This window comes from Acinetobacter silvestris (assembly GCF_002135235.1).
GTDB lineage: Bacteria > Pseudomonadota > Gammaproteobacteria > Pseudomonadales > Moraxellaceae > Acinetobacter > Acinetobacter silvestris.
Window position 1 is genome coordinate 1 of the sequence record NZ_NEGB01000010.1, and the last position, 57,671, is coordinate 57,671.

Annotated in this window: 55 protein-coding genes and 4 tRNA genes (1 of these 59 running past the window's edge); 33 read left to right on the plus strand and 26 right to left on the minus strand. The window is 38.6% G+C overall.

From position 1 onward, the window contains the following. Window positions 1-219: 219 nt before the first annotated feature. Genes yfiR through yfiB form a run of 3 tightly spaced genes read left to right on the plus strand, consistent with a single transcriptional unit; the run spans window position 220 to window position 2,443 of the window. Window positions 220-723: a regulatory sequestration protein YfiR gene (gene yfiR, locus B9T28_RS13485; RefSeq protein ID WP_086204505.1), complete on the plus strand. Its 504-nt coding sequence runs from the start codon at window positions 220-222 to the stop codon at window positions 721-723. A 3-nt stretch (window positions 724-726) separates the two neighbouring features. Beyond that, window positions 727-1,944 (plus strand): diguanylate cyclase DgcN/YfiN, encoded by a 1,218-nt coding sequence (gene dgcN / locus B9T28_RS13490; protein ID WP_086204506.1) that lies wholly within the window; start codon window positions 727-729, stop codon window positions 1,942-1,944. 19 nt (window positions 1,945-1,963) lie between these two features. Then, window positions 1,964-2,443, plus strand: coding sequence for an outer membrane lipoprotein YfiB (gene yfiB, locus B9T28_RS13495; RefSeq protein WP_086204563.1), 480 nt, complete (start codon window positions 1,964-1,966; stop codon window positions 2,441-2,443). 135 nt (window positions 2,444-2,578) lie between these two features. Here yfiB and B9T28_RS13500 read toward each other — a convergent pair. The 8 genes from B9T28_RS13500 to secA form a co-directional block, all read right to left on the minus strand. After that, window positions 2,579-2,655, minus strand: a tRNA-Pro gene (locus B9T28_RS13500). A gap of 14 nt (window positions 2,656-2,669) precedes the next feature. Beyond that, window positions 2,670-2,745, minus strand: a tRNA-His gene (locus B9T28_RS13505). 38 nt (window positions 2,746-2,783) lie between these two features. After that, window positions 2,784-2,860: transfer RNA gene (locus B9T28_RS13510), tRNA-Arg, on the minus strand. Window positions 2,861-2,903: 43 nt separating this feature from the next. Further along, window positions 2,904-2,980 (minus strand) — tRNA-Pro (locus tag B9T28_RS13515). A gap of 152 nt (window positions 2,981-3,132) precedes the next feature. Further along, on the minus strand, window positions 3,133-4,200 hold the full coding sequence (nadA, locus tag B9T28_RS13520; RefSeq protein WP_086204507.1) for a quinolinate synthase NadA: 1,068 nt from the start codon (window positions 4,198-4,200) through the stop codon (window positions 3,133-3,135). Between the two features lie 129 nt (window positions 4,201-4,329). Then, entirely contained in the window at window positions 4,330-5,550 is a 1,221-nt protein-coding gene (gene argJ, locus B9T28_RS13525; protein ID WP_086204508.1) for a bifunctional glutamate N-acetyltransferase/amino-acid acetyltransferase ArgJ, read from the minus strand. Between the two features lie 159 nt (window positions 5,551-5,709). After that, entirely contained in the window at window positions 5,710-6,069 is a 360-nt protein-coding gene (locus B9T28_RS13530; RefSeq protein ID WP_086204509.1) for a hypothetical protein, read from the minus strand. Window positions 6,070-6,216: 147 nt separating this feature from the next. Then, a complete protein-coding gene (gene secA, locus B9T28_RS13535) occupies window positions 6,217-8,937 on the minus strand; it encodes a preprotein translocase subunit SecA (protein WP_086204510.1) in 2,721 nt (906 codons plus the stop codon). Window positions 8,938-9,283: 346 nt separating this feature from the next. On the opposite strand from secA, the gene B9T28_RS13540 reads away from it, so the two are divergent. The 3 genes from B9T28_RS13540 (at window position 9,284) to B9T28_RS13550 (ending at window position 11,507) form a co-directional block, all read left to right on the plus strand. After that, a complete protein-coding gene (locus tag B9T28_RS13540) occupies window positions 9,284-9,925 on the plus strand; it encodes a peroxiredoxin (protein ID WP_086204511.1) in 642 nt (213 codons plus the stop codon). Window positions 9,926-10,092: 167 nt separating this feature from the next. Continuing rightward, entirely contained in the window at window positions 10,093-10,905 is an 813-nt protein-coding gene (locus tag B9T28_RS13545) for an MBL fold metallo-hydrolase (protein WP_086204512.1), read from the plus strand. Further along, the gene (locus B9T28_RS13550; RefSeq protein WP_086204513.1) at window positions 10,902-11,507 is read left to right on the plus strand and encodes a dual specificity protein phosphatase family protein; all 606 of its coding nucleotides are present in this window, start codon (window positions 10,902-10,904) and stop codon (window positions 11,505-11,507) included. The genes B9T28_RS13545 and B9T28_RS13550 overlap by 4 nt, the downstream gene beginning before the upstream one ends. Here the strand turns inward: B9T28_RS13550 and B9T28_RS13555 are convergent. The 4 genes from B9T28_RS13555 to trpA are packed head-to-tail and all read right to left on the minus strand — an operon-like array spanning window position 11,504 to window position 15,526. Further along, window positions 11,504-12,556 (minus strand): SPOR domain-containing protein, encoded by a 1,053-nt coding sequence (locus B9T28_RS13555; RefSeq protein ID WP_086204514.1) that lies wholly within the window; start codon window positions 12,554-12,556, stop codon window positions 11,504-11,506. The genes B9T28_RS13550 and B9T28_RS13555 overlap by 4 nt on opposite strands. Further along, window positions 12,547-13,833: a bifunctional tetrahydrofolate synthase/dihydrofolate synthase gene (gene folC, locus B9T28_RS13560; protein ID WP_086204515.1), complete on the minus strand. Its 1,287-nt coding sequence runs from the start codon at window positions 13,831-13,833 to the stop codon at window positions 12,547-12,549. The genes B9T28_RS13555 and folC overlap by 10 nt, the downstream gene beginning before the upstream one ends. Next, window positions 13,830-14,726: an acetyl-CoA carboxylase, carboxyltransferase subunit beta gene (gene accD, locus B9T28_RS13565; RefSeq protein WP_086204516.1), complete on the minus strand. Its 897-nt coding sequence runs from the start codon at window positions 14,724-14,726 to the stop codon at window positions 13,830-13,832. The genes folC and accD overlap by 4 nt, the downstream gene beginning before the upstream one ends. Further along, window positions 14,723-15,526, minus strand: coding sequence for a tryptophan synthase subunit alpha (trpA, locus tag B9T28_RS13570; protein ID WP_086204517.1), 804 nt, complete (start codon window positions 15,524-15,526; stop codon window positions 14,723-14,725). The genes accD and trpA overlap by 4 nt, the downstream gene beginning before the upstream one ends. Window positions 15,527-15,888: 362 nt before the next feature. On the opposite strand from trpA, the gene B9T28_RS13575 reads away from it, so the two are divergent. Next, the gene (locus tag B9T28_RS13575) at window positions 15,889-17,223 is read left to right on the plus strand and encodes a Na+/H+ antiporter NhaC family protein (RefSeq protein WP_086204518.1); all 1,335 of its coding nucleotides are present in this window, start codon (window positions 15,889-15,891) and stop codon (window positions 17,221-17,223) included. Between the two features lie 72 nt (window positions 17,224-17,295). On the opposite strand, the gene B9T28_RS13580 is transcribed toward B9T28_RS13575, so the two are convergent. Then, window positions 17,296-18,324, minus strand: coding sequence for an AraC family transcriptional regulator (locus B9T28_RS13580; RefSeq protein WP_086204519.1), 1,029 nt, complete (start codon window positions 18,322-18,324; stop codon window positions 17,296-17,298). A gap of 142 nt (window positions 18,325-18,466) precedes the next feature. Between B9T28_RS13580 and B9T28_RS13585 the strand changes: the two genes are divergently transcribed. The 3 genes from B9T28_RS13585 (at window position 18,467) to B9T28_RS13595 (ending at window position 21,429) form a co-directional block, all read left to right on the plus strand. Further along, window positions 18,467-19,342 (plus strand): metal-dependent hydrolase, encoded by an 876-nt coding sequence (locus tag B9T28_RS13585; RefSeq protein WP_086204520.1) that lies wholly within the window; start codon window positions 18,467-18,469, stop codon window positions 19,340-19,342. A gap of 163 nt (window positions 19,343-19,505) precedes the next feature. After that, window positions 19,506-20,381, plus strand: a complete 876-nt coding sequence (locus B9T28_RS13590) for a metal-dependent hydrolase (protein WP_086204564.1) — start codon at window positions 19,506-19,508, stop codon at window positions 20,379-20,381. A 172-nt stretch (window positions 20,382-20,553) separates the two neighbouring features. After that, window positions 20,554-21,429 carry a metal-dependent hydrolase gene (locus tag B9T28_RS13595; RefSeq protein ID WP_086204521.1) on the plus strand — a complete coding sequence of 292 codons (876 nt, stop codon included), beginning with the start codon at window positions 20,554-20,556 and terminating at the stop codon, window positions 21,427-21,429. Window positions 21,430-21,452: 23 nt separating this feature from the next. Here the strand turns inward: B9T28_RS13595 and B9T28_RS13600 are convergent, their stop codons facing one another. From B9T28_RS13600 to B9T28_RS13615, 4 genes are all read right to left on the minus strand, one after another. Then, window positions 21,453-22,448, minus strand: a complete 996-nt coding sequence (locus B9T28_RS13600) for a DUF2804 domain-containing protein (RefSeq protein WP_086204522.1) — start codon at window positions 22,446-22,448, stop codon at window positions 21,453-21,455. Window positions 22,449-22,746: 298 nt separating this feature from the next. Then, complete coding sequence (locus B9T28_RS13605) at window positions 22,747-25,146, minus strand: glucose/quinate/shikimate family membrane-bound PQQ-dependent dehydrogenase (protein ID WP_086204523.1); 2,400 nt, start codon at window positions 25,144-25,146, stop codon at window positions 22,747-22,749. Between the two features lie 168 nt (window positions 25,147-25,314). Next, entirely contained in the window at window positions 25,315-26,580 is a 1,266-nt protein-coding gene (locus tag B9T28_RS13610; protein ID WP_086204524.1) for a carbohydrate porin, read from the minus strand. A 128-nt stretch (window positions 26,581-26,708) separates the two neighbouring features. Then, entirely contained in the window at window positions 26,709-27,827 is a 1,119-nt protein-coding gene (locus B9T28_RS13615) for a CaiB/BaiF CoA transferase family protein (protein WP_086204565.1), read from the minus strand. A 210-nt stretch (window positions 27,828-28,037) separates the two neighbouring features. On the opposite strand from B9T28_RS13615, the gene B9T28_RS13620 reads away from it, so the two are divergent. The 5 genes from B9T28_RS13620 (at window position 28,038) to B9T28_RS13640 (ending at window position 33,985) form a co-directional block, all read left to right on the plus strand. Then, entirely contained in the window at window positions 28,038-29,048 is a 1,011-nt protein-coding gene (locus tag B9T28_RS13620; RefSeq protein ID WP_086204525.1) for an AraC family transcriptional regulator, read from the plus strand. A gap of 256 nt (window positions 29,049-29,304) precedes the next feature. Beyond that, window positions 29,305-30,510 (plus strand): acetyl-CoA C-acetyltransferase, encoded by a 1,206-nt coding sequence (locus B9T28_RS13625; RefSeq protein ID WP_086204526.1) that lies wholly within the window; start codon window positions 29,305-29,307, stop codon window positions 30,508-30,510. Window positions 30,511-30,521: 11 nt separating this feature from the next. After that, window positions 30,522-32,657, plus strand: a complete 2,136-nt coding sequence (locus tag B9T28_RS13630; RefSeq protein ID WP_086204527.1) for a 3-hydroxyacyl-CoA dehydrogenase NAD-binding domain-containing protein — start codon at window positions 30,522-30,524, stop codon at window positions 32,655-32,657. A gap of 194 nt (window positions 32,658-32,851) precedes the next feature. Then, a complete protein-coding gene (locus B9T28_RS13635) occupies window positions 32,852-33,106 on the plus strand; it encodes a hypothetical protein (RefSeq protein WP_086204528.1) in 255 nt (84 codons plus the stop codon). Between the two features lie 18 nt (window positions 33,107-33,124). Continuing rightward, on the plus strand, window positions 33,125-33,985 hold the full coding sequence (locus B9T28_RS13640) for a patatin-like phospholipase family protein (protein ID WP_086204529.1): 861 nt from the start codon (window positions 33,125-33,127) through the stop codon (window positions 33,983-33,985). Window positions 33,986-34,164: 179 nt separating this feature from the next. Here B9T28_RS13640 and B9T28_RS13645 read toward each other — a convergent pair whose 3' ends face one another. Then, window positions 34,165-34,590 carry a GNAT family N-acetyltransferase gene (locus tag B9T28_RS13645; RefSeq protein ID WP_086204530.1) on the minus strand — a complete coding sequence of 142 codons (426 nt, stop codon included), beginning with the start codon at window positions 34,588-34,590 and terminating at the stop codon, window positions 34,165-34,167. Between the two features lie 54 nt (window positions 34,591-34,644). Beyond that, window positions 34,645-35,868 carry a class I SAM-dependent methyltransferase gene (locus B9T28_RS13650; RefSeq protein ID WP_086204531.1) on the minus strand — a complete coding sequence of 408 codons (1,224 nt, stop codon included), beginning with the start codon at window positions 35,866-35,868 and terminating at the stop codon, window positions 34,645-34,647. A gap of 99 nt (window positions 35,869-35,967) precedes the next feature. Between B9T28_RS13650 and trhA the strand changes: the two genes are divergently transcribed. Both trhA and B9T28_RS13660 read left to right on the plus strand, forming a co-directional pair. Further along, window positions 35,968-36,612, plus strand: coding sequence for a PAQR family membrane homeostasis protein TrhA (gene trhA / locus B9T28_RS13655; RefSeq protein ID WP_086204532.1), 645 nt, complete (start codon window positions 35,968-35,970; stop codon window positions 36,610-36,612). A gap of 140 nt (window positions 36,613-36,752) precedes the next feature. Next, window positions 36,753-38,063 (plus strand): MFS transporter, encoded by a 1,311-nt coding sequence (locus tag B9T28_RS13660; protein WP_434057140.1) that lies wholly within the window; start codon window positions 36,753-36,755, stop codon window positions 38,061-38,063. 78 nt (window positions 38,064-38,141) lie between these two features. On the opposite strand, the gene B9T28_RS13665 is transcribed toward B9T28_RS13660, so the two are convergent. After that, entirely contained in the window at window positions 38,142-38,477 is a 336-nt protein-coding gene (locus tag B9T28_RS13665; RefSeq protein WP_086204534.1) for a hypothetical protein, read from the minus strand. A 250-nt stretch (window positions 38,478-38,727) separates the two neighbouring features. Further along, a complete protein-coding gene (locus tag B9T28_RS13670) occupies window positions 38,728-39,738 on the minus strand; it encodes a metallophosphoesterase (protein WP_086204535.1) in 1,011 nt (336 codons plus the stop codon). 96 nt (window positions 39,739-39,834) lie between these two features. Here B9T28_RS13670 and B9T28_RS13675 point away from each other — a divergent pair, with 96 nt between their 5' ends. Next, the gene (locus tag B9T28_RS13675; protein ID WP_086204536.1) at window positions 39,835-41,463 is read left to right on the plus strand and encodes a phospholipase D family protein; all 1,629 of its coding nucleotides are present in this window, start codon (window positions 39,835-39,837) and stop codon (window positions 41,461-41,463) included. Window positions 41,464-41,524: 61 nt separating this feature from the next. Here the strand turns inward: B9T28_RS13675 and B9T28_RS13680 are convergent, their stop codons facing one another. Then, the gene (locus B9T28_RS13680) at window positions 41,525-42,343 is read right to left on the minus strand and encodes a lysophospholipid acyltransferase family protein (RefSeq protein ID WP_086204537.1); all 819 of its coding nucleotides are present in this window, start codon (window positions 42,341-42,343) and stop codon (window positions 41,525-41,527) included. Between the two features lie 391 nt (window positions 42,344-42,734). On the opposite strand from B9T28_RS13680, the gene hflX reads away from it, so the two are divergent. The 6 genes from hflX (at window position 42,735) to B9T28_RS13710 (ending at window position 47,270) form a co-directional block, all read left to right on the plus strand. Further along, window positions 42,735-44,075 (plus strand): ribosome rescue GTPase HflX, encoded by a 1,341-nt coding sequence (hflX, locus tag B9T28_RS13685; protein ID WP_086204538.1) that lies wholly within the window; start codon window positions 42,735-42,737, stop codon window positions 44,073-44,075. A gap of 37 nt (window positions 44,076-44,112) precedes the next feature. Then, window positions 44,113-44,484: a hypothetical protein gene (locus tag B9T28_RS13690; protein WP_086204539.1), complete on the plus strand. Its 372-nt coding sequence runs from the start codon at window positions 44,113-44,115 to the stop codon at window positions 44,482-44,484. Window positions 44,485-44,493: 9 nt separating this feature from the next. Then, window positions 44,494-45,162, plus strand: coding sequence for an LrgB family protein (locus B9T28_RS13695; RefSeq protein WP_086204540.1), 669 nt, complete (start codon window positions 44,494-44,496; stop codon window positions 45,160-45,162). A 97-nt stretch (window positions 45,163-45,259) separates the two neighbouring features. Continuing rightward, entirely contained in the window at window positions 45,260-45,703 is a 444-nt protein-coding gene (locus tag B9T28_RS13700; protein WP_086204541.1) for a DUF2147 domain-containing protein, read from the plus strand. 339 nt (window positions 45,704-46,042) lie between these two features. After that, window positions 46,043-46,492: a DUF2147 domain-containing protein gene (locus B9T28_RS13705; RefSeq protein ID WP_086204566.1), complete on the plus strand. Its 450-nt coding sequence runs from the start codon at window positions 46,043-46,045 to the stop codon at window positions 46,490-46,492. 349 nt (window positions 46,493-46,841) lie between these two features. Then, window positions 46,842-47,270 carry a DUF2147 domain-containing protein gene (locus tag B9T28_RS13710; RefSeq protein ID WP_252053659.1) on the plus strand — a complete coding sequence of 143 codons (429 nt, stop codon included), beginning with the start codon at window positions 46,842-46,844 and terminating at the stop codon, window positions 47,268-47,270. Window positions 47,271-47,372: 102 nt separating this feature from the next. On the opposite strand, the gene B9T28_RS13715 is transcribed toward B9T28_RS13710, so the two are convergent. Genes B9T28_RS13715 through pdxA form a run of 3 tightly spaced genes read right to left on the minus strand, consistent with a single transcriptional unit; the run spans window position 47,373 to window position 50,022 of the window. After that, on the minus strand, window positions 47,373-48,221 hold the full coding sequence (locus B9T28_RS13715; RefSeq protein ID WP_086204543.1) for a symmetrical bis(5'-nucleosyl)-tetraphosphatase: 849 nt from the start codon (window positions 48,219-48,221) through the stop codon (window positions 47,373-47,375). After that, window positions 48,222-49,034 (minus strand): 16S rRNA (adenine(1518)-N(6)/adenine(1519)-N(6))-dimethyltransferase RsmA, encoded by an 813-nt coding sequence (gene rsmA, locus B9T28_RS13720; protein WP_086204544.1) that lies wholly within the window; start codon window positions 49,032-49,034, stop codon window positions 48,222-48,224. 19 nt (window positions 49,035-49,053) lie between these two features. After that, entirely contained in the window at window positions 49,054-50,022 is a 969-nt protein-coding gene (pdxA, locus tag B9T28_RS13725; protein WP_086204545.1) for a 4-hydroxythreonine-4-phosphate dehydrogenase PdxA, read from the minus strand. Window positions 50,023-50,598: 576 nt separating this feature from the next. Between pdxA and rplM the strand changes: the two genes are divergently transcribed. From rplM to B9T28_RS13770, 9 genes are all read left to right on the plus strand, one after another. Next, window positions 50,599-51,027 (plus strand): 50S ribosomal protein L13, encoded by a 429-nt coding sequence (gene rplM, locus B9T28_RS13730; protein WP_053579670.1) that lies wholly within the window; start codon window positions 50,599-50,601, stop codon window positions 51,025-51,027. A gap of 13 nt (window positions 51,028-51,040) precedes the next feature. Beyond that, window positions 51,041-51,427, plus strand: a complete 387-nt coding sequence (gene rpsI / locus B9T28_RS13735) for a 30S ribosomal protein S9 (RefSeq protein ID WP_086204546.1) — start codon at window positions 51,041-51,043, stop codon at window positions 51,425-51,427. Window positions 51,428-51,660: 233 nt separating this feature from the next. Continuing rightward, window positions 51,661-52,314, plus strand: a complete 654-nt coding sequence (locus B9T28_RS13740; protein ID WP_086204547.1) for a glutathione S-transferase N-terminal domain-containing protein — start codon at window positions 51,661-51,663, stop codon at window positions 52,312-52,314. A 26-nt stretch (window positions 52,315-52,340) separates the two neighbouring features. Next, window positions 52,341-52,775, plus strand: coding sequence for a ClpXP protease specificity-enhancing factor (locus tag B9T28_RS13745; protein WP_086204548.1), 435 nt, complete (start codon window positions 52,341-52,343; stop codon window positions 52,773-52,775). 16 nt (window positions 52,776-52,791) lie between these two features. Then, window positions 52,792-53,454 (plus strand): hypothetical protein, encoded by a 663-nt coding sequence (locus B9T28_RS13750; protein ID WP_086204549.1) that lies wholly within the window; start codon window positions 52,792-52,794, stop codon window positions 53,452-53,454. Window positions 53,455-53,796: 342 nt separating this feature from the next. Next, entirely contained in the window at window positions 53,797-54,156 is a 360-nt protein-coding gene (locus B9T28_RS13755; RefSeq protein ID WP_086204550.1) for a hypothetical protein, read from the plus strand. Window positions 54,157-54,218: 62 nt separating this feature from the next. Next, complete coding sequence (locus B9T28_RS13760; RefSeq protein ID WP_086204551.1) at window positions 54,219-55,166, plus strand: hypothetical protein; 948 nt, start codon at window positions 54,219-54,221, stop codon at window positions 55,164-55,166. Window positions 55,167-55,178: 12 nt separating this feature from the next. Then, window positions 55,179-55,712, plus strand: coding sequence for a GTP-binding protein (locus B9T28_RS13765; RefSeq protein WP_086204552.1), 534 nt, complete (start codon window positions 55,179-55,181; stop codon window positions 55,710-55,712). A gap of 9 nt (window positions 55,713-55,721) precedes the next feature. Then, complete coding sequence (locus tag B9T28_RS13770) at window positions 55,722-56,135, plus strand: roadblock/LC7 domain-containing protein (RefSeq protein WP_086204553.1); 414 nt, start codon at window positions 55,722-55,724, stop codon at window positions 56,133-56,135. A gap of 70 nt (window positions 56,136-56,205) precedes the next feature. On the opposite strand, the gene B9T28_RS13775 is transcribed toward B9T28_RS13770, so the two are convergent. Further along, window positions 56,206-57,671 carry the 3' portion of an acetyl/propionyl/methylcrotonyl-CoA carboxylase subunit alpha gene (locus tag B9T28_RS13775; protein ID WP_086204554.1) on the minus strand. 475 nt of this gene lie beyond the right edge of the window, so the window shows 1,466 of its 1,941 coding nt (coding positions 476-1,941); its start codon lies off the right edge, out of view; its stop codon occupies window positions 56,206-56,208.

Consider the following 57,671-nt stretch of genomic DNA (forward strand, 5'->3'; position numbering starts at 1 on the left):
ATTTATCAGAGGTTTTGTTTAACATCACCGCCGATGGATGTGCATTCTACAGTATTTCAGAACCAACACAACCCCCTTTCTTAATTAATTTATTCAGGTGGGTGTTTATTAATCAAAATAACGTAAAAACTATTACATTTATCTAAAATTTAACCTATTTATCTTTATCTTTATTCTTTAAAATGGTTTTATTCTTTTTTAAACACAATAAATATTGAAATGGCATATTTAATAAATAGAAAGTTTTTCTGTTTAGGGGTCTTACTTTGTATAAGTAATCTATCTCTTGCCAATTCTTCACACAATTTTTACAGCATTACCCTTTCAATTTTAAGTTATGCGAAGTTTTCCAACCCCAACATTTCTTTCTGTGTCGTCAACAATTTAAGTATCGCCAATCAGTTTAGTTTTTTCGCACAACAAAACAACCACAAGCTAACTATTCATGCAATTAGTGCAGATGAATTACGATCTACATATTGTGACGCTATCTTTTTTAGCAACACCTCTCCCAACACTCAGCAACAGTTGTTAAATAAATCTTTAAATCAATCGATATTGTCATTCAGCACCAATAATAATGAATGTGAAATCGGAAGTTCTTTTTGTTTATTTACCTCCAAAAATGGCAACCCCCTTTTTAAAGTCAACTTAGACAGTCTAGCCCACTCTAAAATTCATGTTGATCCTCGTGTTTTACTTTTAGCGAAAAACTCGGAGTAATACATGATTAGTACTCTCTATAAGTCAACCTCACTGCAAGCCCTCTTTCGCAAGTCTCAATTTACGATTTTTGCCATTACATTTTTAATCTGTACTTTTACTTTTGCAACCATTTCTGTATTTACAGTAGAGTCTTATGCAAAACAAAATTTACTTTTAATAAGTCGAACTATATCTGAGCGAATCCAGCCCGCTCTTGTGTTTAAAGATCAAATTGCGATATCTCAAATTATTAATGAATATACCCATCAGCATTCAATTCGACTGATTAAAGTGTATGATGATCAAGGCAAACAAATTACCGAAAGTATTAAAAACATTGAGCAATACTCAACTTTACAGAATATCTTTGACCATATTTTCTTACAACAAGCAATCAAGCTTCCCGTTCAACATAATGGACGTGTTGTTGGTGAGGTTGTGTTATATGGTAGCTCCAATGAAATTATGATGTTTATCATCAAAATTTTTGCTGGACTAATTGTCGGAATGCTATTTATGATTTTGGCACTTTGGTGGTCTGTTAATTCAACTTATCGCCACATCATGCAATCTATTTCACCCATCATTCAGATTGCACAATTGCTCAGCAGCCAAAAAGCCTACAATTTACGCTTTCCAAACAATGACATTAAAGAGTTTAACCACCTCAATACCGTATTTAATCAGTTACTCGATGAAATCCAGTCTTGGCATATTCACCTACAGAATGAAAACAACCAACTTTCTTATCAAGTTCAACACGATCATTTAACTGGTCTAGCTAATCGTAATTATTTTTATCAAAAAATATGTCATCTATTTGAAGACCCAAAGCAACGAAATCAATCAGCCTTACTCTTTATAGATAACAATAATTTTAAAGCCATCAATGATCAATATGGTCATCTCGTTGGGGATGAGGTTTTAAAAGAAATGGCTGATCGTCTCAAAAACAATATTCGCCAAGAAGATTTTGTGGCCCGCTTAGGCGGTGATGAATTTGCCATTATTCTTAATTCAGTCGCCAAAATTGAACATGTCATTATCACTGCTGAAAAGCTACTTCAATGTTGCGAAACACCATTAATCTATAAAGACCAAAAAATTCATTTCAGTTTTAGCTTGGGCATTGCGCTGTCTTCAAAAGCATCCAATCCCGAAGATTTTATTTCTCAAGCCGACCAAGCCATGTATAAAGCCAAATCATTAAAACACCATTGGTTTATATTTCACTCTTAACCCTTAGGAATTTATTATGATTTTGAGTAAAAGCCTCAAAATATCCATTCTTGCAATTTTTTGTTTTGCATTATCAGGATGCTTAAGTTTTGGCTCTTTAAGCCATAAACAAGTTCGTATCTTGAAAAAGGAAGGTTTCGTACTCACAGATGAAGGCTGGAGCCTAGGATTACCCGAACGATTACTTTTTGCTTTTAATGCAACTGAAATTAAGCCATTACATGAATCTGAGCTTATCCGACTCGCAGAACAACTCAAAAAATATAATTTAAATAAAGTTAAAATTGTAGGCCATACCGATAATGTCGGCAATCCAGAATATAATTTAAAACTTTCAGAACAACGCGCACAAACAGTTGCGACAATATTCTTAAAGCATGACTTTGCCCCTCAAAATGTATTTGCTTTTGGAAAAGGCTCAACTCAACCTGTTGAAATAAATGACAGTGAAGAACATCGTGCTGCAAATAGACGCGTTACCGTTATTATCATTCCCTAATTTTTATGATTATTTATAAATAAAAAAGATCTCTTAAGAGATCTTTTTTATTGGCGCTGTATTTTATAGTCAAATTTCAGACATAAAAAAACCGCATCTAAGCGGATTATTTATATTTAAGTTATAAACTTAAATTGGTCGGAGCAGTAGGATTCGAACCTACGACCCCCTGGTCCCAAACCAGGTGCGCTACCAAACTGCGCCATGCTCCGATAATATGTGAAATTGGGGTGGATGAAGGGGCTCGAACCCTCGACAACCGGAATCACAATCCGGGGCTCTACCAACTGAGCTACAACCACCATCACATCTTTGGCTCTAAATATCAAGCTACCATAAGTGGTGCGCCTGACAGGATTCGAACCTGTGACCATCCGCTTAGAAGGCGGATGCTCTATCCAACTGAGCTACAGGCGCATAACCGACGATACCAAATATCACGATCCTCGCCTTGAAGAATTGGTCGGAGCAGTAGGATTCGAACCTACGACCCCCTGGTCCCAAACCAGGTGCGCTACCAAACTGCGCCATGCTCCGATTCATCTCAGCTTCTCGTATCACACATCGTGTGGTACGGTGTGCATTCTAGGCGTGACGCCCGAAGACGTCAACACCTATCTTAAAAAAAAACTAAAAAAACTCACCAACCGTATATTTATCAAGCATATCAGATATTTTTTATACAATTTTTAACGTTTTAAGCTCGCACTAAAGTTCAACATACGATCCAATGGTAATTTAGCTCGTGCAGCAAGTACCGGATCAACAAATATTTCCTGATCCGATTTTTGTAAAACCTCTAAAATACCATCCAATTCATTCATTGCCATCCATGGACAATGTGCACATGAACGACAAGTTGCCCCCTCACCCGCAGTTGGCGCTTCAATTAACGTCTTATGTGGTACAGCCTGTTGCATTTTGTAGAAGATGCCACGATCTGTCGCCACAATCAGCGTGTCATGCGGTAAAGTTTGTGCGGCTTTGATTAATTGCGAGGTACTTCCTACCGCATCCGCAACATCAATCACAGCTTCAGGTGATTCAGGATGTACCAATACTGCTGCGTTTGGATAAAGTGCTTTCATATTGGTAATGCCACGCGCACGAAATTCTTCATGCACAATACAGGCACCATCCCACAATAACATTTCAGCACCTGTTTTCTTTTGAATATAGCGACCTAAATGCTGATCGGGCGCCCAAATAATTTTTTCACCTAAACTATCCAAATGCTCGATAATTTCGACTGCACAACTAGATGTCACTACCCAATCAGCACGTGCTTTGACTGCTGCTGAAGTATTGGCATAGACCACTACAGTATGGTCAGGATGTGCATCACAGAATGCAGTGAATTCATCTACAGGACAACCTAAATCTAAAGAACAAGTGGCTTCTAATGTAGGCATCAAGATCTTTTTTTCAGGAGAAAGTATTTTTGACGTTTCTCCCATAAATTTCACCCCAGCAACAACCAGTGTCGATGCTGCATGATCACGGCCAAAACGAGCCATTTCTAAAGAATCAGAGACACAACCACCTGTTGCTTCTGCAAGTTCTTGCACATCAGGATCACAATAATAATGTGCAACAAGCACAGCATTACGTTGCTCTAATTCTGCCTTGATTTGAGCAAATTTCTGTTTTTTAGCTTCAGGACTCAAACTCGTATCCTTAGGTTCGCCTAAACGATCTAAATGTGCTGTGACAATCGATTTTGCTTCATTGGCAATTAAATTGGTCGCATCATTCATAAAAAGCTCTTCTCTATCCATATCGCTTGCTATCTAGCTCGCTTGTGTACATTGTGAAGCTATTTTAGCATTCACCACTAAATTTCCATGACAAAAAAGCCTCTCAACGGAGGCTATTTTGAAACTCAATTATGATCGGTAATCTGCATTGATCTTGACATAATCATATGACAGATCACAGGTATAGACCGTATCTTTAGCCTGTCCGCGACCTAAATCGACACGAATGGTCATTTCAGCCTGAGACATAACGCGAGCGCCCGCTTCTTCCGTATAATCTGCGGCAGCTCCACCATCTTTACAGATTTGTACATCATCCAACCAAACCTGAATTTTTTCAACGTCTAAATTTTTAACTCCGGCATAACCAATCGCAGCGAGGATACGTCCCCAATTTGGATCAGATGCGAAAATAGCCGTTTTGACTAAAGGTGAGTGAGCAATACTATAAGCAATATCACAGCATTCCTGCGTATCATTTCCGCCTTCAACTGTAACCGTAATAAATTTAGTTGCACCCTCACCATCACGTACAATCAGTTGAGCAAGTCGCATCATCACACGCGTTAAAACCTCTAAGACCACAGCATAACCTGCATCTTCAGTCGATGTAATTTCAGCACCACCGGCTAAACCCGTAGCTGCAAAAATGCAAGAATCATTGGTCGATGTATCGCCATCAATCGTAATCCGGTTAAAAGATTGTTCCACTGTCGTTTTTAATAATTGTTGTACCACAGCTCGACTCAATGGTGCATCCGTAGCTACAAAGCTCAGCATCGTTGCCATATTGGGGCGAATCATGCCCGCACCTTTAGAAATACCCGTTAAACTATAAGTAATACCGTCTAATTCGAACTGTTCTGAAGCACCTTTGGGTGTGGTGTCTGTAGTCATAATACCTGTTGCAGCATCGATCCAGGCACTATCTTGCAAGCTATCTAAAGCCGGTTGTAATCCAGAGAGTAAGCGCTGCATAGGCAATTGCTCGCCAATCACCCCTGTTGAAAAAGGTAAAATTTCAAAGGCTTCAACTTGCGCAAGTTCAGCCATTTTTAAACAGGTTTGTTGAGCATTTTCCATACCTAACTTGCCTGTGCCTGCATTTGCATTCCCAGTATTAATCACCAAGTAGCGTGGATTACCTATCTCAAGATGCTTTTTCGAGACATGTACTGGTGCAGCACAGAATGCATTTTGAGTAAATACACCTGCAACATTGGTACCTTCGGAAAACTCAAAAACGACTAAATCACGTCGATTCGGATAACGTACATACGCCTCTGCTGAGCCAATTTTTACACCTTGCACCACATGCATATGTGGCATAGTCACGTCACCAACAGCCATTTTTAAGTATCCAGAATGATTAAAAATAAAAACACAGCTTATTAGAAATACTCATAAAAATCGAGTGCAATAAAAGACTCCTCTATTTTTATTATTTTTAAATAAAAAAAACCAGTTATCTGCATAACTGGTTTAGCACACATGAATTAGAGTGTTGTATTAAGGTGCCACTGCCGCAGTTGTATTTTCTAACAGCGCCAATTTAACTTTTTCTTGACTCGCTGCAGACAATGCCGGATTTACAGCAATAACACGATTTACTGTAGACGGTGTTACAGCAGCAATCGCTGTTGTTTTTAGAATAATCGGACGACCGCCAGTATTACCTAAAGTATAACGAATTCCGGTACGTGGACTAATCACGGTAGTTGAATCATTTTTAACTTCAGCTTGTGCCGTGGTAACACCTGCTGCAGCCTGAACATTTGCAACGGTTGTTGCTTGAGGAGCCGTATCTGCAAATGCCAATACTGGTAAAGTTACCGTTGCCATAAATAAAGCTTTTAATAATTTTTTCATTGTCTTTCCAAAGAACAGGACGCTTGTGCAAGTAAATACCATTTACCGACCATTTCTGCAATGCCTATTGCTCGCTTGGTACGCCTCATTAAATATTTTTTACAAAAAAAAGCAGAACTCACGTTCTGCCCTTTAAATCAGTAAATTTTAAATCTTACCGTGACATTGCTTATATTTTAAACCCGAGCCACATGGACAAGCTGCATTTCGACTTTCAGGCGGAGAAAATACTGTTTTTGAGAGATCTGGTTCAGCTTGGAGCTGATTTGGCATGACAACACCAGTCAAACCATCCACTTCATCATGTGCAAAAGACAAGTGCATCGCTTCAGCCTGTGCCTGCTGTTGTGCTTCCATTGCTGCTAATTCTTCAGCAGTTGGTACATGCACTCGAGAAAGATCTGTCACGACATCTGACTTAATCACACCCAACATACTCACAAACAAATTGAATGCTTCTTTCTTATATTCTTGCTCAGGATTTTTCTGTGCATAACCACGTAAATGAATCCCTTGGCGCAAATAATCCATAGCAGCCAAATGGTCTTTCCAATGACGATCCAACGCACCTAACATGAAGTGACGTTCTAAAGTCGCAGCAGACTCAGGTCCCATTTGCTCACGGCGACTACGGTAACGTGTAATGATTTCATCGCTAATACGCTCAACCAAGGCTTCTTCATCTAAACGACGATCTTCTTCCAACCACTGAGCAACCGGAAGATCGACTCCTAAATCAACACGTAATGCATTTTCTAGACCTTCAATATCCCATTGATCATGAATCGATTCAGGTGGAATATAGTTTTCGATTAAGCCTTTCATCACTTCGCGATGCATCTCTTCAATATAATCTTGAAGTGAGCTTTCTTCTAAAACTTCATCACGTTGTGAATAGATAATCTTACGCTGTTCATTATTGACATCATCGTATTTCAAAAGATTTTTACGAATATCAAAGTTGCGTGCTTCAACTTTACGTTGTGCATTTTCGATAGAACGTGACACCATTTTATGTTCAATAGCTTCATCTTCTTGTAAACCCATGGCACGCATCATTGCCACCACACGATCACCTGCGAAAATACGCATTAAATCATCTTCAAGTGACAAGAAGAAACGCGATACACCTGGATCACCTTGACGACCAGAACGACCACGTAACTGGTTATCAATACGACGTGATTCATGACGTTCAGAACCAATGATATGTAAACCACCAGAACTAAGTACCATTTCATTCTGTTTTTCCCATTCTGCTTTTAAACGTGCTTCGTCTTCAGCAGTATGGTTTTCAATTTTTGCAAGTTTTGCTTTCCAGTTACCACCGAGCAAAATATCAGTACCACGACCGGCCATATTGGTCGCAATGGTGACTGCATTTGGCGAACCCGCTTGCGCAATAATATCCGCTTCACGCTCATGCTGTTTTGCATTTAGAACTTCATGGGTAATACCCGCTTCACGAAGTTTATCCGACAAAATTTCACTGGCTTCAATGGTCGCTGTACCAATAAGAATTGGTGCAACACCGACTTCATGAATTTTTTGAATTTCTTGAATAATGGCATTGTATTTACCATTACGATTTAAATAAATTAAATCATTTTGGTCATTACGAATCATTGGACGATGTGTCGGAATCAATACGACATCCAAGCCATAAATTTCTTTCATTTCCGCAGCTTCAGTATCCGCTGTACCAGTCATACCTGACAGCTTTTTATACAAGCGGAAATAGTTCTGGAAAGTGGTAGTTGCAAGCGTTTGGTTCTCAGGTTGAATTTCTAAACCTTCTTTTGCTTCAACTGCTTGATGTAAACCTTCAGACCAACGACGACCTGGCATCGTACGACCTGTATTTTCATCAACAATAATGACTTCACCCTCATGGATGATGTACTGAACATTACGTTGATACAAATAATGAGCACGAATTGCTGCTGTTACATGATGAACCAAATTTAAGTTTGCCGCTGAATAAAGACTTTCGCCCTCAGCCAACAAACCCATTTGAATTAGTTCATTTTCTACAGTTTCAAAACCAACTTCAGTCATTTCAACAGAACGTTGTTTTTCATCAATCCAAAAGTGTCCACCATCGGCAACTTTTTCTTCTTTCTGTGCACGAAGTTTAGGTGGAATACTGTTAATAGCTGTATATAACTGTGATGAATCTTCGCTTTGGCCTGAAATAATCAACGGCGTACGTGCCTCATCAATCAAGATCGAATCGACCTCATCAATAATGGCATAACTTAAACCACGTTGCTTTTTCTCTGCCATAGAGAAAACCATGTTGTCACGCAAATAATCAAAACCAAATTCATTATTGGTTCCGTAAGTAATATCTGAACGATAAGCTTCGGCTTTCTCGTGCGGTGATTGCATTGAATAAATCACGCCAACGCTCAAGCCTAAAAACTCATACAGTGGACGGTTCAATTCAGCATCACGTTGTGCCAAATAATCGTTCACGGTAATTACGTGTACGCCTTGTTCACTGATCGCATTGAGATAGACGGCCAAAGTACCCATCAGGGTTTTACCTTCACCCGTACGCATTTCAGCAATTTTACCTTCGTGTAAGGTAATACCACCAATCAACTGGACGTCATAATGACGCATTCCCATAATACGCGCACCCGCTTCACGGCATACCGCAAATGCTTCAGGCATCAATTGATCAAGACTTTCGCCTTTTTTATATCGTTGTTTGAATTCTTCGGTCTTCGCAGATAATTCTGCATCGCTTAAGGCAGATATCGTCGGCTCGAGCGCATTGATCTTCTCGACAATTTTACGCATTCGCTTAAGTTCGCGATCGTTTTTAGTACCGAAGATTCCTCCGATCAGGCTTGCCAACATATAAACTCTCTAAATCTTACTTATCAAAATAAATTTTTTCTCAGACGTTATTATGGTGCTAGAAATTTGAAGTACAAGGGTTTTGCACAAAACCAAGTAAAAAATTCTGACTGTAGTATCTAGCACTTAGAGTCTAAGGCGCATTAATGTAGCAAATTTGATCTATCTATACATAGAAGATTTATCAGATTGCTAAAAATATTTTCAATATCGTATTTTTCTTATATCCAAATTTTGTATAAATAAATAGAAAAATACTATTTTTAACTCTAAAGAAAATCAGTGATAGTCATTCCAATAGGTTAAATACTAAAAATTGAACACAAAAACTTTAAGGGCTGCAATCATGACACTACGTTTAGGCGACACTGCACCAAATTTCGATCAAGAATCCAGTATTGGGCCGATTAATTTTTATGACTTCCTCGATGACAGTTGGGGTATTTTATTTTCTCATCCAGCGGACTATACCCCAGTATGCACCACTGAATTGGGCTATACCGCCAAGCTCAGCGATGAATTTAAACAACGCGGCGTGAAAGTCATTGCACTGTCGGTAGATGATGTGAAGTCACATTTAGGCTGGATTAATGATATTAATGAAACCCAAGCAACTCAAGTGGATTTTCCCATTCTTGCAGATCAAGATCGTAAAGTTTCAACGCTATATGATTTCATTCACCCCAACGCCAGTGCAACGGCGACAGTACGCTCTTTGGTGATTATTGATCCAGACAAAAAAATACGCCTCATCATTACTTATCCAGCTTCGACCGGACGTAATTTTAATGAAATTTTACGTGTAGTTGATTCCCTGCAACTCACGGATCAATATAAAGTTGCAACCCCTGCTAACTGGCAGCAAGGTCAAGATGTGATTATTGTGCCCTCTATTCAAGATGTGACTGAATTAGAAGAACGTTTCCCTAAAGGCTATACCGTGATCAAGCCTTATTTACGCTTAACACCGCAACCAAATCATCATTAAAATAAAGTCACTCACATTATAAAGTCAGAACTATTTTCCATAACGCCCCATCTTCGGATGGGCTTTTTATTTTAGCCACTTACATAAATTGTAAAAACAGGATTGGTCTTTCACTCAATCTAGGTTATAAATCCAACGATTACTTTTAAACTTAAAATAAACACAACATGATCTATAAAGTTCATCATTTGCACTGTGGCACCATGTGTCCAATCTGTGCGCCACTGTTTGGGCAAAAAGGTTTGAAAGCAGAAATTGTCTGCCATTGCCTACTCATTGAAACAGACCAAGGCTTAGTATTGGTCGATACTGGCTTAGGCATTCAAGATTATCTACATACCAAACAGCGCTTAGGTGCAATAGTTGCAAAAATTGGTGCAATCATTCCTGATCTGAATTTGACCGCTATCAGGCAAATTCAACAACTGGGTTTTAAGTCATCCGATGTCAAACATATTTTAGTCAGCCATCTAGATTTTGATCATGCCGGTGGAATTTCAGACTTCCCCAATGCAACGATTCATATTTTATCAACTGAATTTAATGCGGCTCGATCATTATCGTTTCAGAATAAACTGCGTTATCGTACCCAACAATTTAAAGATCATCGTTACTGGAATTTTATTGAACCTCAACAAGGTGAAACTTGGTTTAACTTTTCAAAAGTACAAGCCTTTAAATTATTTAATGATGAAATTCTCATGATTCCACTACTTGGACATACCGCAGGACATTGTGGAATAGCGATTAAACAACAGAATAATTGGATGCTGTTCTGTGGAGATGCCTATTATTCCCACCTTGAACTAGATCCAAAACATAAGTTACCGAGTTTAGAAATCACAGAGCGTCTTTTCGCCTTTGATAACCTACAACGTATTCAGACATTGCATCACATTCAACAGCTTGCTCAAACCGAGCCTCAAATTGACATCATCTGTGCACATGACCCTATTGAATTAAAACGATATCAATCATGAAAAAGAACCAATTTGCGATAATCCTTATCATAAGTAGTACGCTCCTGACTGGATGCATGACTACACCAGCGATTTCACCTGAAAATCGTCCACACAACTGGGGACATTTAATTGATCAAAAAAATAATTTTTATAAAATTAGTGAGAACGTTTTCCGTAGTGAACAACCTGATGCAGAGATGATTGCTGAACTGCAACAACAAAATATTAATATTGTGATTAATTTACGCAATCATAATCAAGATAAAAAGGTATTTCTCAATTACCCCATTCAACTTGTCCATATTCCAATCAACACATGGGCAATCAATCGACAAGATCTGCTTAAAGTCATGCAAACGATTCAATCAGCCCAAAAAAAGCAACAGAAAGTATTAATTCACTGTTACCACGGCTCAGATCGAACCGGTGCCAGTATTGCTATGTATCGAATTATTTTTGAAAACTGGACCACAGCTGATGCGTTAAATGAAATGAAACATGGCGGTTACGGCTTTCATCCTATTTGGGGCAATATTGAAAATTTATTTAGCCCTGAAAATATAAGATGGATTCGTGAGCAACTCACGAATCCATCTTATAAATCAGGTTTGAATGATTAACGCTGATCTAAAGGTACCCAATCCATCACCCAAGCAGACTTTAGCCCAAGGCTAACATCTGAGGTGATTTTTTTACGGGCAACATCTGCACTATCACGGTCTTTTGATGGACCAACCATAATACGAATCCCTTTAGATGTTTGGCTTCTTGTTACTTTGTAGCCTTTGGCACGTAATTTTGACGCCAGCGCATCAGCATTTGCTTCATTAGCAGCCAAAGCAACCTGAACCATCCATTGCTTATCACCATTTTCCAGTAATGTACGCGCTTTTTCAGCTTCAGCCTTTTTCTTCGCATCTTCTTGAGCTTTATGCTTTTTGTCCTCAGCCGCTTTTTTATCTAACTCCGCCTTTTTCTTTTCTACTTCAACCTGAACTTCAGCCTTCCTCTTTGCTTCTTCTTGAGCTTGCAGTCTTTTCTCTTGCTCTGCTTTTTTCTCGACTTCAGCCTCTTTACGCTTCTGTTCGGCTATTTTTTTTTCAGCATCAAGCTTTTGCTTCTGCTCAACTAACTTTTTTTCAGCTTCGGCCTTTTGCTTTTGCTGAACTTGTTGTTGCTCAAGCTTTTTCTGCTCTGTCTGTTGCTGCTCAACCTTCTTCTGATCTGCCGCGTTTAGTTTTGCTTTGGTTTTTTCATCTTGCACTAACTCAGGTGGTATATCCGACCCTTCTTGGGCCGTAGCACCTCGCCGTGCATTCATTGCTGCATATTCTTCAGCTGCTTTACGTGCAGCATCGGCTTCAGCTTGTTGTTGCATACGTAAAAAGTCAGCTGCTTTAGCTTCTTGCTCAGCAACTGCTTTTTCACGAGAACGCTTTTGTTCTTCGAGTAATCTTTTTTCAGTTGCAACATCGACTGTTAACGGCTGCAATTGAATTGCCTCACCCGCTGCCATCTGATTTCGTTGCTGTACCTGTTCAACAGGTGCTATCTGACTTTGCTTTTGATGTATTTCTTCTTTGCCCTTTAGAAGCAATGCTGCCAATAAAACACCACCCCCTAATAAAACAACTCCACCCATCCAACGTTGTTTGTTATTCATTGACATTCTTCTAAATACTCCCAGACCGCTTCTAAGGTATGAAACGAACCACACACCAAAATCAGCTGATTATTTTTTGTTTCTTGCAATGCTGATTGGAATGCAACCTGTACATTTTGAAATTGTTGAACTGATTGACCTTGTAATGCCACGTGTAATTGTTGCATTGGCGCTGCCCGTGGCACAGTTAATGGTGCAATTTTCCACAGAGTGACCGTATTTTTCAACAACTTAACGACTGTATTTATGTCTTTATCCACTAACATCGAAAATACTGCAACCACTTCCGTGTACTGTTTATTGTATTCTAAGAATTTTCGCAATTGCTTTAACAAAAAATCAACACCATGTGGATTATGTCCGGCATCAAAAATCACGGTTTGATTGGCAATGTGTCGAATTTCAAAACGCCCTGCTAATGTTGCAGATTGAATACCTTCAGCAATAGCCTCTTGAGAAACTGTTAAACCACTGACCAAAATAGCCGCAACCGCAGTCGAAATATTTTCTATCGCTAAAGTGCCTAACGGTAATTTCAAGGTAGTACCTGAAGTCGCAAAATTCCACGTCAGCCCATCTTGGGCATATTCATAAAAATAGTCACGATTGGCTATATATAACTGGGCATTAAATTGTTCAGCTTTGACTTGAATCGCTTGTGGTAAATCTTGTATACCCGCAAAAACAACAGGAATATCTGGACGAATGATTCCAGCTTTCTCAAAGGCAATTTTTTCAATACTATCGCCTAACCAATCAGTATGATCCAGTCCAATATTGGTGATCACCGCAACATCGGGATTAACCACATTGACCACATCTAGACGACCACCTAAGCCAACCTCAAGCACCCAAACATCACATTGTTGTTGTTTGAAGATGACCAAAGCTGCAAGTGTTGTAGCTTCAAAAAATGAAAGGGATAAGTCACAGGCACGGCGCGCTTGGTCAACTTGAACAAAAGCATCTACCAAACTTTGATCATCAACTTCTATGCCTGAAAGTTTGACCCGTTCATTGAATTTATAAATATGTGGAGATTGATATAAACCCACTTTATAACCTTGTGCATTTAAAATCGCAGCAAGTGTGGTTGTGGTTGAACCTTTACCATTGGTTCCTGCAACCGTTAGAACTTTGGCATTGGGTTGTGTGACACCTAATTTTTCAGCCACAGGAATAACTCGTTCTAAACCAAGATCAATCCCTGTAACGTGAACATGGCTCCAATAATTGAGCCATGTTTGTAAATCATCAGTGTCTAGTGGTGCAGTGTGGTTCAAGGCAAATTCATCAACTTAGCTACAATGCGATATACAGTATCACGTAATGCATGACGATGGACAATTTGGTCGATTACACCATGATCAAGCAAATACTCAGCACGTTGGAACGGTTCTTCCAGTTTTTCACGCACAGTTTGCTCAATGACACGTTTACCTGCAAATCCAATCATCGCTTTAGGCTCTGCAATATGAACATCACCTAACATTGCCAATGATGCAGTCACACCACCATAAACGGGATGAGTGAGAACCACAATATAAGGCAGATGAGCATCTTTCATTCTTTGAATTACAGCAGATGTACGTGCCATTTGCATTAAAGACAACATGCCTTCTTGCATACGTGCACCACCTGAAGCAGCAAAACAAATCAATGGTTGCTTGGTTGCAATGGCTTTTTCAGCGGCTTGTACAAAACGATCACCGACTACCGTGCCCATCGATCCGCCCATGAAATCAAATTCAAAGGCACAAGCGACTAAAGGAATGCCTTTGAGTACCCCTTGCATCACTACAAGCGCTTCAGTCTCACCCGTTTTTTCCTGCGCTTCTTTCATACGCTCAGGATATGGTCGACTGTCCACAAAATGCAGTGGATCTTTAGCCACAAATTCTTGACCGAGCTCATGTTGCACTTGATCTAAAAACCAATTCAAACGATCACGGGCTTTCATACGCAAATGTTCATCACATTGTGGACAGACATAAGCATTGAAAGACATTGCGGTACGAGTCACTAAAGCATGACATTCAGGGCACTCAATCGTTGGCTCAGTAAATGTTGCCTTAAGTGTTTGTTGTTGATCTGGCATATGAATGCCTGGAATCGAACGATCCGTCCACGGTGTGATAGGACTCAGAACTTTCCCTGATTTCACTTCTTGATTCATACTAACTCATCGAGCGCTGCTCGAAGCTCCTTGACTTTATTCACCGCAGATTCCACGGCCTGTTCTGGTGCTAAGTTTGCAAATGGTTTAACAAACGCACTTCCGACAATGACTGCATCGGCAACACGACCAACTGCTTTCGCAGAAGCTGCATCACTAATCCCAAAACCGACACCCACAGGAATATCAGTATACGATTTGATTTTTTCAATACGTGCTGCGACTTCATCAGTATCTAAAGTTGCAGCTCCCGTTACACCCTTAAGCGACACGTAATAAATAAAGCCACTGGCTTGCTTCACAACGTGCTGAATACGTTCATCGGTTGATGTCGGCGCAAGCAAAAAGATTTGATCCATATCATATTTTTTTAATACAACATCTAAATCCTTCGCTTCTTCTGGCGGTAAATCCACGAGAAGTAAACCATCGACACCACATTCATTGGCAAGCGATACAAACTTTTCATAACCAATTACTTCAACAGGGTTTAAATAGCCCATTAAAACAACGGGTGTCGTTGTATCTTTTTGACGAAATTCCTTAACCATATTCAACGCATCAAGCGTATTGGTTCCTGCAGCTAAAGCACGTTCTGCAGCAAGTGCAATTACTGGACCATCAGCCATTGGGTCAGAAAATGGCAATCCAAGTTCTAGTACATCTACACCGGCCTCAACCATTTGATGTAACAAAGGTACAGTGACCTGTGGTTGAGGATCACCCGCCATAACATAAGAAACCAAAGCCTTACGCTGTTGAGATTTAAGCTGTGCAAAACGAGTGGCTAAACGTGACATAGGGCTGTACATTCCTTGGATTGTTTAAACTTGAGGAGTTGGTTCTGTATAAATACAAGTCATGCATTGTAACGCTATTTTTTACCCATTGAATAGATATCTCAGTCGTACAATGTGATCTCATATTGATACACAATTGATAAAACAACCCAATGCCTATATTTAGCTATATTTTATTTTTTTGAACAATGATCAAAGCTTCCTATTTTTAGCTTTTTAAAATATTACAAGTATTTATAAAAACTTAAATTAAATTACAAAAAGCTTTTTAAAAAAACAATTTAGGCAATTACGTTTAACTTTCCTTAAATTGCAAAAGCTGTTCTATACTAGGCGGGTTTTTTCGTTTATTTCTTATTTTTATGACCTCCCACACCCACAGTAAAGTGCAAGCCCGAGCGCTTGCACTGGTACCGCTTATTGTTTTTTTAGCCCTCTTTTTAGGCAGTGGTATTTACCACTCAATGATCGGTACAGAGTTTGCATTTTACCAAATCAAAGCACCTGTGGCTGCAATCCCTGCCATCATTTTGGCAGTACTGATGTATCGCGGCAAATTAAATACGGCAATTGATGAGTTTCTAAAAGGTGCCAGCCATCCGAATCTCATCTTAATGTTCATGGTATTTATGCTTGCCGGTGCTTTTGCCAATGTCTCGAGTAGTATTGGTAGTGTCGATGCCACAGTGCAATTCGGACTATCTATTATTTCACCAGAACTGGTCTTACCCATGCTATTTATCATCTCGGCCTTTATTGCTACTGCAATGGGGACTTCGATGGGAACGATTGCAGCTTGCGCCCCGATCGCCTTTGGTTTCTCGGCATCTACAGATATTGCGGCGGTCTATACCATTGGTGCCGTCGTAGGCGGAGCAATGTTTGGTGATAATTTATCAATGATTTCTGATACCACCATTGCCGCAACGCGAAGTCTAAATGTCGAACTCCGAGATAAATTCAGAGTGAATGTTTGGATTGCAGTTCCAGCAGCAATTTTTACCTTATTGATTTACGTGTTGATGACACACAACTCACAAGCCCTGAGCTATAAAAGCTATGATGCTTGGCTTATTGTTCCCTATGTTGCCGTCTTTTTTTTAGCATTTACTCGCTTACATGTCTTAGCAGTTTTGACTCTAGGCATTGTTTTATCCAGTTTGATGGGCTTAATTGAAAAACCAGACTTTGATTTACTTGCACTAAATACTTCCATTTATAATGGTTTTGTCAGTATGTTTGAAGTGGCCTTATTGTCCATGTTTTTGGGTGGATTATCTGCCCTTTTACAAAAAGAAGGCGGTTTGGAATGGCTAATTCAACGCATCTATAGCATCACGCGACACTTAAGAGTTGGCACACAGCGGGCTGGTGAAATTGGGATTAGCTTTTTAGTCATTTTTTCAAATTTATTTGTGGCAAATAATACCGTTGCTATTATTTTAGCTGGCGATATGGCACGTGAAGTCGCGAAAGAATATGATATCGATCCCAAACGTGCTGCTGCACTTATGGATATCTTTTCTTGTGTGGTACAAGGTTTAATTCCGTATGGTGCACAATTACTTTTAGCCTGCTCAATTGCAAAAATATCACCAATAGAGTTGATTGGTACGATTTATTACTGCTGGATCTTAGCAATATGCGCAATTCTTACCATTGTGTTTCGCTATCCTCGACTCAAAACCTCTATTTAAAACCACTCCATTTTAATGATTTAAATAAAAATATGGCGAGTGCAATACTCGCTTTTTTTATGTTAAATGATTTTATTTGAGTTGCTGTTTTTTCTGCAATAAAGTTTGTCCGCGATATGCTTTATACGCTCTTGCCAAAGCAGATTGATCTGAATAGCCCAAATCCAAAGCAATATTGGTTAAACTCAGATTTTGCGTGAGTAAATATTCACAACGCTTCATCCGTTCTTCTTCTAAAATCAATTTAAATGAAGTCTGCAATTGACTCAGTTGCCGTTGCAATGTCCTGACTGACATATGCAACTCTTGTGCAATATCTTCAATTTTGGGTGCTTGTTGCTCTAGTTTTAAATACTCCGCAATAATAAATTGTAGATGTTGCGCAACTGTCGTCAGTTGCGCACGTTGTAATAACGACTCTTCAGCCTGTTTCACCAAGAGTTGAATTAAATTAGGATCGGCTTGTTCGGGTTTAAACGAGAGTATTTCCGTTGAAAAAACCACTTCATATAGCGGTTGCTCAAACTTGAGTTTGCATTGGTAAAAATCTTGATAATATTTTAATGGAAGTTGTGGCGCATGCACAAAGCTCATTTGCAATAATGGCAACTGCTTCAAAGGCACAAGTTGTTTCGCCAAATACAACATTGCCGCTAATGTAATTTCATGTAGAAAGATATAGTTTTCATCACTTAAGGGGAAGAACATACGAATCGTCTGTCCTTCATGCACATACTGCATTTGTTTCAAATGTGCGCCATCAATGACTAACCGACTAAATCGAATCACATACTCTAAAGCTTGCGCTAAATTTTCACTTCGAGATGCCATATAACCCAACAAACCAAAATGTGCCGGATTAATACATTTCGCCATCGCAAAGGCTAAATTATCGCAATCCAGATGCTGACGTGTCGCGCTAATCAACTCCATAAAAAAAGTATACGATGCTTGTTGATCAATCGGCTGATTGAAAATATCTTCCAACAGTGTTTGCTTTTCCGGCGTAAAACCAAATGTTTCCCAATCCATCTGATTTTGTTGTAGAAATGCTTTCCAAAGCTGAAAATAGCCATTTGATATTTTTATTTCATTCTGCATGGCCTTGCCTCTGCCCAATTCGATATTGAAATGGCACATTGTCATCTGTCATAAAATGTATAAAAAATGGCAACAACTGTCAAAACAAAGTTATAAAAGACCGACATACTGTAATCATCAAAGACGATACAAGTAAAATAAAATGAATGCTCTCGTGAAATATCATGCTGATCCTGTAGTTAGAACCAAATTGGATTTCAAATTAGATGAAGTACCTCGTTTTTGGTTTGCCAACGATCCATTTCGTACCCGCATATTTGATGCGTTAAGTTTGACCTTTCCAGATGGTGAACGTTATTTTATTGAAAGTGTCCGCTTATTTCGTGACAAAATCACCGAACCTGAATTAAAACAGCGGGTCTCAGACTTCATTCGACAAGAAGCTCAACATGGTATTGCACATGACAAAATGAATCAGATCATGAAAAATCAAGGTATGCCCGTTGATCAATTCATTACCACCCTAACTAAAATTTTTAAATTCGAACTTAAAAACCGCTCACCACAATACAATATTGCCATGACTGCAGCAGCAGAACATTTAACAGCACTTATGGCGGAAACCTTTTACAGTAAAAAAGCGACCCTGCAAGACGCACATCCTTATGTGCGTGCGTTATTGGCGTGGCATTCCATTGAAGAAATGGAACATCGTGATGTCGCATTCGATGTCATGCGGCAAGTTGCAGATGTACCTGAAACTACCCGTAAATTTGCTTTAGCGTTTACGACATTTATGATGATGAATTTCACCCTCTATCGTGCCAATGTCATGTTAGAACATGATGGTTTTAATCGACGAGAACGCATCAAATTTTTCTATAAAGGCTTGCCTTGGTTTTTTGGTAAAAAAGGGATTCTTTCAGCAATGCGCACCCAATATTTAGATTGGTTTCAGAAAGATTTTCACCCAAGCCAACATCCCGTGATTCATCAGTACCAAACATGGATTGATACATTGGCTGCAACCAATGATCCTATTGCTGCTGGCGAAGCATTTTGGCAAGCAGGATATTAGCTGTTAGAATAATCAAACTCGACGTTATCATTAGACTACGGAAACTTGAGTCATACAGGACATGATCTCCTCAAAAATGCCCTGCTGAGCGCAATAATAAATATTTGAACTGTACCTTGATACAGTTCAAATGACTAAAACAAAAGCATATGAGGTCAAAAATATGACTGCATTACTCAAATATCAGATCACTCCTGTCGTACGTCAAAAACCAGATTTCAAACTAGATCAAATCCCTCGTTTTTGGTTTGGTGGAGACCCCTTTCGCACCCGTATGTTTGATGCACTGAGTTTAACCTTCCCAATGGGTGAGCGCTATTTTATTGAAAGTATCCGAGCCTTACGGAACCAAGTCACTGATCCCAATTTACAACATCGCATTACTGATTTTATTCAACAAGAAGCGCAACATGGTCTAGCACATGACACCATGAATGCCATCATCAAACAACAAGGCATGCCCGTCGATCGTTTTCTCAAGGCCATCGCTACACATTTTAATTACATTTTGAAAAATCGGACCATACAATACAATATTGCAATGACTGCGGCGACTGAACACTTAACTGCTTTAATGGCTGAGACGTTTTACAGTAAAAAAAGTACCTTAAATGAGGTGCATCCTTACATTCGGGCTTTATTCGCATGGCATGCGATTGAAGAACTGGAACATCGTGATGTCGCCTTTGATGTTATGCAACAAGTAGGGAACGTCCCAGAAAACTTACGTAAATTTGCTTTAGCCTATACATCCATTTTGATCTTTGGCTTTAGCTTGTATCGTGCCAATATCATGCTCAAATATGATGGTTTTAATACCTTGCAACGTGTAAAAATGGTCATTAATGGCTTACCTTGGTTTTTTGGAAAAAATGGCTCATTCTCTGCAATGCGCACGCCATACCTAAATTGGTTTAAACGAGATTTCCACCCCAATCAACACGCAATTATTCACCAATATCAAACTTGGGTGGATACTCTAGAACAGACGGGTGATCCTATTGCTGCGGGTAATGCTTTTTGGCAAGCTGCACTTTAGACATCTATTTTCATGTTTCAAATACCGCTCATTCACATCAGCCAATTTATCGATATATATTTTAAATTTTGTTTAGACGTGTCATATCTAGCTTTAAATTGGCACGTCTAGATATAGAGAATGTGGCTGAATTTGTCATAATTCAAAAGCTAAACATGATGATTAAAATAAAATGAATGCACACATCCAATATCAAGTTGATCCTGTTGTTCGACGTCATCTAAATTTCAAACTTCAGGAAATCCCACGCTTCTGGTTTGGTGGTGATCCTTTTCGTACCCGTGTATTTGATGCACTCAGTCTCACCTTCCCTGATGGCGAACGTTACTTCATTCAATGTGTCCGTTTATATCGAGATCAAATTACAGACCCTCTTTTACAACAACGAGTTACTGATTTTATCCAACAAGAAGCACAACATGGCATTGCACATGACAAAATGAATCAAATTTTAATTGAGCAAGGTATGCCTGTAAAAAAATTTATTGGTCAGGTCAATCAACGCTTCGGGCATGCCCTAAAGCGCTATCCCAAACAATACAATATTGCGATTACCGCTGCTTGTGAGCATTTAACTGCGCTCATGGCTGAAACATTCTTTAATCAACAAGAAACTTTGGCAGAAGCTCATCCATTTGTCCGAGCTTTATTAGCATGGCATTCGATTGAAGAAATGGAACATCGTGATGTAGCTTATGATGTGATGGCTCAATTCGGACAGACACCTAATGCTGTTCGTTATGCAGCCTTAGCATTAGTGTCCCTATTGATGTTTTATTTCACACTACAACGCACCGACGGTTTATTACAACAAGATGGCTTTAGTCGTCTAGAACGTCTGCAACTCATGTATAAAGGCTTATCTTGGTTTATTGGCCAGACTGGTATTCTAACGAAAATGAAACATGCATATTTAGATTGGTATAAACCCAACTTTCACCCAAGCCAACATGCCATTATTCGTCAATATCAAACTTGGGTAGATACCTTAGCCGAAACGCATGATCCGATTCAGGCAGGTGATGCCTTTTGGAAAGCCGCTTTATAAAAGCTAAAAATTAGATACCAGCATTACCACTTCGCATAATGCTGTTCGAGTAAACCGTATTCCTGCGACAAGGTGATCATTTCTCCCTGTTCAGTTTGAATCGTTCCACTAATGCGAGACTGCCACTGACTAAATTGGCTCCCAACCAAGCGTAAATTTAAATTTTCATATCTACGCCAACCCGTTTCTACGGTGAGATTTAAACGCTCATCTAAAGAATGTATTCGCCAAAGATCATCATTTTGCTTTTCAAACAGCACATCTGCAATTGGATAAAGTACACCATTGATCCATAAACAATTTTCATTACCAAAACTTTCATTCACGCCTGAAGCTAAATTCAACCCGATTCGATTGCCTTGTTGATCCCAAAAATTACTGGACAACCAAAACCATGCAGTTTCAGGACGTAAAAAACCACAAGTATCATCCAAGGATGCTAATGTCCGATCATTAAAGTCTATTTTTTGTTTTTGCTTATTAATGAAAAAACCTTCAACTGCGAGCGTGGTTTTCTTTTGGGTATAAGTCCAGCCATTAATACCATTTGGACTACATAAACTTAATGGTTGTGTGCCTGCACAAAAAATACGAGCTGTGAGTTGTTCTTCACCATGTTTTGTCACACGAATATAACGCACGCCATTGGCATGTTGCATTTCAAACTCAAACGGTGCTTTTAAAAAACGACTTTGGCTATAGAGCGGTTGTTCATCAACATCCGTTCCACGACCCAATATGGTATTGGCATTCCATTCAAAAACCTCATGGGTTTGATGATTATAGATATACACAAAACCATGCCCTGCCCATGAAATATCAGCAATGGCTAAACCAATGCTATAGTGCTCATGCTGAATACAACAAAATTTAAATTTTTTATATTTTAATTGCTTACGCCAACCCTGTAGTGTTTTTCCGTAAGGTGTTTTATAAATATATTGATCGATATCAATCGATGCTGGTAATTCTTTAAAGCGCCCATAGCGCGGCTGCCCATTTTCTTGTATTAAATCCATTTCGACAATCCAATCCCATTTATAATTCTAAAGTTAGACTTTAGTCGGTGCTTAATTATTGCTTATTTTTTATATTAAACCAACAAATTCACCAAAAAAGTGATTGTTTTCCAGAAATATAAATCTAATGTTTGATCTTATATGTACCGATGATGACATCGAATGAATTTTAAATATTTACAGCGTGTTCTAAAACTGAAGGGGTGTTCAATTAACTGATGAAAATATCGAATAACCAATAAGCTTAAATCAAAAAACCAGCAATCTAAATTGCTGGTTTTTCTAAAGCCAAAAGTGATTATTTATCTGGTAAAGCGTACGCTACTAAAGAATCGCCCATTTTGGTACCAAAGGAACCATGCCCTCCAGCCATGATGACAACATACTGTTTACCATTCATTTCATAGGTCATTGGCGTTGCTTGACCACCTGCTGGTAAACGGCCTTTCCAAAGCTCATCACCATTGGTCACATTAATCGCACGGATATAATCATCTTGTGTTGCACCTACGAACATCAAGTTCCCTGCCGTAGAAATAGGCCCACCTAGCATAGGCACACCCATTTTAAATGGTGGTAAAGGGATTCCTGGCAAACTGTCACGAATCGTACCAATACGGCGTTTCCATGCAACGTTATGCGTTTTTAAATCTACTCCAGCTACATATCCCCAAGCTGGCTGTTTACATGGCAAGCCAAAAGGTGACAAGAACGGACTAATTTCAACACCATAAGGCACACCATACATGGGTTGTACACCTTGTTCTGTACCTGCACCTTTCGCAGTTTCCTTACGATTTGGATCTTCAGGAATCAGCCTAGACACAAAAGGTAAGCCAATTGGATTCATTAATGCGATTTGACGATCAGAATTGACTGACATACCGCCCCATTCAAACACACCTAAGTTACCCGGAAAAACTAAAGTGCCATTTTCAGAGGGTGGTGTATAGATGCCATCATAATTTAAGCGATGGAATGATACGCGACACATCAATTGATCAAACATAGTGGCACCCCACATATCTTTATCCGTTAATTTTTGCTTTGGTGCTAAATCAAAATCGGAAAAAGGTTGGGTAGGTGAATAAAATTCACCTTTAGTTTGAGGTCCTCGTTTAACGGTTTGAGGTACAGGTTTTTCTGTAATCGGAACAATGGCTTTACCATCACGGCGATCTAAGACAAACACATTTCCTGTTTTAGTGAGCACATAGATTGCAGGAACAGTTTGTCCTGATTTATCTTGTATATCCGTCAAAGTGGGTTGTGAAGGCACATCCATATCCCACAAATCATGGTGTGTGGTTTGGAAGTGCCAGATTAATTTACCCGTGGAAGCATTGATCGCGAGCATTGCATTCGCATAGCGCTCTTTCAACTCAGTACGATCACCGCCCCAAATATCAGGAGTACCTACTCCAGTCGGGACATAAACAACATCTAATTTCGCATCATAAGCCAATGGTGCCCATGCATTTGGAGAGTTATTTACAAAGGTCTGTCCGGGCGCAGGAATGGCATTGGGATCTTCTGCACCAGTATCAAATACCCAAAGTAAAGCCCCAGTATTGACATCATAGCCACGAATAACGCCTGATGGCTCTTTAGTGGAATAGTTATCGGTGGTTGAACCCGCAATAATAATCGTCGTTCCTGTCACGACTGGAGGAGATGTTGGGTTATAGCCCCCTGGATATGGGTATGGCATATCTTTCTGTAAATCGATTTCACCATTTTTACCAAAATCAGTACATCGCTGTCCATTCTCTGCGTTAATCGCGACAAGTCTCCCATCATTAACAGGTAGAATCACTTTACGCGGACATTGTTCAGAGGCTGATTTTTTGGCTTTTAAGCTTGTTTCAAAGCCCACCGTATTATTAGCATCAAAATAAGACACACCACGACAGGTCAAATGCTGAAAGGTTTTATCCGATTTTACTTTGGGATCAAACTTCCATTTTTCTTGACCTGTAGCTGGGTCAAGAGCAACCAGTTTTTGATGCGTGGTACAGATATACATGTTATTGCCAATTTTAATCGGCGTAACCTGATTGGTAGTTTCACCCGAATCATTTTCTGTTTTGAAATCTTTGGTGTGATAGGTCCAAGCAACTTTCAAATCTTTTACATTTTTGTCATTAATCTGAGTCAATGGCGAATATCGTACACCTGCTTGAGTACGACCATAAGCAGGCCAATCTGCATCGGCTACCCCAGCGATGGTTTCAGTCGTTGCGGGTTGCTGTGTGGTTAAAGTGCCACGAATTTCCTGAGGATCATTAAAAATAGCATAAACCATCACTGCAATAGTAATGGCTAAGGTTCCAGAAAGTGCCACCTTGGCAGTTTTAGAATTCATAATCCCACGAGTTACCGCTGGAATAAGTAACCACAGACCAAAGAGTCCTAAGATATCTAGGCGGGGTGCTAAAGCGAAGAAGTCTGAACCGACTTCCCATAATCCCCAGACAACAGTACCCAATACTAGAATCGCGTAAACAATCAATGCTGTACTTTTTAATTTATTTAATAAACATGCTGTTGCAATGAAGAAAAGACCTGCAATGATGTAGTACCAAGAACCACCTAACACTGCAAGCCATATTCCTCCAACCAACAGAATTAAACCGATTATTACTGCAACAATGACAGTAAAAGTTCGGAATCCTGAAGCCGAAGATGGAGAATTCATAAGAGCCACCTATATTTATAAATTTATTCATTTCACCCATTTTTATTAAAAAGAATGAGCACTTTTAATTTATTTTTAGATTTAAAGACTAAAGCGATACCATCAAGATGAATGAATTACATTACCACCTCTAAGTTTAGAAACTGACTTTAGCCATTGAATCTAAACCTAGAATACTGTTTGCAATTTAATACCACCAACCCATGCACTTTCACCATTTTTATAAGCACCAACATGGCGAATATATTGAATATTTGGACGGACGGTTAACCAATTTGTCGCATGGATTCCGTAATATATTTCGGCATCATATTCTTCATTTTGTTGATCTTCTCGCAATGCTATTTGCTGATCTCGCACATCATCACCAATACTAATTCGGGCTAAACCAATGGCTAACTCATCTTTAGGTCGGCTATCCAGTAAACCGGTATAAACCAAACCTAGGTTTTGCATATTGCCGACGGTATTGGTATCAGAATCATGCACCGTTAAATTCAAAAATCCTGCTAAACCTCGAGTTTGATCTCCGCCATGATTCATGAGCTGTTGTTTCACTACCACCCACATCCCTTGCTTATGAGATGTTTGCGTTGGATTTTGAATTTTTGCTGCATCTGCTGTGCTGTAGTAATACCCTAGACGGTATTCCCCCGTTAATTTTTCAGTCCCAACTTTCGGTTGCCAAACTACTTCCACAGGAATAATTGCACCCTGTGATCCATCCGTACTTAAATTAAATCCTTTGCTGCGCTTTAAATTTTCAGGGTTATATTCATAAACCCCAATCTGAGTATAGAGCTCGGGTTGAATGTTGTATTTCACACGTGCAGCCCATTGACTGACAGGCCAGTTATACCATTGGTCACCGACCCAATTTCCGACTTGTGAACCGCATAAAGCTAAATTTTGGAAATCACAATCAAAGGTATTAAAGTCTTCACCCTCACCAAAACGGCCGACTTTCACATCTAACTTTTGCTCTAAAAATTGCTTTTTAATCCAAAAATCAGTTAAACGCCAAGTTTGTCCACGCCCCCAAATTTCCTGAGTTGAACTTAAATGACCCGCAAGTGCATCCGAGGTTTGTGAGAGTGAACGCCCATTCCTTTCTGTAATCGTGATTTGTGCTTCGGTATCTTGCCAACCCACAATTTTATTTAAATCGAGATGTGCACCCAGTACAAACTGATCGGCATATTCAGTACCATGACTCGAGTGATATTTGGAATCCCACAAGTTGGCAAGCTCACCGGTATATCCAAAATTAAAATCATAACCTTTTTGTTGTAATGCAATTCTTTGCCCATTCCAGTCGCCCAGCATCCAAGAACTTTGGGGATCAAATGCCCCTGCCGCATAAATACTTTGTATGCCACAGCTCAAGGATAAAAGGCTCAGACCAAAATGAAATGTTCTACTTAATTTCTTCATTATTGGTAACCTTTATGTCTTTTTGTTAGTACATAAAGGGTACGCTGAATATTTGTGTAACAATTCATAAAAATTGTTACTTTGTTGGCAGTTTTGTAACTTTAAAACTTAATTTAAGCCAATTTGAATTACCATTTTCCTGCCCCCAAATGCTGGCCAATAAATTGATATTTTGCGACTGAACGTGAAAACTTAATTGGGCAAGCCAGTTGTGACTCAGTCTGTTCTGCCTCTAAATTTAAGGGAACCTCGACTACCCATTGTCTTTGTTCCGCCAATGCAGAATCTAAAGCCTCATCCAGTGCTAAGACTGGTTCTACACAAACATCTAAAGCTGAAAATACTTTTTTCCATGCTACAAAATTTTGAGTTTTTATTTTTTCAGCCAAGGCTTGTTTAACTTGTTGACGGTCTAGCGGATCAAAAGATGCACCTTTTTCCATTAAAATAGGCAGATCTAAAACAATCGCGAGACCAGACATAAACTGAGGCTCTAAACTACCAATCGATAAATAGCGACCATCTTGAGTTTGGTAATAATCATAAAAAGTGCCTCCATTTAAATGTTCACTTTCCACACTTGGTTTTTGCCCACCAGCAAGACTTGCAGACGCCGCCATATTATTTAACGCCACGGCACAGTCCGTCATTGAAATATCAATATATTGCCCTAGACCACTGCTTGCACGCTCAATCACGGCTGTCAAAATGCCAATCACAGCATGTAAAGAACCGCCAGCAACATCAGCCACCTGAATTCCCATAGGCGGTGGGCCACTATTTTGACGACCACTATGTCCAGCAATTCCCGATAACGCCATATAGTTAATATCGTGTCCGGCTTTATCTTTATAGCTCCCTGTCTGCCCATATCCAGTAATCGAACAATAAATTAATTTGGGGTTAATTTCGGCTAGCGTTTGATAGTCTAAACCTAAGCGTTGCATAACACCGGGACGGAATTGTTCTACAACAATGTCATACTCAGAAATCTTTTGTTTGATCAGTTCAATATTTTGTGGATCTTTTAAATCTAGCGCTACAGATTGTTTATTTCGATTCAGATAACTATGCGCAGTTGCCTGCCCATTAGCATACGGTGGCAGTAAACGTATCAGGTCGGGGCGTGTTGGAGATTCAACATGGATCACTTCTGCACCTAAATCTGCAAGATATAAGGTTGCAAATGGCCCAGGCAATAATGTGGAAAAGTCGAGTACTTTCAATCCTTTCAAAGCTACTGTCATGATAGTTTTTACCATTTTTATGTTGATTTTTGTCCCATAATAGAAATATAAAACAGTTATAACAATGTCATGTTCGGCCATTTACCTTGATCATTTCGGCAATCTACCATGTAGAAAGGTAATTTCCATTATTGTAAATCGCCAATTCAATATTTTTTAGCGTCATTTAGGTCAAGTACAGTGAACATCAAAGAAACCGAAGGATTTAACATGAGTCGTGATACGATTAGTATCCACTTCGTGAATGCGGCACTCACTGGGGTTAAACGCCTTGGCATGGATGTCGATACCTTACTTTCACATGTCGGAATTGAAGCCGAGTTACTGCGTCAACCGAAAGCACGTATTTCACCTGAACAGTACACACGCTTTGTTAAAATGTTGTGGATGGTAACTCAGGACGAACACGTTGGTTTTGATATTCAACCGCGTCGTTTAGGTTCTTTTGCGATCATGTGTCAATTGATTATTCACGCAAAAACGCTAGGCGAAGCTTTAGAATTATCATCGCAATTTTATAAATTGTTTGGTGATGAATGGTCTGTTTCGGTTGAAAGAGATAAGCACGAAGCGCGTTTGGTTCCATTAATTCCAAAAACAATGGATCCTGATCATTTTATTACTGAAAGTATGCTGATGATTTGGCATGGTTTAGCGTCATGGTTAATCGAACGACGTATTCCTTTAGAACGCGTTCATTTTGGTTATCCACGCCCAACGCATGCTGATGAATACGATGCATTATTCTTTGCACCCGTGATGCAGTTTGATATGCCACGCACAGAAATCACCTTTGCCGCAGATTATTTAGATTTACCCATTCGCCAAACACCAGAGTCCTTGGAAGAGTTTTTAAAAGCAGCACCAGCTCAACTCTTGGTTAAATTCAAAAACACCAACTCGCTGACTTCTCGTATTCGTGAAGTGCTCAAGAGCCAAATTGGTGAGGAAATGCCAACATTGAATGATGTGGCTTCGATGTTGTATTTATCACCTCAAACCTTACGCCGTCGCTTAGCTGCTGAAGGTAAGAGCTATCAAGGTGTCAAAGATGCTTTACGTCGTGATGCGGCCATTCATTTATTACTAAATCCAAATCTCACCCTTGAAGACGTTGCACAACAAGTCGGATTTAGTGAAACCAGTACCTTCCATCGTGCCTTCAAAAAATGGACTGGAGTAACGCCTGGACTCTATCGCCAACTACATGGGTATCATTAAAACCACTAAAAAAGATTATTTGCTAAAATGATCTAACTCCACGCTATGTTCTGCCCAAGTGCCACTTGGGCTTTTTTTCATCAAAATCTTAAGCGATTGAATTATTTTAACAATCAACATAGCTCTAATAAAACATAGCACTGCAGCATTGGCTAAAAACACCAATCATCTGATTCGTTATCGTCATTGCACTCTTGTATTTATTCATTACACTCAAATGCATAACAAATTTTAAAGTCATAAAAAAGGAACAGCTATGAGCGAGGCATATATCATTGACGCCATTCGCACACCCCGCGGAAAAGGAAAAAAAGATGGTTCACTGTATGAAGTCAAACCGATCACTTTACTCACAACACTACTCAATGAATTACAACAACGTCATCATTTAGACACCTCAAAAGTTGATGATATTGTTTTAGGTTGTGTGACTCCGATCGCTGACCAAGGTGGTGACATTGCCAAAACTGCAGCCATTGCTGCGGGTTGGAATGATGATGTTGCAGGCGTACAAATCAATCGTTTTTGTGCATCAGGTCTTGAAGCCGTCAATATGGCAGCACAAAAAGTTCGCTCAGGTTGGGAAGATTTAGTCGTTGCCGGTGGTGTAGAGTCAATGTCCCGTATTGCCATGGGTTCAGATGGCGGTCCTTGGGCACTCGATCCAGAAACCAATTTAAAATCACATTTTGTTCCACAAGGTATTGGTGCAGATTTAATTGCAACCTTAGATGGTTATAGCCGAGCTGATGTTGATGCCTTTGCTGCCGATTCACAAAAGAAAGCTGCAGCGGCACAAGCCAATGGTTATTTTGATCGATCAATCGTGACCATTAAAGATGGTGCTGGCGTTACCATTTTAGAAAAAGATGAGTTTATTAAACCCACCACAACCGCTAAAGGTTTAGCAAAATTAAACGCTAGCTTTGAAATGATGGGTGCTATGGGCTTTGATGCCATTGCACTACAAAAGTACCCTGAAGCACAAAAAATCAATCACGTTCATCATGCTGGCAATTCATCCGGTATTGTTGATGGTGCTGCAGTGGTTTTACTTGCATCTGAAAAGGCCGTTAAAGAACAAGGCTTAAAACCGCGTGCCAAAGTTTTAGCGACAGCACTGGTGGGTAGTGACCCGACGATTATGCTGACAGGCCCTGCCCCTGCTGCGCGTAAAGCCTTAGCAAAAGCAGGCTTAACCGTTGATGATATTGATTTGTTTGAAGTCAATGAAGCATTTGCATCAGTGGTAATGCGCTTTATGAAAGAGCTGAATGTGCCCGCTGAAAAAGTCAATGTCAATGGTGGTGCTATTGCCATGGGGCATCCATTGGGTGCTACAGGTGCCATGATTTTGGGGACTTTATTGGATGAATTAGAGCGTCAAGGTAAAAAACGTGGTTTAGCGACATTATGTGTCGGTGGTGGCATGGGTATTGCGACCATTATTGAGTTGGTATAAGGAGAAAAATAATGAGTGCAATTCAATACGAAAAAAATGCGGATAACATCATCATTCTGACCTTAGATTCTCCAAACCAATCTGCCAACACCATGAATGCTGATTTTCGTGTTGCTCTAGAAAATATTGTGTCTAAGTTGAAATCTGAAACAATAATCACAGGGATCATCTTACGTTCTGCAAAAAAAACTTTTTTTGCCGGCGGCGATTTAGATGAGTTGATCCAAGCTCGTCGTGAAGATGCCACTCCATTTTTCCAAATGATTGAAAAAATGAAGGCTGAGTTTCGTTATATTGAAACTTTAGGTGTGCCTGTGGTTGCTGCTTTAAACGGTACTGCGCTCGGTGGTGGTTGGGAAATTGCATTGGGTTGCCATTATCGAATTGCGTTGAATGACCCGAAAACCAAATTTGGTTTACCTGAAGTAACTTTAGGTCTACTGCCAGGTGGTGGCGGAATCGTACGCATGGTTCGCTTACTGGGACTACAAAATGCGTTTCCATTCCTGATGGAAGGGAAACAATTTGGTATTGATAAAGCCAAATCTTTAGGTCTGATTCAAGATACAGCTGACTCTGAACAAGAGTTAATGGATAAGGCGGTTGCTTGGGTCAAAGCCAACCCTAAATCGCAACAACCGTTTGATGTGAAGGGCTATAAAATTCCGGGTGGCGATCCGAGAACACCAGCAGTTGCTCAAGTTCTGGCAATTGCACCAGCAATGTTGCGTGATAAAACCAAGGGATGTTATCCAGCGCCTGAAGCGATCATGGCGGCGGCTGTTGAAGGTGCTCAGGTCGATGTCGATACGGCGTTACGTATTGAATCCCGTTACTTCACCAAACTTGCAACCGGCCAAGTGGCAAAGAACATGATAGGCACATTCTGGCATGGTCTAAACGCAATTAAATCCGGTGCGAGTCGCCCACAAAATGTTGCTAAGTGGCAAGCCACTAAAGTCGGTATTCTAGGTGCAGGCATGATGGGTGCAGGCATTGCCTACTCGACTGCCGCCAAAGGTATTGCTGTGGTACTGAAAGATGTTTCACTTGAAAATGCTGAAAAAGGCAAAGCCTATAGCCAAAAATTGCTAGATAAGAAAGTCTCTCAAGGGCGAATCAGTGCTGAAAAACGCGAACAAATTTTAAGTTTAATTACAGCCACTGCAAATGCGGCAGACTTACAAGGCTGTGACTTGATTATTGAGGCCGTTTTTGAAAATCCAGAACTAAAAGCCAAAGTGACACAAGAAGCCGAAGTCTACTTAGCTGAGAATGGTATTTTTGCTTCCAACACCTCAACCCTGCCGATTACAGGATTAGCAAAATCAAGTCGAAATGATAAAAATTTCATTGGCTTACACTTCTTTAGCCCAGTCGATAAAATGCCTTTAGTAGAAATTATTAAGGGGCAAAACACATCGGCTGAAACATTAGCCAAAGCCTATGACTATGTACAACAAATTGGTAAAACGCCAATTGTGGTTAATGATAGTCGTGGTTTCTTTACCAGTCGTGTCTTTGGTACTTTTGTTCAAGAAGGCTTACGCTTATTGGCAGAGGGTGTACATCCTGCAAAAATTGAAATGGCTGCATTAAAAGCAGGTATGCCAGTAGGTCCGCTTGCGATTCAAGATGAAGTCTCTTTAACGTTAACTGAACACGTTGCTAGTGAAACCCGTAAAGCACTCCAAGCTGAAGGTAAAGACCTCCCCCGCTCTAGTGCCGATGATGTCACTGAAACGATGATTCATCAATTTGACCGTAAAGGTAAAGCAGCAGGTGCTGGTTTCTATGAATATCCTGAGAATGGTAAAAAATTCCTTTGGGATGGTTTAAAGCATTGGCATAAAGACAATGATATTACTGAACCAGAAATGATTGACCGCTTCTTGTTCGTGCAATCACTCGATACTTTACGTTGCTACGAAGAAAATGTTTTGGAATCCGTTGTTGATGCCAATATTGGCTCAATCTTTGGGATTGGTTTTGCACCATGGACTGGTGGTGCATTGCAGTTCTTAAATCAATATGGCTTAGACAAAGCACTCGCACGAGCGAATGAACTTGAAGCAAAATATGGCGAGCGTTTTAAAGCCCCTCAAATGCTTAAAGAGAAAGCTGCATCAGGCGAAAAAATTCAATAAAAGTTAGTGATTTTTATCTATTAAGCAGCGAATTGAAGGGGCATGTATTGCCCCTTTTTTATTTCTATTGGAAACCTATACACCACCAATAACCTTAAATTTAATATGGATTTAATACGCTTTTTAGTCTGCTTTTAGATGCATTTGTGCTATAACATAATTAACTTATGATTCTCTTACATTGGAATCCGCTCATGAGCAATATGACTTCTCCTGAAAAATCTCCTTGGGGCTGGAAAGCCGTTATTATCTCAGTGATTCTGAGTTGTATCTTTCTAGGTTTTTTCTATCTTGCCGTAACCAATGAACCCGATTATATGCCAAGCCAAAAACGGGCTGAAGCTGTAAAGAATAAGACCGCAGCAAATACACATGACGGCATGCAAATGTCAGATGAAGAAATGCAGCATATGCAAAACCACACCTCTAACACTGAACATTCACATTAAAATCTAAATTTATTTTAAATGACCTCAATACCTCGTAATGCATTGGTAGTTGAAGGCGGTGGTATGCGTGGGGCGTTTACCTGCGGCGTGCTGGATGCTTTCCTACAACAAAACTTTAATCCTTTTGACTTATATGTTGGTGTTTCTTCGGGATCAACCAATATTGCTAATTATTTAGCAGGTCAAGTAGGTCGTAATATTGAACTCTATCTCGACCATTCTCTACGCCCTGAATTTATCCGTTATGGTCGCTTCCTTACAGGTGGTGATTTACTGGATATGAAATGGATGTGGGACGTAGTCGAGCGTGAAAATCCACTGGATCAACAGGTATTATTTGCACAAAACCCTGACTTTTATATGGTGCTTACCCATGCTCGCAGTGGTTATGCGGAATATTTACGTGCAGGTCGAGACACGATTATAGATGGCTTACGTGCCTCAAGTTCTATTCCTATATTGACCCGTCAAGCGGTTGAAATTATGGGTGAGCCCTATTTTGATGGTGGTGTTGCCGATGCTCTACCCGTGCAATGGGCGGCACAACAATATAATGTTAAAAATTTATTGGTCATCCGAACACGACCAAATCAGTACTTCAAAGCCAGTAGTAAAGGCGATGAGTTCTTAGCCAAATATGTAGTCAAGAGTAATCATGGTTTTGCATCCAGTCTTAAAAATCGCTGTGCTCGTTATAATCAAGCCGTCGAATTTTTAAGACAGAGTCAACAACATCGTATTTTAGAAGTTTGTCCACCTGCTGATAAAAACTTAGCGGGGCGTTTATGTAAAAATAAGCATAAGTTGCAATATACTTATGAAGTCGGATTGGAAACTGGTGCCAAAGCAATTGAAGATTGGAACAGTAGCATCGCTTAAAATATAAGGTCTTCAATATAAAGTTAAGGTTGAGTGGCTCCCTTAACTTCAACAAGACTAAAAACATTGCTGAAATGCATTATCTCAATGCCACAATCCAAGCCATAGGTAGATCAATACTGATATGAGATCATCTGTCATTCAAAAAATCATCTTCACTCTCTCAAGTTAAAAACGATTTATGCATGATTCATCCACATATCTACATGCGGAATGCCACAATCTAAATACTCATCACCTTGAACGGCAAAACCTAACCCTACATAAAATGGAATGGCATACACCTGTGCTGACAATTTTAAAAATTCCCTTTTTTCTTTTTGGGCATATTGAATAATTTCTTCCATCAACAATTTACCAATGCCCTTTCCACGATAGGATTTCAACACTGCAACACGCCCTATGCTATTGTTTTGTAATAACCGTGCAGTTGCAATTGGCTGATTTTCTGCATAAACCATAAAATGTAATGCAACAGCATCTTGTTCATCCCATTCATCTTGTGCAGCAATTTGCTGTTCTTGTATAAATACCTGCTCACGAATCAATTTTGCATGCGGATGTAAATCATCCCAACAACCAGAACGAATTGTATATTGAGTCATTCAAATTATTCCATCAAAGTATAAAGCAGTCTTTCAACTGCTTTAGGTCTTAAATTAACACTTACAGCCAATATCTTGCTGATCCCACTGATCATTCAACAATAATTCTAGTGAATGCTGTTGAATACCATACATATCTTTCAAAGCTTTCACTTGTGCCAAAATTTCAGCATCAGGCTGTGGAATGTCTTTTTTCTTGGTTGCCAAAATCATTTTGTTTTTACTGGTATGTTCCAATGCCACGAATTCAAATACTTTAGTTTCATAACCATAGGCTTTGAGCAACAGAGCACGAATCGTATCCGTCAACATTTCCGCTTGTTGCCCTGCATGAATACCAAATTGCAACATCGGTTTTAAAATATCAGGGCTCTGCATTTGTGGACGTAATTCTTTATGACAACACGGCGCGCACATAATCATCGAAGCATTTAAACGAATACCAGTATGAATCGCAAAATCCGTAGCAACATCACAAGCATGTAGCGCAATCATCACATCTAAATGTTCAGGTTGATAAGTACGAACATCGCCTTGAAAAAAATCCAGTTGAGTAAATTGTGACTTTTGTGCCACCTCTTGACAGAATTTGACCATTTTATCATTCAGCTCAACTCCTGTAACAAAAGGAAGCTGTGGTTGTTGTTTTGCCAAATAATCATATAAAGCAAACGTTAAATAGCCTTTACCTGAACCAAAATCAACCACTCTTAAGCTGTGATCTTTGACTTGGATCTGTGTCAATGCACCCGAAAAGATCTCTACAAATTTATTAATTTGTTTCCACTTTCGCGCCATGCTCGGAATAATTTGCGCTTTGGCATCAGTAATTCCAAGCGGTTGTAAAAAATAGCTGTCTTGATCGACATAACGATGTTTTTCACGGTCATGTGTTTTAAGTGTCGTTGCAGTTTTATGCTCCGATTTCACTTTACTACGAGTAAGCATGGCTTTCTTTTTATTTTTCTTCAGTTGAAATTCTTCTTCTACAGTAAACAAATTGGCTTGTTTACAATCATGCAATAAACCTTGAATATGGGGAAGAGCATCATCTAAAGGAAGATTTTTAGTGACATCCTGCGTCTTGTATTTATACAAACAATTTAAAACGGCTTGATCTTGCAGTGAAATGACTCTGCAGGTTATTTTCTCTAAAGCTTTTAGTTCACCCTTATATTGACTTAGAATCATTCGATCAAAACTTTTCATTTCAATGGCTTGCTGGAAAGCATCTAGAAGTTGTTGTTCCTGAATGGAAGGAGAAGCCACTTGAGACATAGTTAAAACTCGAATAATTTAAGGATTGATTCTAAAACGTCTTACCTTAAAGGTAAAACTCCATTACGATACAAGTGTATTTTAAGAATATAAATAACTATGCCTTCAAATGACCTGATCCAAACTTATGCACCCATAGAAGAACGTATTAATGCATTTAGTCATGCTCTGGGTGCCGTATTGGCTGCCATTGCCACAATCTTTATGCTCATAAAAGGAAGTCATCTGCCTTTTTGGCAGTTTTTCGGATTATGTGTTTATGGCCTGAGTATGGTACTGCTTTTTTCAAGTTCTGCGGTCTATCATTTTTCTGTAGATGAAAAAAAACGCTACTGGTATAAAAAACTTGATCATACCGCCATTTATTATTTAATTGCAGGAACCTATACCCCATTTCTGGCGATTGCAATTCCAACGGCAAAAGCGCATTACTTACTGATTGCACTATGGTCAATTGCTGCAATTGGTACATTATTCAAGTTAGTTTTCATTCATCGCTTTCAAAAAATTTCTCTAATTGCCTATCTGGTGATGGGATGGCTTGCCGTGCTTGTGATTGATGATATGCAACGTTACCTTAAGCCTGAATGTTTAAAACTTTTGATTATTGGCGGGTTGGCTTACACCATTGGCGCATTGTTTTATGCCCTAAAAAGAGTAAGATACACGCATGCTATATGGCATATTTTTGTATTGATCGGTGCAGGATCACAATTCTTTGCAATCTATCTTTATGTCATTTAATCCAAATCAGCTCAAAATTCAGTGACCCTGAATGAGTAAATTGGAATTAATCCCGTTGTTTTTTTAAAAAATTACGCCTTTTTTTAAAAAGATTACGCTTGAGAAACTAGTTTTTTACTTTTAAAAGTGTAAGGTCCATCATGGCGTCATCCAATATTGCTACACCTGAAGTTGCTACAAATTCTAAAACTCGTGTTCTGTTTGCGAGTCTGGTTGGTACAACGATCGAATTTTTTGATTTTTATATTTATGCCACTGCTGCAGTGCTGATTTTTCCGCATTTGTTCTTTCCAGCAAGTACAGATCCGACTACAGCCGTTATTCAATCTTTAGCGACATTTGCAATTGCCTTTATTGCCCGTCCAATTGGTGCTGCCCTGTTTGGACATTTAGGTGACCGAATTGGTCGTAAAGCCACGTTAGTCGCAGCCCTACTCACCATGGGGATTTCTACTGTCTGTATCGGTTTACTACCTACTTATCATCAAATTGGTCTTGCTGCACCATTATTACTGGCACTTTGCCGTTTAGGGCAAGGTCTTGGTTTAGGTGGTGAATGGAGTGGTGCCGTATTACTGGCCACAGAAAATGCACCTGAAGGCAAACGCGCTTGGTATGGCATGTTTCCTCAACTTGGTGCACCCATTGGCTTTATTCTTGCTACTGGCTCGTTCTTAACCCTTGGCGCATTTATGTCTGAAGCAGACTTTATGCAATGGGGCTGGCGTATTCCATTTATTGCAAGTGCAGTACTGGTGATTGTTGGTTTATGGATTCGCTTACAACTGCATGAAACACCTGCATTCCAAAAAGTGTTAGATAAACAAAAAGAAGTGAACATTCCATTTAAAGTGGTGATGACCCAACACTTTCCAATGCTCGTACTGGGTACGATTGCTGCAATCTGTACCTTTGTGGTGTTCTACCTCACCACAGTATTTGCACTGAACTGGGGAACCACCAAACTCGGTTATTCACGTACTGAATTCCTACAGATGCAATTGGTTGCAACCTTATGCTTCGCTGCATTTATTCCACTTTCTGCGGTTTTTGCAGAAAAATTTGGCCGTAAAGCCACTTCAATTGGCGTATGTATTGGCTGTGCACTTTTTGGTTTAGTCTTTGCAAATATGCTCGAGTCTGGCAGTACCCTGATGGTCTTCCTATTCCTGTGTACTGGTTTAGGCTTGATGGGGATGACTTATGGTCCAATTGGAACAGTATTATCAGAAATTTTTCCAACTTCTGTACGTTATACAGGTTCAGCATTAACCTTTAACCTTGCTGGTATTTTTGGCGCTTCATTTGCCCCATTAATAGCAACTAAACTTGCAACGACTTATGGTTTATATGCGGTCGGTTATTATCTATCTGCGGCATCTATTCTTTCACTTTTAGCGTTCTTAGCTATTCGTGAAACCAAAAATGATGATGTAAACAACCAAATCTAACATGCTTTTATTTATTAAAAAGCCAGCAGAATCTGCTGGCTTTTTAATTGAAAAAATATAGCGAAACCAAGCAATCACTTATTGTTCTAGCTGTAATTCCGCCATCATCAATTCATAAGTATCATTAAAAATTTCCCGATCACCACCTGCGGTGTAAAAACTCGGAATAATAAAGGTTACAATTTCTTGGGTAAAATATAAATGATTTACAAGTGCTTCTAAATCACTACCCTCAATTCCACAAGTTTTAATCAAGTCTTCAAATTGTTGATAGAATTTTTTGGCAAAACTCTCTGCATTGACATCATCAGCTGCATAGAACTCATTCTCAAGTGACTTTAAGCCATTTTCTAATTGTTCTGATTGTGTTTCTGACAGACCAAAAGGTATTCCAACTTCTTTATAAAATGTCATATTATCGCTCTCTATTGTTTTTTATTTGCCTACTTCAACACGCTTAAATACATATTTGTGAAGCATTGCACATTATATTTTTATAGAATATACACGGAAAAAAACAGATAGAGAACCCATTCACAAAAAATAATTACCATTAATTATTAAATATTTACACTAGATTTAGTAATATTTAACAATCACTCTAATCAAGTCTATTCGACACTTTATCTACCTGAGCTCAGTTTGATATATTTAGAGGGAAACTTTAACGCAGCTCAATAATATCAATGGTTGGTGGTACACGAAACCGAAATGGAACGCCGACCATACCTGTCCCTACACTGACAAAGACATCCGCATTTTCATGTTGATACAAACCACGTTTATGCCCAAGAATCGATACTTTTTTCATCAAATAATTAGTGACCCAAGGTAACTCAACTTGGCCACCATGCGTATGTCCTGAAAGCATTAAAGGTCTGGTCGGTAAATTTGGCACCATATCTACCGTATCAGGGTTATGTGATAAAATCAGCCACGGTTTATCCTGCGGTAAATCAGGCATATAACGCATGTCAGTTTTACCCGCCCATAAATCACCTACACCCAGTAAGCGAAATGCATCAAACTCAACAATTTTCCCTTCAATATCCATCACGTTATTTTGTTCAAGTGCCCGATGTAGTAAGGCTTGAATAGGTGGTCCGGGATACTGCTCATCATGATTACCATTCACCGAATAAACAGGTGCTTTAATTTCTTTTAAAATTGCCAGTTCTTCGACCAATGTATTTTCTGGCTCATACGTCCAATCCCCTGCGACAACCACACAATCTGGATTTTGTTGATTTATTTTTTTCACAATACTTTTAAGTTGACGCTCATGTCCTGAAAATAAACCAATATGTAAATCTGCAATCAGTGCGACCCGAACAGGTGTTTTAAATGCTTGCTCTGGGCTCAATTTATACTGAAGCGTACGGACCTGAACCATATGCGGTTCAATAAAACGTGCATAAATCAGTAAACCACTGAGTAAAAATACAAAAATACTTTGCTGTATTGAAAAAATATTCAGCCAACCTGCGTACACACTATAAAACAACAACGGAAATAATAAATAAGATAGGTAGAATGCCAGTAGGTGAACAAAAGATTTAAAAGGATGAATGGTTTCCGTTCTAGACTGACTAATCCAAGCTTGTGCAATCCCCCATACCAGTAAAATGATAAAACTGATATAAAAATAGAAGGTTATTGAATCAGTCGTCCACATATTGAATCTCTCGAGTTTAAAACACCCATCATCTCTTTATTTATCTTTTAGGTAATGACAACTATACTCTAGCCCAGTGGATTCTCTGAACGTATTATGGCACAAACGATCGAAACAACGATTCAATTACATCCAATGGGTAACAGCCCCATGTTATCTCCTAAGACAGCCATTCTTCTCAGTGCATGTTTAGTCTTCGGCTTGCCTGCATGTAGTACATTACCCAAACAAGATGTCATTAAACCACAGTTTGCTTATGATATTGACACTGACAATACACATTTAGCGCAAATCATTGCCCCATTAAAAAAACAGAATCCCGATTTAACCGGTTACCACATTTTATATGATCCCCTAGATGCGATTGCTGCGCGTATCCATCTGATTGATATGGCAGAAAAAACCCTAGACTTACAATATTATATTTGGGATAACGATAAAATTGGAGCCTTAGCACTGTATAAAATCATTCAAGCAGCAAATCGCGGTGTAAAAGTTCGCCTGCTCATTGATGATAATAATGCTAAATCCATGGAAGCTGTTTATTTAGCATTAGATCAACATCCAAATATTGAAGTGAAACTGTTTAATCCTTATCGTTTTAGGCGTATTCGCCCAATTGATATGGTTCTGGATTTAAAACGCATCAATCGACGGATGCATAACAAAACATTTACAGCGGATAATCAAGTTGCATTGATTGGCGGCCGTAATATGAGTAATCAATATTATAACGTCAGCGACAATTATCAATTTTCTGATGTCGATGTCATGTTAGTCGGGCAAGCCGTTGATGATATTACGCATTCTTTTGATGAGTATTGGAATCATAGCTATGCTTATCCCGTCAGAAAAATTGTTAATGCACAGCAATACAACTTGCGTTATGAAAGTCTAAAGCAACAACTCACCCAACATTATGAAGAAATTACCGTTCAAAATTATTTAAATTTCAGCAATCGTTCCAATGACTTTGACAACTGGTTAAACCAGCATATCCAACTCGATTGGGTCAAAGCTGAAGTGATCAAAGATGCCCCAGATAAAGTAAAAGCGAAAGCGAAAAAAGAAGAACATCTTAATTTCCAAATGGTGAAACATTTAGAAATTCCAGACCACAGTGTCGACTTAATTTCTGCATATTTTGTTCCACAGAAAAAAGGCGAAGAAAAACTCAGTGAACTTGCGAAAGATGGTGTCCAAGTTCGAGTCTTAACCAACTCATTTAAAGCCAACGATGTCTCACTGGTGCACGCTTTTTATACCAAATATCGAATAGACTTGCTTAAAAATGGGGTTGAACTATATGAGTTCTTACCTGCACTTCCCGATGTAGATAATGAATCCAATCGCGAGCTTTCTAAAAAAGCCAAAGTCAGCTTGAAAGGTCTCAGTCGTTCCAGTTTACATGCCAAATTGATGGCGATTGATGAAAAACAGGTCTTTATTGGTTCATTTAACTTTGACCCAAGATCAGCCAATTTAAATACTGAAATTGGCGTGATTATCAATAGCCCACCATTGGCTATTTCTGTGCATAAAACCATGGATGCGAATTTAAAAAAGTATGCTTATAAATTAGTACTCAGCCCTGAACAAAAAATAACTTGGCAACATCAAACCCCTAAAGGTATTGTCACTTTAACCCAAGAACCGAAAATGAAATGGTGGCAAAAGGCTGGAGTGAAATTTATTTCATGGTTACCGATTGAAGGCTTTATGTGAAAGTAAAAGAATCAGTGCAATAGCCGAGTCTATGATACGACCCGACTCTTGCTCAATTTATTTATTGATGAACTAACACTTCACGTTGTAGATCGGCTAAACCTTGTTGCATTATTTCTTGGACATGCTGAGTCAGCGTTTCAACCGTATGCCCTTCAACAGAAATTGCGGGGAAAGTTTTTAAATGCGCCGTAACTTTCGGCATTTCTAATACCGCTTGAACATGCTCAGCAAAAGATATTTCGCCAATAAACGGGGCCACTGTATCCAACTCACCATTTTTATTGACATAACAAATCAAACAAACTTGTACTGGTTTCTGCGCTTCAATCGCTGCACCTAAAATACGACCATGTACTTTTTTCACCCGTGTACCATCTGTCGTGGTCGCTTCAGGAAAAAATAGGACAGGAATATCTTTCATTAAAAATGCTGTAATTTGTTCACGAATCCGAGCGGAATCTCCGGAACCGCGGTTAATAAAAAGTGTTCCTCCACCCTTCGCCAGTTTCCCAAAAATTGGCCAACGTTCTATCTCTGCCTTGGCGAGAAAAAAAACCCGTGCACCTGAACCGAGCACAGCAACATCTAACCAAGAGACATGATTACTCACCCAAAGTGCAGGCTGTCGTGGAATATCACCATGCACCCGTAAATCAATATTAAATACATCACATAACCGACGACAAAAATACTGGACATAACGCGTATTCAGTGGATTATTCGGGTCTTTATAAAGTTGGTGACGGAAAACTAAATAAAAACCTTCTGAAATCACGGTTGTCCCCGTGACCAACTTTTTACTATATAAAAAAAGTTTAGATACCGCATTTAACTTAGATCGAGCTTTCGGCTTTTCTGCATATTGTTCTTGAGTCATAGATGCTCACTAAATAGAGAATACTTATTCAAATATCATTTCCAACATTGTATACATTTACACAAAAAGTTGCATTGCTCATAAAAACAGAACAAATTAGCTAAACAATGACCATTTTATTCTTGCCCTACATTCTTTAATCTAAATCTTAGCCAGTAATACTTGTTCGGGTTCGTTAAGTTATGCAAACGCTCAAAATATTTAAACATGCCTATAAAATGAATCGAAGGCTTAAGTTCAGCACCATACTTGGTTACATTATTTTATATTGTGGTAGCTTAATTCTGGTGTCGAAAATATTTATTGCAATTCTTTAGCCCTGCTTTCGCACTAAACTCTCCGTTTACTTTAGAATGAAGAGATCAAGCCAATTAATAGAGTCTAAATATCTGTGGAATATTCTGAGCAACATCAAGGTAGTGAACGAGCTGTTTTAGTCAGTGTCTCTGTACAAATGCTAGAAGACCTTGATGAAGAAGAGTTTCGCCTATTGGCCAAATCTGCAGGTGCAGAAATTTTAGAACATATTCATGCTCAACGTATAAAGCCCGATCCCAAGTACTTTATTGGTTCAGGAAAAGTGGAAGAAATTGCTGAACAAGTCAAAGCATTAGAAGCGGATTTGGTCATTTTCGATCATGCACTAACGCCCTCTCAAGAGCGAAACTTAGAAAGAGTGATTCAATGTCGTGTCATTGATCGAACTCGATTGATCCTTGATATTTTTGCACAACGGGCACGAACGCACGAAGGAAAACTACAAGTTGAATTGGCACAATTAAACCATTTATCCTCCCGTCTTGTCGGTGGTGGCATTAATTTAGACAGTCAAAAAGGTGGTATTGGTTTACGTGGTCCAGGTGAAACCCAACTAGAAACCGACCGCCGCCTACTTCGTCTACGTATTGGTCAACTTAAAGATAAATTAGAAAAAGTCCGTCAAACTCGTATCCAAGGACGTGCTGCACGCCAAAAAGCAGCCATTCCAACGGTTTCACTGGTTGGATATACCAATGCAGGGAAATCCACGCTGTTTAATATTTTAGCAAACTCTGATGTCTATGCCGCAGATCAACTCTTTGCAACACTTGATCCAACACTACGTCGTTTAAATTGGGATGGTATTGGCGCTTTAGTGTTGGCAGACACTGTAGGCTTCGTACGTAATCTTGCACATGCTTTGGTTGAATCCTTTAAAGCTACACTTGAAGAAACGCTCGAAGCAACGTTACTGTTACATGTAATTGACTCAAGTAGCCCAGATATGTTGGAACAAATTGAGGCGGTAGAAAAAGTACTTAAAGAAATTGGTACAGATGTTCCCATATTACGGGTCTACAATAAAATTGACCAATCTGGTGAAGAAGCTAAAATTATTTATGCTCAGCCGCATATGCCCGAACGTGTATATGTATCAGCGCATTCTGGCTTAGGTTTAGATTTATTACGCCAAGCTGTACAAGAATGTTTAATGGGGCAAATTCAAAAATTTGATGTTGTACTTAAACCAGCTTATGGCAAATTACGTACCCAACTCTATGCATTAAATGTCATTCAGTCTGAAAATTTTGATGATGCTGGAAATTTACATTTAACCGTGATGATGGCGCCGCACAAACTTGAGCAACTCATTAAACAAGCCCACTTACCGATTGATGAAATACTTGGAATTAAAGCGGAACAATTCAAAAGACCTTTAGAAGAGTTTGAAATTAAACCAAATATCGGTTAAAAGATGAAAGATATAGTTTATTTATAAATCAGCAGACATGCATTATTTCAAAAATATTGATTGGCCAGCTTGGATTTTCACACTCGGACTGATTATCTTCTTTCGCGAAGTCTCAGTCCTGATTATGTCGCAATTCAATCATCCTGAATTAGGTAATTTAACGGGTTTATTAAGCTTATTATTGCTTCTGGTTCTATTACGAAAATTTAAAAAAATTCCATCGCGTCTTGTTGATACCAATAACAAACTCATGAAAGAAAGTGGTTTTGCTTTCTTACCGATTTGTGCTGGCTCATTACTCATGCTTGTGAGTATGGGCAAAGAAATTCCATTATTTTTATTGGTGATGTGCATCAGTACACTGATCCCATTGTGGGTTTATGCCAAAATGGCAAAGAAATGGTTATAGGAGATCATCATGTTTAGTATTCTCATTGGTTTCCTCATTACGCTCATTGCTTACCTAGCAGCAAAGCCAGTAAATAGAAAATTTCCTCAAGTGCCATTATTGGTCATTGCCATGTTTTTTGTTATTGGTCTTTTATTATTATTCAGAATTCCATATGAACAATATAATACTCAAATGAATGGCATTTTCAGCCATCTATTGGGTTATGTTACTGTCGCTCTAGCGATCCCACTTGCTGCAATGCGTTTTGATGATCTACCGATCAAATCTATGATTGGAATTTTGGTTTTCGCCAGTATAAGTGCCGTTGCTTTACCCATGAGCTTGGCTTATTTACTGCATATGTCTGAACCGACCATCATGGCATTTGCTACACGTGCTGTGACCACACCAATTGCGATTAATATCGCGACCTTATTGCACTCTCCTGTCACACTTGTGATTTTAATCGTGATTTTATCTGGTGTGATTGGTGCAGCATTTTCATCGATTATTTTAAGAAATATTCATGATGAGCGTGCATCAGGTTTAGCCTTAGGTCTTGCGGCACATGCGATTGGCACTGCCCAAGCATGGCAACGCGGTACTGTTGCTGGTCGTTATGCTGCATTTGGCATGGCAGTAAATGCCGTATTCACCGCTATTTGGTTACCGATGTTTGTCTTATTTATTAAATAATGTGACTTATTTCACCCTCCATATGATTGCATCGCATTTTTATTCATCCTAATATAGAGCTAATACTCTATTTAATTTAATAACGGGCGTTTAAAGAATGGGATCAAATAAATTACTATTAGCATGTCTATTTTCTACATTAAGTTGTGGGGCATTGGCACAAGACATCACAGGGCTTTGGAAAAATATTGATGACAAAACAGGTTCATCTAAAGCAATTCTCGAAATTCGTAAAGAATCAAATGGCAGTTATACCGGCAAAGTGATTAAAATTACACCTCGACCGGGCTACACTCCGAAAGATACATGTGTAGATTGCCCTGCACCCTATACCAACAAACCTATCTTAGGCTTGGACATTCTAAAAGGTCTACAATTCGTTAAAGATGATGAATACTCTGGCGGACGAATTATTGATCCATTAACTGGAAAAATTTACTCCATGAAAGCAAAAATCTCTCCTAATGGTAAACGTTTACAATTACGCGGCTATGTCGGTGTTTCTGCACTTGGACGTAGTCAAACTTGGATTCGTGATTAATATAGAGAATTTAACTATTTTATGCTGTTGCCATGAGCAGCTCATTAAAGAAGCTCTATTATTTTTACTGTCAGTATCTTATTGATCGTAATTCAATCCAAATATTATACATATGTATCATTATTTTACTGAAGCTAGACCACTTAACATTGTTACAATATTTAACAAATTTTAACCAGTTAATGCAATCTAGCTTCATCAAAAGGCGATTTTTCGCATAAAACCCAGCGCAAAACTCAGATTTCCCTTAAAATAATAACTTAGAAATGGAAAGCAATAATACAAAATGGATTATCTATATTTCCTTTTGGCTTATTGTATATTTAAGGGGAGATGATGATGAAAATGAATCTAAAATTATTCAGTACGTGTTTATTATTGGGACTTAGTAATTCTATATTTGCCCAAGATTTATCAGGCCTTTGGCAACAAATCGATGATAAATCTGGAGCACCCAAAGCGATTATTGAAATTCGTAAAGAAGCGAATAATACCTATTCTGGGAAAATTATTAAAATTACACCACGTGTAGGTTATACACCACGTGAAACATGCAACAAGTGCCCAGCTCCTTATACGAACCAACCTATATTAGGCATGGAGGTCGTTAAAGGCTTAAGATATGTAGAAGAAACCAATAGCTATGAACATGGCCAAATCATCGACCCTTTAGCAGGTAAGGTCTATAATGCAAAAATGAAACTGAGTTCAACAAACAAACGTTTAACCATGAGAGCTTATATGGGCGTTTCAGTTTTGGGACGTAGCCAAACGTGGATTCGACTTTAATCAACATTTAGTCTTAAATGAATGTAGATTCCATCGAGATACTAGCTCAAGCAAATGCTTGGGCTTTTTTATAATTTAATTATTTTTATAAAGTACGGCTCAAAAAACATCAAAATTAATAATAAAACCGTTTTTTAAATTCAACTTAATATATGACTTATTATTCCTGAATCGATGTAATCTCTAAAAATAAAGTTATGATAAAAAATAAAACACATATGTACTTTATTTAAAAGAACAAGGTAGAATATGCTGCAAATTCAAACGATAAAACTTTATATATAAAGTATTTTCATAACAACCATGGACAGGGAAGCTATTAAAAATCATGCGTATTTTGTACAAATCAATGAGTATTATCACTGCTATTTTCATCAGTAATTTTGCCTTCGCACAAGATATTACTGGTGTTTGGCGCTATATTGACGACCAAACGGGGGAAAATAAAGGACAAGTGCGAATTGAACAATCCACAGATGGAACTTATATTGGTAAAGTTCATAAAATAACACCGCGACAAGGTTATACACCGAAAGAAATTTGTACCAATTGCCCTGCTCCTTTTACCAATAAACCGATTTTAGGTATGCAGGTCATTTCTGGGCTAAAAACACAAGATCAAACCAACTATACAGATGGTCGTATTTTAGACCCAGTAAGTGGCAAAATTTATCGCTTAAAAGGACGTATAAGTCCAAATGGTAAAAAACTATTTTTCCGTGGATACATGGGGGTATCTGCACTGGGTCGTAGCCAAACGTGGATTCGTATAGAGTAAAAGGCTGTTATATAAGTGAATAAGAATCCCTTAAAAACTTATCTTATTTCGAATTAAAAAAGCCAGTCTCTAAATAGACTGGCTTTTTGTTCAATAATATTTTTATATAACTGGATTATTCACCCGAAATGACAGCTGATCTTCCAAACGATAGGCGATAAGTTGATTACCCCAAACACAACCACCATCTACATTCTGGATCTGTGGATTGATGGTTTTCCCTTGTAATGCAGCCCAATGACCAAAAAATAGTTGATGCGTTTGAGCCGCATTTGATACATATTCAAACCACGGCTGAAAACCTTCAGGCATTGGATCATCTAAGCTATCTTTAAAACTAAATTCAAGACGCCCATACTGATCGGTTAAACGCATACGGGTTAAGTAATTGGTAATGGTTCTTAAACGCTGATGACCCGTTAAATCATCTGACCAAAGATCAGGCTCAGTCCCGTACATATCTTTTAAGAAACCATCTAAAACTGCAAAATCCTCTGCGGCCAAAACAGCTTCTACTTCTTTTGCGAAACCAGCAGTTTGTGATGCAGTCCAAATACATGGAATACCGGCATGTGTCAAAATTGTATGTTCATTCGGAAATAAGCATAAAGGTTGCTTGCGTAACCAATCAATTAAATCATCGCTATCAATCGCATCAATGACATCTTGCGTATGATCTCGCTCTTTAACTTTCTTAATCCCACGAGCACAAGCCAAAAGGTTTAAATCATGGTTACCCAGTACGGTTGCTGCAACGCCCCGATCCACTAATTTTTTAATAAAACGAAGTGCGCCAATCGAGTTTTCACCGCGTGCGACTAAGTCTCCTGCAAACCAAATAAAATCCTGATCAGGATCAAATTGAATCTCTTTGAGTAAGGCTTTTAACGCTTCAAAACAGCCCTGCACATCACCGATCACATAGTTATATCGAACGTTTTGATGCCCCATTTAGCCCACCATTTGATCTGACAATGCGACAAACTGAACCAATGATAGCGTTTCAGGGCGTGCCATTGGATCAACTCCAGCATTCTCAAAACCATTTTCAACAAGCATCCCTTTTAAGCTATTACGCAAAGTTTTACGACGTTGTGTGAAAACATGCCCAACTAAACGCGCCAAGGCTTTTTCATTTTTTGCAACAATCGGTTTTTCAGCATAAGGAACCAAACGGAATACCGCACTGGTTACTTTTGGCGGTGGATTGAATGATCCTGGTGGTACTTCAAACAAAAAGGTAGGTTTACAAAAATACTGAATCATTACAGACAAGCGTCCATATTCTTTCGTATTCGGCGAAGCCGTAATCCGATCAACTACTTCTTTTTGCAGCATAAAATGCATATCTTTCACATTTCCACCGAACTGTAAAAGATGAAACAGTAATGGCGTTGAAATGTTATATGGCAAATTCCCCACTACGCGTAAAGGGCGACCTTCTTCAAATAACTCAGTGTAATCAAATCTTAAGGCATCGGCTTCAATGATGGTTAAGCGCTCAGGATACGGTACTCGACCGGGTAAGCCTGCAGCTAAATCACGATCTAGCTCAATCACCGTTAAAGCATCACATTCGCCAATTAATGGTGATGTTAGTGCCGCTAAACCCGGACCAATTTCAACAATATTTTCACCTTTACGTGGTGCAACAGAACGTACAATTTTGGCAATTACACGTTGGTCATGTAAGAAGTTTTGTCCAAAACGCTTACGCGTTTGATGCCCTTCATCTTTTGGGTTTAAGGCATTAATTTGATACATAAATGATTTCCAACGTGAATTAGTTACGAGCCAGATCAAGTGCTAAATCAACAGCAACATGCAAACTTGAACTTTTTGCGAGTCCTGTGCCTGCAAGGGAGAGCGCTGTGCCATGATCGACAGAGGTACGGATAAACGGTAAGCCTAAAGTAATATTAATAGCTTCACCAAATCCTTGAGATTTTAACACAGGTAGACCTTGATCATGATACATCGCTAAAACAGCATCCGCATTTTTTAAATGTTCAGGAGTAAATAAAGTATCGGCGGGTAGACTTAAACTCATATCAATACCTTGCGCTCGATACGTTTCAAGCACAGGATTAATCACTTCAATTTCTTCACGACCTAAATAACCGTCTTCACCTGCATGTGGATTTAACCCACAGACTAAAATATGCGGTTGCGCTATTTTAAATTTGGTTTTTAAGTCATGAATCAAAATATCAATCACTTGATGCAAACGTTCTTGCGTAATTGCATCAGGAACATCACGTAACGCCAAATGTGTGGTTGCCAATGCGACCCGTAAAGTTTTGGTGGCTAACATCATTACTACACGCTCTACACCTGCAAATTCTTGGTAATATTCGGTATGTCCACTGAAATGAATGCCTGCATCATTTATAATTGATTTTTGTACGGGTGCCGTTGCAACGCCCACACTTTTACCCTGCATGGCATAATCGGCTGAACGACGTAATTGTTCGAGTACATACGCTGAATTTTCAGAATTTAATTTTCCTAGAACAACTTCTGTCTTTAATGCAACATGCTCTACATAAAGCTGCCCCTGTAAGGACGTAACAGCCTGTTGCTTATATTCAATCAATTCAATTGTTTTATTTAGAATGTCAGCACGTTGCTTTAATAAGTTAATATCAGCCAAAACCACGATCGGGCGCTCATCAACACGTTCTGCTAAACTTAAACAAATATCTGGGCCAATTCCTGCAGGTTCACCACTCGTCACATATAAAGGAAGCATAATCAACTCTTAAACATAGCCGTACTTTCCATTATACACGTGCTTTGATTATTCATTTCCAATCCTAACTAAGAATGTAACAACTCAGACTCTGACCAATTTCGAATAAATAAAAAATTCCGATCAAACCACACGACTCTATCTAAACCATTTCCAGTTTTTTAGTGTATATCGCATAAGTTTTGGTCAGGGATAAAAATAATATTTCCAAGAACGTAAACCCTAAATAGAATTGAGGTGAGCTATGCATCTATTAAATAATAGTAAAATTTAAAAAACCTAAAAATCAGTAAGATTTCGCACAACCGTAATAATTTAAAAAATAAGGTAATTTATTCATTTCATATTTATCTATGATTATTTTCAATTTGATAGTCTATGAATAAGTTAATTTAATACATTAAACCAACCACCGACCTCATAAAAAAGCTTTTCATTATTGATTAATTCACATAAAATATCTCGCTTGAAATTCTATATTTTCATTGTGATTCGCCTGTCTTTCAGGTAGAATTCGGTCTCCTTTTGTTTGGACAGATTCCATAGTCCAAACCAACTATAATAGGTAGTGGTTTAATGAAAACTCTCAGCGCTAAGCCTGCTGAAGTTCAACATGACTGGTATGTTGTTGATGCTTCTGGCAAAACTTTAGGTCGCCTTGCGACTGAAATCGCTCGTCGTTTACGCGGTAAGCACAAAACTTCTTATACTCCTCACGTTGATACTGGCGATTATATCGTTGTAATCAATGCTGAAGAAATTACTGTGACTGGTAAAAAAGCTCAGGATAAGAAATACTATCGCCATACTGGTTTCCCTGGTGGTATCCGTGAGACTAACTTCGAGAAGTTAATTGCTCACAAACCTGAATCAGTTTTAGAAAAAGCTGTTAAAGGTATGTTACCAAAAGGTCCTCTTGGTTATGCAATGATCAAAAAAATGAAAGTGTACGCTGGTTCTGAGCATCCTCATACTGCTCAACAGCCACAAGTTTTGGACATCTAAGGGATAACAGCACATGGCTACTAACTATGGTACAGGTCGCCGTAAGACCGCAACTGCACGTGTTTTCTTGTCAGCTGGTACAGGCAAACTCGTAATTAACAATCATAGCATTGAGCAATATTTCGGTCGTGAAACTGCTCGTATGATCGTTCGTCAACCTTTAGAGCTTTTAGACGCTACTGAAAAATTTGACCTTTACATCACTGTTGCTGGTGGTGGTATCAGTGGTCAAGCAGGCGCTATTCGTCACGGTATTACTCGTGCGTTAATCGCTGCTGACGAATCTGTTAAACCTGCTCTTCGTCAAGCTGGTTTCGTTACTCGTGATGCTCGTGAAGTTGAACGTAAGAAACTTGGTTTACGTAAAGCACGTAAACGTCCTCAGTTCTCTAAACGTTAATTCGTTTACCGAATCGGACAAAAAGCCTTGGATTTTCCAAGGCTTTTTTATACCTAATAAAAACAACAATATTTTAAATTATGATCACAATCTAAATTTTGCTATATAAAAGCACACAAAAGTGATAGTTCACCCCTTACTTTTAGTCTTTCTGTCTCTAACAACAATGTCATCGTGATTTTATAGCTATTTTTTAGTATCCTACTCTATTCACTCTGTTAAGTTTTTGGTCTATGTCTATTGAAAATGCTCCAGTTCAAGGAATTACGCTTTATAGCCATACCGATGACTTTAGATCGCATTGGGTTCGATTACTGCTTGCCGAAAAACAAATTAAGTATCATCTAATTTTAGTTGAGGATGAAGACGAAGATTTAGCAAGTTTAAATCCTTATAACCAATTGCCCATGCTCATCGAAAATGAATTAAAATTATTTAACACTGCCATTATTTCTGAATATATTGATGATCGTTATCGTCAAAATAAACTCTATGCAGATGCCCCAGCACCACGTGCCGAACAACGTCAATATATCTGGCGTCTCGAACAAGACTGGTTAAAACTTGCAGATATTATGTTATGTCATCCCGACACGCTGAATGAGCAAGACAGGAAAAAAGCACAAAAGCAACTAAAAGAAACCTTGATTTCTTTAACCCCACTATTTCAGCACTATCCTTATTTTATGTCTGAAAGTTTTACCATTTTAGATTGCATGTTAGCCCCCATTTTTATACGGCTAGAGCAGATGGGGATTAACCTTCCCAAGCAACAATGTCGCCCAATCTTGCTGTATTGCCAACGTATTTTTAGTCGCCCAGCCTTTTTGAAGGCGATGACTTTTCAAGAAAAGAGTCGATATAGTGCGCTTTTACCCCATCCATAACTCGCAAATTAATAGAGTAATTTCTGATGTCTGAACAAGAATTGAATTTAACCCCTACTCGTCCATATCTAACTCGTGCAATTTATGAATGGATTTGCGATAACCACTTAACACCGCATTTACTGGTCGATGCTACACGTCCACATACGGATGTACCGACACAATTTGTACAAGATGGTCAAATTGTGTTAAATATTGTCCCGCATGCGGTGCATAGACTCAACATCAATAATGAAGCCATTACTTTCTCAGCACGTTTTGGTGGCGTATCTAAAGATATTTATATCCCAATAGATGCTGTGTTAGGTATTTATGCACGTGAAAATAGTCAAGGTATGTTCTTTGACCCAGAAGAATATTCTCATGTTAAAATAACTGAAGATGCTTTAAAATCAAACACTACAGAAACACAAAAATCTGATATCCCTAAGAAAAAACCAAGTTTAAGAATTTTAGAGTAAAAATAAGGAGAGTTATATGGCTTTTGATTTAGTACAATATTTTGCAGAGCAGATAAAGAGTCAAAAGCCTCAGCTCTTGAGCCAGTATGAAACGCAAGAAAAAAATGAATATATCAATGAAATCAATACACTTACCTTAGGTAAACTTATCAGTCTTTGGCGCAATGATGATCTTAAAACCTATCAAGAAATCCTTACTCAAGATCCATTATATATTCAAGAAATTGCAAGGCATCTAACGACTTCTGAGCATAACCAATCAAAATTAGGCAAAAGTGATTTGGAAAAAGCGTGTACAGATTTTTTAACATTTCAATTCGCAGAACTAAAACAATTGGATGAAACGGGTCATTACGGCAAAAATGGCATCTGTGAATTACTTCTGGGTCAAGTTGAGCATCTGTCTGGTCAAGCTAAAGATTGGGTTTGGCTAACCAATGATCTAAATGAACTAATTGGCTCTAAACCTGTCTCTCCAGAAGAGCTATCATTAGATGAGACGATGAAGGAGTTTAATCAAATGGTAAATAGTCATACTGTCAATGAAAAGCTAGACGATCATGTCACAATGCATACACCCGTCACAACCGAACCCACTTGGGCAAAAATACTTGAACCTATTGTTGCCTTCTTGGTTCTAACCATTTTATATTATGCACTTAAAGCTATTTTTGCATAAAATAAGTTACGGAGCGATCTTAAAGATCGCTTTTTATTGATCTAAAATCAAGTCTATTTAACCTTTAAATAGATTAAATATTTTTTTATTACAATTACAAAAAACAATAAATTAAGATAAATTCATCACATTATATATATTTAATATGATGGATTATTAACAATTACTTGTCCTAATATTAGATATATTAAACAGTCTTACTTATTTTTTTAAATTGACAATTAATCATATTGCTTTCATACAAAGCTTTCATATAATAAGAGTCATTACTTTACTGGATACAATAATTAAACCCTAGAGTAATTCATTCAATAATTGTAAAATAACAGAAGAGAAAAAAATATGGCTAAAATATCCCTCAACTCATTAACAAACATCGATGGTTTCTGTGCAGCCGCATTAGTCGACAGTGAAAGTGGTCTTGCATTAGCAACTGAAGGTGGTAAAGACATTAATTTAGAACTTGCTGCTGCTGGTAATACCGAGGTTGTACGTGCTAAACGGAAAGTAGCAAATGCTTTAAAACTCAACGACACGATAGAAGATATTTTAATCACTTTAGGTAAACAGTATCATATTATCCGTCCACTTGAAAAAAACCAAAATGTTTTCTTATACTTAGTATTAGATCGTTCAAAGTCAAATCTGGCAATGGCTCGCCATGAGCTAAAAAGTTTTGAAAATGATTTAACTTTTTCTTAATTTACCCCCTCATTATATCAAAAGATATAATGGGGAATTTCACATATTTAATAAGTGATATTATGAATAATCCTTGTATCAATATTGCAATCTCAGGAATTGGTTCAACAACGACCGAGGACCTTAAAATCCAACTTCGCCACCTGTTACCCCATGAAATTGGAATTAATTGGACAAGCATTTCTGACCAAAATCTAGACTGTTTATTTATTAATGAAATTTTTTATGATAATGACAATGTCCAGAATATAATTAATACTAAAAATATTCCTTATTTGAAAGTTTCTAAAAAAACTATTCATGAGGAGGATATACATCCCAATACGCTTTATCTTCCAATTTTAAATAATCAATTTTTACAAGATTGGATTAAAATAAATTTTCAGTTTGAGACTTCAGAATCTATTCAATCCAATGAGTCAAAATTTGAAAAACATTCAATCAAAGATATTAAATACTTTCAAAACCTGTATCTGGAAGATAATAGAAAACTACACTTTTATGACCAATTTGGCACCATTGCTATTATCGACCACAATATGCATTTCGCTTGGTTAGAGCCGACACGAACAGACTTTAAAACAGATGCAAGCATCCAATTTGAAGGTGCATCTACGGCTGACTTCATTAAAGTGTCACGCAAGCGCCAATATAACTTAGAGGACTGGTTATTTAATCTGATTTGGAATTCACCACAACTCTGTACCTATCCCAATGAAAATAGCTATTTCCGTATTCAATTTTGGCCGCAACCCTTAACTCCAGATCAAAAAACTATATTACAACTCTCCGCTTGTTTTATCCAAGGTGCAGAAATCTTAGCGGTCGCTAAGAAACTGGATATTCCAATTACCACAGTACAACATTTTATTGCAGCCAATTTAGCAATTCAAAATGTGAAACAAATTTCAGCCAAAGAAAGTAAATTTGGTCAACACGTTTTAGAAAACCAAGAGCAAAGTGCGCTTAAAAGTTTTTTTGGCAAACTAAAAAGCAGATTCGGTTTTTAATAAGAGTAAAGTATGATTATTCAACAATTTAAAATAGTATTTGCGGGCTCGATGGGCTCTGGTAAAACGGAAGCAATTAAATCACTTTCTGAAATTCCAGTCTTAGCTACCGAAGCGCTCAATACAGATGAACAGAGTCATAAAAAATTACAAACCACTGTCGGCATTGATTATGGTGAAGTGACTTTAGACGATGGTAATAAAATTGGGTTATACGGAACACCTGGACAAGAGCGCTTTAGCTTTATGTGGAGTGTCATCTGTAAAGGTGCGATTGGTATTATTATTCTAATTGATCACACCTTAACTAAGCCACTGGATGAACTTCGTTATTACATTGATACTTTTAAGCAATATGGTGAAAATATCACCATTGCAATTACACATATTGACGAAGACTTAAATAAATCAACTCATCAATATCGAGATTGGTTATTAGAACAAAATTTAAATCATCCCCTCTATTTTGTCGATGCTAGAAAAAAAGAAGATATCCTTTTATTATTAAAAACATTAATTACATCTTTTGAAATTAAGCACTTATAGGACATCAATATGATTAACATGGCAGAACATAGAACAGCACCTGAAAGCTTAATTACATATGCCAAAGCTCAAATTCATGATGTGATGCAGAATGTTAAAGGCGTCGAATTTATTATGCTCTGTTCAACGGATGGTTTTGAACTTGGTAGTGTACATAAACGCGACATCTACAATGCCAGTAAACTTGCTGCTGTAAGCAGTTCAATTTTAGCCATGGTCAGTGCATTTCTAGGCGAGATTCAGCTCAATGGCTGTCAAAGCATTACCCTAGATGCTGAAAATGGTAAAGCTGTTCTGACGGCGATCCCTGCTGAAAAACACCCTATGGTGATTGTAACTCTGGTTGTAAAAGATGTTCTACTCGGACAATTATTGTATGCCTTAAAAAGTGCAAGTCATGCCATCACCCATCATGCTCATTAAAAAATTAAATTAAAATAGTGCTCATTCTGTTAAATAGCCATCTAACATTTCTGTAAATGGCTATCAGAATTTAAAGACTAATATGCATAAGTACTTGACGCTTTTTCACTTGCTGCCCAACCTGTCCAATAATTTCCTCAATCACGCCATCAACATCAGCCTTGATTTGTTGCTGAATTTTCATGGCTTCTAAAATGAGTAAGGTTTGCCCTTTTACAACCACATCACCTTGGTTGACAAAAATATTGATTACAGCTCCATCCATCGGAGCGCGCATTTTCCCATCACCTTCGGCTTCGACAAGCTCAGGTGCCGCATAAGTAATATTTTCAATGCAAACATTACCGTTGACTGCATCTAAATACAGTTGATTGTTTCTTAATACATAATCAACTTTACGGCGTACCCCATCCATCATATAGGTCAGTTGCATATTGTCTTGCTGAACCAGTTCAATAGTTTGAGACTGTCCACAGCTTTCCACGGTAAGGCTATGCTGTTGTTGCTTAACCCAAATATCAATCTTTTGATCATCAATTTTAAGTTTCAATGGCAATTGAGGTGCAACACCGGTATTCCAAGCGGTTTGTTGAGATGAAGAGGTCAAGATTGCAGCTGCAATAGCTAGATGTTCTAAATCCAAACTTTGCTTATGCAAACTCGGGTCGGAATGAAAATGTTGTTGAATAAATGCAGTATTGGTATCGCCAGCAACAATAATGGGATGTCGAAGTAAATTCACCAAAAATTGCTTATTGCTATCAATACCTAAAAGCACACAGTCATCGACTGCACGTGCCAATAAACGAATCGCATCTTCACGAGTTTTACCATATGCAATGATTTTCGCGACCATTGGATCGTAGAATGGACTAATTTCACCTTGAGGCATCAAACCATGATCAATCCGCACATGCAGTAACTCCGCAGGCTGCCAACGTAGAACTTGACCCGTTTGTGGCAAAAAGTTTTGACGGGGATCTTCTGCATATAAACGAACTTCGATGGCATGACCATTCAAAGTCAGTTCAGATTGTTTAAGTGGTAAAACTTCACCATTTGCAACACGCAACTGCCATTCCACTAAGTCTAATCCTGTTACCATTTCCGTCACAGGATGCTCAACTTGTAAACGAGTATTCATTTCTAAAAAATAAAACTCACCAAATTGATCCAATAAAAATTCAACCGTTCCTGCGCCAATATAATCACAGGATTTTGCGGCTGCAACAGCGGCTTCACCCATTTTTTGGCGTAATTCTGGGGTCATCACTGGACAAGGTGCTTCTTCAACCACTTTTTGATGACGGCGTTGAATTGAACAGTCACGTTCAAACAGATAAACATGATTACCATGTAGATCGCCAAAGACCTGAATTTCGACATGCCGCGGTGCAATCACTGCTTTTTCAAGAATGAGTTCACCAGAACCAAAGGCATTTTCAGCTTCCGAGCGTGCTGTTTTTAAAGATTCCAGCAGTTCTGATGATTGCTCAACCAAACGCATCCCTCGTCCACCACCACCAGCAGATGCTT

Bases quoted from the DNA above. Each gene is read 5' to 3' on its own strand.
- B9T28_RS13550 (WP_086204513.1), top strand. From the start codon at position 10,902: ATGAAAAAGAACCAATTTGCGATAATCCTTATCATAAGTAGTACGCTC.
- B9T28_RS13600 (WP_086204522.1), bottom strand. From the start codon at position 22,448: ATGGATTTAATACAAGAAAATGGGCAGCCGCGCTATGGGCGCTTTAAA.
- B9T28_RS13545 (WP_086204512.1), top strand. From the start codon at position 10,093: ATGATCTATAAAGTTCATCATTTGCACTGTGGCACCATGTGTCCAATC.
- trpA (WP_086204517.1), bottom strand. From the start codon at position 15,526: ATGTCACGTTTAGCCACTCGTTTTGCACAGCTTAAATCTCAACAGCGT.
- B9T28_RS13665 (WP_086204534.1), bottom strand. From the start codon at position 38,477: ATGACATTTTATAAAGAAGTTGGAATACCTTTTGGTCTGTCAGAAACA.
- B9T28_RS13690 (WP_086204539.1), top strand. From the start codon at position 44,113: ATGCATTATTTCAAAAATATTGATTGGCCAGCTTGGATTTTCACACTC.
- dgcN (WP_086204506.1), top strand. From the start codon at position 727: ATGATTAGTACTCTCTATAAGTCAACCTCACTGCAAGCCCTCTTTCGC.
- B9T28_RS13580 (WP_086204519.1), bottom strand. From the start codon at position 18,324: ATGCAGAATGAAATAAAAATATCAAATGGCTATTTTCAGCTTTGGAAA.
- rplM (WP_053579670.1), top strand. From the start codon at position 50,599: ATGAAAACTCTCAGCGCTAAGCCTGCTGAAGTTCAACATGACTGGTAT.
- accD (WP_086204516.1), bottom strand. From the start codon at position 14,726: ATGAATCAAGAAGTGAAATCAGGGAAAGTTCTGAGTCCTATCACACCG.
- trhA (WP_086204532.1), top strand. From the start codon at position 35,968: ATGCCTTCAAATGACCTGATCCAAACTTATGCACCCATAGAAGAACGT.
- B9T28_RS13635 (WP_086204528.1), top strand. From the start codon at position 32,852: ATGAGCAATATGACTTCTCCTGAAAAATCTCCTTGGGGCTGGAAAGCC.
- B9T28_RS13625 (WP_086204526.1), top strand. From the start codon at position 29,305: ATGAGCGAGGCATATATCATTGACGCCATTCGCACACCCCGCGGAAAA.
- argJ (WP_086204508.1), bottom strand. From the start codon at position 5,550: ATGGCTGTTGGTGACGTGACTATGCCACATATGCATGTGGTGCAAGGT.
- rpsI (WP_086204546.1), top strand. From the start codon at position 51,041: ATGGCTACTAACTATGGTACAGGTCGCCGTAAGACCGCAACTGCACGT.
- nadA (WP_086204507.1), bottom strand. From the start codon at position 4,200: ATGAATGATGCGACCAATTTAATTGCCAATGAAGCAAAATCGATTGTC.
- B9T28_RS13695 (WP_086204540.1), top strand. From the start codon at position 44,494: ATGTTTAGTATTCTCATTGGTTTCCTCATTACGCTCATTGCTTACCTA.
- B9T28_RS13540 (WP_086204511.1), top strand. From the start codon at position 9,284: ATGACACTACGTTTAGGCGACACTGCACCAAATTTCGATCAAGAATCC.
- B9T28_RS13700 (WP_086204541.1), top strand. From the start codon at position 45,260: ATGGGATCAAATAAATTACTATTAGCATGTCTATTTTCTACATTAAGT.
- B9T28_RS13715 (WP_086204543.1), bottom strand. From the start codon at position 48,221: ATGGGGCATCAAAACGTTCGATATAACTATGTGATCGGTGATGTGCAG.
- B9T28_RS13660 (WP_434057140.1), top strand. From the start codon at position 36,753: ATGGCGTCATCCAATATTGCTACACCTGAAGTTGCTACAAATTCTAAA.
- yfiR (WP_086204505.1), top strand. From the start codon at position 220: ATGGCATATTTAATAAATAGAAAGTTTTTCTGTTTAGGGGTCTTACTT.
- B9T28_RS13750 (WP_086204549.1), top strand. From the start codon at position 52,792: ATGGCTTTTGATTTAGTACAATATTTTGCAGAGCAGATAAAGAGTCAA.
- B9T28_RS13640 (WP_086204529.1), top strand. From the start codon at position 33,125: ATGACCTCAATACCTCGTAATGCATTGGTAGTTGAAGGCGGTGGTATG.
- B9T28_RS13755 (WP_086204550.1), top strand. From the start codon at position 53,797: ATGGCTAAAATATCCCTCAACTCATTAACAAACATCGATGGTTTCTGT.
- B9T28_RS13575 (WP_086204518.1), top strand. From the start codon at position 15,889: ATGACCTCCCACACCCACAGTAAAGTGCAAGCCCGAGCGCTTGCACTG.
- B9T28_RS13620 (WP_086204525.1), top strand. From the start codon at position 28,038: ATGAGTCGTGATACGATTAGTATCCACTTCGTGAATGCGGCACTCACT.
- B9T28_RS13590 (WP_086204564.1), top strand. From the start codon at position 19,506: ATGACTGCATTACTCAAATATCAGATCACTCCTGTCGTACGTCAAAAA.
- pdxA (WP_086204545.1), bottom strand. From the start codon at position 50,022: ATGCTTCCTTTATATGTGACGAGTGGTGAACCTGCAGGAATTGGCCCA.
- B9T28_RS13530 (WP_086204509.1), bottom strand. From the start codon at position 6,069: ATGAAAAAATTATTAAAAGCTTTATTTATGGCAACGGTAACTTTACCA.
- B9T28_RS13645 (WP_086204530.1), bottom strand. From the start codon at position 34,590: ATGACTCAATATACAATTCGTTCTGGTTGTTGGGATGATTTACATCCG.
- B9T28_RS13610 (WP_086204524.1), bottom strand. From the start codon at position 26,580: ATGAAGAAATTAAGTAGAACATTTCATTTTGGTCTGAGCCTTTTATCC.
- secA (WP_086204510.1), bottom strand. From the start codon at position 8,937: ATGTTGGCAAGCCTGATCGGAGGAATCTTCGGTACTAAAAACGATCGC.
- B9T28_RS13710 (WP_252053659.1), top strand. From the start codon at position 46,842: ATGAGTATTATCACTGCTATTTTCATCAGTAATTTTGCCTTCGCACAA.
- B9T28_RS13605 (WP_086204523.1), bottom strand. From the start codon at position 25,146: ATGAATTCTCCATCTTCGGCTTCAGGATTCCGAACTTTTACTGTCATT.
- rsmA (WP_086204544.1), bottom strand. From the start codon at position 49,034: ATGTATCAAATTAATGCCTTAAACCCAAAAGATGAAGGGCATCAAACG.
- B9T28_RS13555 (WP_086204514.1), bottom strand. From the start codon at position 12,556: ATGTCAATGAATAACAAACAACGTTGGATGGGTGGAGTTGTTTTATTA.
- B9T28_RS13675 (WP_086204536.1), top strand. From the start codon at position 39,835: ATGGCACAAACGATCGAAACAACGATTCAATTACATCCAATGGGTAAC.
- B9T28_RS13670 (WP_086204535.1), bottom strand. From the start codon at position 39,738: ATGTGGACGACTGATTCAATAACCTTCTATTTTTATATCAGTTTTATC.
- B9T28_RS13770 (WP_086204553.1), top strand. From the start codon at position 55,722: ATGATTAACATGGCAGAACATAGAACAGCACCTGAAAGCTTAATTACA.
- B9T28_RS13630 (WP_086204527.1), top strand. From the start codon at position 30,522: ATGAGTGCAATTCAATACGAAAAAAATGCGGATAACATCATCATTCTG.
- B9T28_RS13705 (WP_086204566.1), top strand. From the start codon at position 46,043: ATGAAAATGAATCTAAAATTATTCAGTACGTGTTTATTATTGGGACTT.
- B9T28_RS13680 (WP_086204537.1), bottom strand. From the start codon at position 42,343: ATGACTCAAGAACAATATGCAGAAAAGCCGAAAGCTCGATCTAAGTTA.
- B9T28_RS13650 (WP_086204531.1), bottom strand. From the start codon at position 35,868: ATGTCTCAAGTGGCTTCTCCTTCCATTCAGGAACAACAACTTCTAGAT.
- B9T28_RS13765 (WP_086204552.1), top strand. From the start codon at position 55,179: ATGATTATTCAACAATTTAAAATAGTATTTGCGGGCTCGATGGGCTCT.
- B9T28_RS13585 (WP_086204520.1), top strand. From the start codon at position 18,467: ATGAATGCTCTCGTGAAATATCATGCTGATCCTGTAGTTAGAACCAAA.
- B9T28_RS13745 (WP_086204548.1), top strand. From the start codon at position 52,341: ATGTCTGAACAAGAATTGAATTTAACCCCTACTCGTCCATATCTAACT.
- B9T28_RS13615 (WP_086204565.1), bottom strand. From the start codon at position 27,827: ATGACAGTAGCTTTGAAAGGATTGAAAGTACTCGACTTTTCCACATTA.
- B9T28_RS13740 (WP_086204547.1), top strand. From the start codon at position 51,661: ATGTCTATTGAAAATGCTCCAGTTCAAGGAATTACGCTTTATAGCCAT.
- B9T28_RS13595 (WP_086204521.1), top strand. From the start codon at position 20,554: ATGAATGCACACATCCAATATCAAGTTGATCCTGTTGTTCGACGTCAT.
- B9T28_RS13760 (WP_086204551.1), top strand. From the start codon at position 54,219: ATGAATAATCCTTGTATCAATATTGCAATCTCAGGAATTGGTTCAACA.